The 44,571-nt window shown below is 39.9% G+C and carries 41 protein-coding genes and 2 pseudogenes (1 of these 43 cut by a window edge); 18 read left to right on the top strand and 25 right to left on the bottom strand.

Annotated elements, in window-relative coordinates; all coding sequences use genetic code 11:
* The 3 genes from RI561_RS04620 to RI561_RS04610 all read right to left on the bottom strand — a co-directional run.
* On the bottom strand, positions 1-381 hold a 381-nt coding region (locus RI561_RS04620; protein ID WP_395079055.1), incomplete at its 3' end, for a DUF5694 domain-containing protein.
* Between the two features lie 86 nt (positions 382-467).
* Positions 468-1,742: a glucose-1-phosphate adenylyltransferase gene (locus tag RI561_RS04615; protein WP_395079054.1), complete on the bottom strand. Its 1,275-nt coding sequence runs from the start codon at positions 1,740-1,742 to the stop codon at positions 468-470.
* A gap of 7 nt (positions 1,743-1,749) precedes the next feature.
* Positions 1,750-3,189, bottom strand: coding sequence for a glycogen synthase (locus tag RI561_RS04610; RefSeq protein WP_395079053.1), 1,440 nt, complete (start codon positions 3,187-3,189; stop codon positions 1,750-1,752).
* Positions 3,190-3,350: 161 nt separating this feature from the next.
* On the opposite strand from RI561_RS04610, the gene RI561_RS04605 reads away from it, so the two are divergent.
* From RI561_RS04605 to RI561_RS04590, 4 genes are all read left to right on the top strand, one after another.
* Complete coding sequence (locus RI561_RS04605) at positions 3,351-4,268, top strand: ABC transporter ATP-binding protein (protein ID WP_395079052.1); 918 nt, start codon at positions 3,351-3,353, stop codon at positions 4,266-4,268.
* A gap of 4 nt (positions 4,269-4,272) precedes the next feature.
* Entirely contained in the window at positions 4,273-5,568 is a 1,296-nt protein-coding gene (locus RI561_RS04600; RefSeq protein ID WP_395079051.1) for an ABC transporter permease, read from the top strand.
* A gap of 179 nt (positions 5,569-5,747) precedes the next feature.
* On the top strand, positions 5,748-7,490 hold the full coding sequence (locus RI561_RS04595; RefSeq protein ID WP_395079050.1) for a phospho-sugar mutase: 1,743 nt from the start codon (positions 5,748-5,750) through the stop codon (positions 7,488-7,490).
* 143 nt (positions 7,491-7,633) lie between these two features.
* Positions 7,634-8,779, top strand: a complete 1,146-nt coding sequence (locus RI561_RS04590; protein ID WP_395079049.1) for a hypothetical protein — start codon at positions 7,634-7,636, stop codon at positions 8,777-8,779.
* 84 nt (positions 8,780-8,863) lie between these two features.
* Here the strand turns inward: RI561_RS04590 and dprA are convergent, their stop codons facing one another.
* The 10 genes from dprA to RI561_RS04540 form a co-directional block, all read right to left on the bottom strand.
* On the bottom strand, positions 8,864-9,988 hold the full coding sequence (dprA, locus tag RI561_RS04585; protein WP_395079048.1) for a DNA-processing protein DprA: 1,125 nt from the start codon (positions 9,986-9,988) through the stop codon (positions 8,864-8,866).
* A complete protein-coding gene (obgE, locus tag RI561_RS04580; RefSeq protein ID WP_395079047.1) occupies positions 9,963-10,961 on the bottom strand; it encodes a GTPase ObgE in 999 nt (332 codons plus the stop codon). The genes dprA and obgE overlap by 26 nt, the downstream gene beginning before the upstream one ends.
* 66 nt (positions 10,962-11,027) lie before the next feature.
* Entirely contained in the window at positions 11,028-11,873 is an 846-nt protein-coding gene (gene accD, locus RI561_RS04575; RefSeq protein ID WP_395079046.1) for an acetyl-CoA carboxylase, carboxyltransferase subunit beta, read from the bottom strand.
* 82 nt (positions 11,874-11,955) lie between these two features.
* Entirely contained in the window at positions 11,956-12,615 is a 660-nt protein-coding gene (tsaB, locus tag RI561_RS04570; protein ID WP_395079045.1) for a tRNA (adenosine(37)-N6)-threonylcarbamoyltransferase complex dimerization subunit type 1 TsaB, read from the bottom strand.
* 25 nt (positions 12,616-12,640) lie between these two features.
* Positions 12,641-14,143, bottom strand: a complete 1,503-nt coding sequence (locus tag RI561_RS04565; protein WP_395079044.1) for an endonuclease/exonuclease/phosphatase family protein — start codon at positions 14,141-14,143, stop codon at positions 12,641-12,643.
* 4 nt (positions 14,144-14,147) lie between these two features.
* The gene (locus RI561_RS04560) at positions 14,148-14,762 is read right to left on the bottom strand and encodes a hypothetical protein (protein ID WP_395079043.1); all 615 of its coding nucleotides are present in this window, start codon (positions 14,760-14,762) and stop codon (positions 14,148-14,150) included.
* Positions 14,763-14,792: 30 nt separating this feature from the next.
* A complete protein-coding gene (locus tag RI561_RS04555; RefSeq protein WP_395079042.1) occupies positions 14,793-16,073 on the bottom strand; it encodes a dihydroorotase in 1,281 nt (426 codons plus the stop codon).
* Positions 16,074-16,180: 107 nt separating this feature from the next.
* Positions 16,181-16,510 (bottom strand): hypothetical protein, encoded by a 330-nt coding sequence (locus tag RI561_RS04550; protein ID WP_395079041.1) that lies wholly within the window; start codon positions 16,508-16,510, stop codon positions 16,181-16,183.
* The gene (locus RI561_RS04545) at positions 16,497-16,949 is read right to left on the bottom strand and encodes a MerC domain-containing protein (protein ID WP_395079040.1); all 453 of its coding nucleotides are present in this window, start codon (positions 16,947-16,949) and stop codon (positions 16,497-16,499) included. The genes RI561_RS04550 and RI561_RS04545 overlap by 14 nt, the downstream gene beginning before the upstream one ends.
* 58 nt (positions 16,950-17,007) lie before the next feature.
* The gene (locus RI561_RS04540; RefSeq protein WP_395079039.1) at positions 17,008-17,472 is read right to left on the bottom strand and encodes a YiiD C-terminal domain-containing protein; all 465 of its coding nucleotides are present in this window, start codon (positions 17,470-17,472) and stop codon (positions 17,008-17,010) included.
* A 180-nt stretch (positions 17,473-17,652) separates the two neighbouring features.
* Between RI561_RS04540 and xseA the strand changes: the two genes are divergently transcribed.
* Positions 17,653-18,852 (top strand): exodeoxyribonuclease VII large subunit, encoded by a 1,200-nt coding sequence (gene xseA, locus RI561_RS04535; RefSeq protein ID WP_395079038.1) that lies wholly within the window; start codon positions 17,653-17,655, stop codon positions 18,850-18,852.
* Between the two features lie 27 nt (positions 18,853-18,879).
* On the opposite strand, the gene RI561_RS04530 is transcribed toward xseA, so the two are convergent.
* Positions 18,880-19,164 (bottom strand): hypothetical protein, encoded by a 285-nt coding sequence (locus RI561_RS04530; RefSeq protein ID WP_395079037.1) that lies wholly within the window; start codon positions 19,162-19,164, stop codon positions 18,880-18,882.
* 471 nt (positions 19,165-19,635) lie between these two features.
* On the opposite strand from RI561_RS04530, the gene RI561_RS04525 reads away from it, so the two are divergent.
* Positions 19,636-19,833, top strand: coding sequence for a type II toxin-antitoxin system VapB family antitoxin (locus RI561_RS04525; RefSeq protein WP_395079036.1), 198 nt, complete (start codon positions 19,636-19,638; stop codon positions 19,831-19,833).
* The gene (locus RI561_RS04520) at positions 19,830-20,225 is read left to right on the top strand and encodes a PIN domain nuclease (protein ID WP_395079035.1); all 396 of its coding nucleotides are present in this window, start codon (positions 19,830-19,832) and stop codon (positions 20,223-20,225) included. The genes RI561_RS04525 and RI561_RS04520 overlap by 4 nt, the downstream gene beginning before the upstream one ends.
* A 117-nt stretch (positions 20,226-20,342) precedes the next feature.
* On the opposite strand, the gene RI561_RS04515 is transcribed toward RI561_RS04520, so the two are convergent.
* Positions 20,343-21,482: a bifunctional chorismate mutase/prephenate dehydratase gene (locus tag RI561_RS04515; protein ID WP_395079034.1), complete on the bottom strand. Its 1,140-nt coding sequence runs from the start codon at positions 21,480-21,482 to the stop codon at positions 20,343-20,345.
* A 119-nt stretch (positions 21,483-21,601) separates the two neighbouring features.
* Between RI561_RS04515 and RI561_RS04510 the strand changes: the two genes are divergently transcribed.
* Positions 21,602-22,207: a Spy/CpxP family protein refolding chaperone gene (locus tag RI561_RS04510; RefSeq protein ID WP_395079033.1), complete on the top strand. Its 606-nt coding sequence runs from the start codon at positions 21,602-21,604 to the stop codon at positions 22,205-22,207.
* 3 nt (positions 22,208-22,210) lie between these two features.
* On the opposite strand, the pseudogene RI561_RS04505 reads toward RI561_RS04510, so the two are convergent.
* From RI561_RS04505 to RI561_RS04490, 4 genes and pseudogenes are all read right to left on the bottom strand, one after another.
* Positions 22,211-23,299 (bottom strand): annotated as a pseudogene (locus RI561_RS04505) (AI-2E family transporter).
* A gap of 199 nt (positions 23,300-23,498) precedes the next feature.
* Positions 23,499-24,692 carry a phosphoglycerate kinase gene (locus RI561_RS04500; RefSeq protein WP_395079032.1) on the bottom strand — a complete coding sequence of 398 codons (1,194 nt, stop codon included), beginning with the start codon at positions 24,690-24,692 and terminating at the stop codon, positions 23,499-23,501.
* A gap of 115 nt (positions 24,693-24,807) precedes the next feature.
* Positions 24,808-25,143 (bottom strand): hypothetical protein, encoded by a 336-nt coding sequence (locus RI561_RS04495; RefSeq protein ID WP_395079031.1) that lies wholly within the window; start codon positions 25,141-25,143, stop codon positions 24,808-24,810.
* Between the two features lie 30 nt (positions 25,144-25,173).
* Positions 25,174-25,854, bottom strand: coding sequence for a hypothetical protein (locus tag RI561_RS04490; RefSeq protein ID WP_395079030.1), 681 nt, complete (start codon positions 25,852-25,854; stop codon positions 25,174-25,176).
* A 352-nt stretch (positions 25,855-26,206) separates the two neighbouring features.
* Between RI561_RS04490 and RI561_RS04485 the strand changes: the two genes are divergently transcribed.
* From RI561_RS04485 to RI561_RS04465, 5 genes and pseudogenes are all read left to right on the top strand, one after another.
* Positions 26,207-27,367 (top strand): cysteine desulfurase family protein, encoded by a 1,161-nt coding sequence (locus RI561_RS04485; protein ID WP_395079029.1) that lies wholly within the window; start codon positions 26,207-26,209, stop codon positions 27,365-27,367.
* Positions 27,367-27,918, top strand: a pseudogene (locus tag RI561_RS04480) (TIGR00730 family Rossman fold protein). Before RI561_RS04485 ends, RI561_RS04480 begins: the two are co-directional and overlap by 1 nt.
* 41 nt (positions 27,919-27,959) lie before the next feature.
* The gene (locus RI561_RS04475; protein ID WP_395079028.1) at positions 27,960-28,313 is read left to right on the top strand and encodes a DUF1499 domain-containing protein; all 354 of its coding nucleotides are present in this window, start codon (positions 27,960-27,962) and stop codon (positions 28,311-28,313) included.
* 131 nt (positions 28,314-28,444) lie between these two features.
* Positions 28,445-28,885 carry a cytochrome B gene (locus RI561_RS04470; RefSeq protein WP_395079027.1) on the top strand — a complete coding sequence of 147 codons (441 nt, stop codon included), beginning with the start codon at positions 28,445-28,447 and terminating at the stop codon, positions 28,883-28,885.
* A gap of 78 nt (positions 28,886-28,963) precedes the next feature.
* Positions 28,964-29,461: a hypothetical protein gene (locus tag RI561_RS04465; RefSeq protein WP_395079026.1), complete on the top strand. Its 498-nt coding sequence runs from the start codon at positions 28,964-28,966 to the stop codon at positions 29,459-29,461.
* 82 nt (positions 29,462-29,543) lie between these two features.
* Here the strand turns inward: RI561_RS04465 and RI561_RS04460 are convergent, their stop codons facing one another.
* Positions 29,544-31,310: a sodium:solute symporter family protein gene (locus RI561_RS04460; protein WP_395079025.1), complete on the bottom strand. Its 1,767-nt coding sequence runs from the start codon at positions 31,308-31,310 to the stop codon at positions 29,544-29,546.
* 2 nt (positions 31,311-31,312) lie between these two features.
* Positions 31,313-31,573 carry a DUF4212 domain-containing protein gene (locus RI561_RS04455; protein WP_395079024.1) on the bottom strand — a complete coding sequence of 87 codons (261 nt, stop codon included), beginning with the start codon at positions 31,571-31,573 and terminating at the stop codon, positions 31,313-31,315.
* A gap of 225 nt (positions 31,574-31,798) precedes the next feature.
* Here RI561_RS04455 and RI561_RS04450 point away from each other — a divergent pair, with 225 nt between their 5' ends.
* The 4 genes from RI561_RS04450 (at position 31,799) to RI561_RS04435 (ending at position 36,148) form a co-directional block, all read left to right on the top strand.
* Positions 31,799-32,824, top strand: a complete 1,026-nt coding sequence (locus tag RI561_RS04450) for a hypothetical protein (RefSeq protein ID WP_395079023.1) — start codon at positions 31,799-31,801, stop codon at positions 32,822-32,824.
* A gap of 124 nt (positions 32,825-32,948) precedes the next feature.
* Entirely contained in the window at positions 32,949-33,878 is a 930-nt protein-coding gene (locus RI561_RS04445) for a M23 family metallopeptidase (RefSeq protein WP_395079022.1), read from the top strand.
* 167 nt (positions 33,879-34,045) lie between these two features.
* Positions 34,046-34,933 (top strand): aldo/keto reductase, encoded by an 888-nt coding sequence (locus RI561_RS04440; protein ID WP_395079021.1) that lies wholly within the window; start codon positions 34,046-34,048, stop codon positions 34,931-34,933.
* 63 nt (positions 34,934-34,996) lie between these two features.
* Entirely contained in the window at positions 34,997-36,148 is a 1,152-nt protein-coding gene (locus RI561_RS04435) for a hypothetical protein (RefSeq protein WP_395079020.1), read from the top strand.
* Positions 36,149-36,166: 18 nt separating this feature from the next.
* On the opposite strand, the gene RI561_RS04430 is transcribed toward RI561_RS04435, so the two are convergent.
* Positions 36,167-37,156: a cation diffusion facilitator family transporter gene (locus RI561_RS04430; protein WP_395079019.1), complete on the bottom strand. Its 990-nt coding sequence runs from the start codon at positions 37,154-37,156 to the stop codon at positions 36,167-36,169.
* Positions 37,157-37,189: 33 nt separating this feature from the next.
* A complete protein-coding gene (locus RI561_RS04425; RefSeq protein ID WP_395079018.1) occupies positions 37,190-37,807 on the bottom strand; it encodes an inorganic pyrophosphatase in 618 nt (205 codons plus the stop codon).
* Between the two features lie 371 nt (positions 37,808-38,178).
* On the opposite strand from RI561_RS04425, the gene RI561_RS04420 reads away from it, so the two are divergent.
* Positions 38,179-38,628, top strand: coding sequence for a nucleotidyltransferase domain-containing protein (locus RI561_RS04420; RefSeq protein ID WP_395079017.1), 450 nt, complete (start codon positions 38,179-38,181; stop codon positions 38,626-38,628).
* Between the two features lie 382 nt (positions 38,629-39,010).
* On the opposite strand, the gene RI561_RS04415 is transcribed toward RI561_RS04420, so the two are convergent.
* Both RI561_RS04415 and RI561_RS04410 read right to left on the bottom strand, forming a co-directional pair.
* Positions 39,011-42,682, bottom strand: coding sequence for a vitamin B12-dependent ribonucleotide reductase (locus RI561_RS04415; RefSeq protein WP_395079016.1), 3,672 nt, complete (start codon positions 42,680-42,682; stop codon positions 39,011-39,013).
* Positions 42,683-43,178: 496 nt separating this feature from the next.
* A protein-coding gene (locus RI561_RS04410) for a TonB-dependent receptor domain-containing protein (protein WP_395079015.1) crosses the window boundary here: on the bottom strand, positions 43,179-44,571 show its 3' portion. Its footprint extends 464 nt past the window's final position; 1,393 of the gene's 1,857 nt are visible here — the last part of the coding sequence; the start codon falls outside the window, past its right edge — the gene reads right to left on this strand; its stop codon occupies positions 43,179-43,181.

Below are 44,571 nucleotides of genomic sequence, written 5' to 3'. Positions count from 1 at the left end.
ATGATTTAGCTGTTTTGCAGTTCGGAACCCCAATTGCTGTCTTTCATTTACCGTTAACTCATGAATACCTTCCAAATATTCCTCATACATGCTGTCCAATTTCGCATGATGTTTTCTTTGATATTCAAGCGCAACTTTGCTTGGGTTAAACTGCTTTAATTTATCCACTACAGCTTCAATCTCTTCTTGTCGCTCCGGGGCTTTAATGGGATAGAAATCTGGTACTCCTGTAAAATGAAAAGTCCCCAAAACCATCACCTGAATAGGTTTTTTGGTTTTTTGCTCTTGAGCCTGAACATAGTCTGCTTGAAATAGAAAAATCAGCCCAACTGTAAGTAAAATGGTTAATCGAGCAAAAATTATCTCCTTTTTAGATAACATGAAATCAAATTGATTTAAGGTTCATATTCAATTTAACTCACGAATAATCGAACTCGATGTTACATTAAGGGCTTATTGTAACCCCCTCAAATAGTAACCCCATCAGGTATGATCGTATTTTTCTTAACAATCACGATACCATCCCTGACATAATGATATTCGTGGTCTCCGTCCTCAAGATGGCTTCCCCCGGATATTCGAACATCATTCCCAATAGCCACATTTTTGTCTATGATACAATTGCTTATAAAACAGCGCTGACCAATTCCCATAGCAGGATTTTCAGGTGTTGCATTTTCAATAACCGAACGATCCTGGAAAATGTCATTACCCATTACAATGGAATTTTCAACAGTAGTGCCTTTTCCAATTCTGGATCGTATTCCAACCACGGATCTTTCAATACGACTTGCTTCAATAATACAACCCTCAGCCATCAGTGCATGCTCAAGGGTAGTTCCCATCAATTTTGAGGCAGGCAACAGACGCGCACGAGTGTAAATAAAGTTTTCGTTGTCGTAGAGATTGAATTCCGGTATGGTACTGGCAAGGGCTAAATTTGCTTCAAAAAAAGATTCAATGGTTCCAATATCCGTCCAATATCCATCAAATTCATAGCCGCACACCGTTTGATCTCCGGACACACATTTAGGGATTAGTTCCTTTCCGAAATCGGTGGCACCGGGATTATCATCAAAAAGATCCTTTAGAATCCTTCGATTGAAAATATAAATTCCCATTGAAGCCAGGTAATCTTTCCCCTGCTCTTTATGCCGCTGCGGCACCTTTGACTTCCATTTTTCGAGTTCATCGTAAGAGGGTTTTTCCACAAAATCTTCAATGATGCCACCTTTATTCGTTTTCATGATTCCAAAGCCTTTAGCATCCTTGGCATTCACGGGAATGGTAGCCACCGTCAGGTCGGCGTTATTTTCTTTATGCCGCTCCAACATTTTTTGATAGTTCATTTGATACAGTTGATCACCGGAAAGTATCAAAACATGATCGTGCGCATGATTTTCCATGTGATGTAGCGACTGCCGAACCGCATCTGCTGTACCCTGGAACCAACCGGTATTATCGGGAGTCTGCTCTGCGGCTAAAATATCTACAAAGCCACTGCTAAATACATCAAAGTTATAGGTGTTTTTGATATGCCGGTTTAGCGAAGCTGAATTAAATTGTGTGAGCACATAGATGCGACGAATATTTGAATTCAGGCAATTTGAAATTGGAATATCCACCAGTCGATACTTTCCACCCACCGGAACTGCAGGTTTAGATCGTTGCCCCGTTAATGGAAATAATCTGGTACCTCTTCCTCCTCCTAATATAACCGCAATGACTGATGAACTTTTCATAATTGATTTACTTAGATATTAGTGCTTTGTACATTTTTTCATACTCTTGGGCTGAACTCTTCCAAGAGAAATCCAGCTTCATTATTTTAGCTAATACTTCAGAATACTGCTTTTCATTACTAAACAGATCTACGGCTCTAACGATTGCCTCCTCGGCAGCCTCAAGTGTGAAATCGTTAAAAGTAATTCCATATCCATCTTCTTCTGAGATATCAACTACCGTATCTTTAAGTCCTCCAACGGCTCGAACAATAGGAACCGTTCCATATCGCATTGCAAACATTTGATTTAGCCCACAGGGCTCTACACGGGATGGCATCAATATAAAATCTGAACCGGCATATATCTGATGAGCCAGTTGCTCGTTATATTCCAGGGTTGCATCAAAATAGCCCATGTGTTTTCCTTCCATCTGTGCAAAAATTTCATGCAGCTGAGGATCGCCCGTCCCCAACAATATAAAATTCACTTCTATATCTGCTTTTAAAATTCTATTAAAAAGATCAGGCAATAAATCTGCTCCCTTTTCCCGTACCAACCGACCAATAAATGAGATCATTGGAAGCTCCAGATTCAGATCAAATCTTTCACACAATGAATGCTTGTTTTCCTTCTTACCTTTTTTGCGATTTCGAAAGCTGAAATTATATTCAATTAGTTCGTCAGCAGCAGGATCCCAAACTTCTGTATCAATTCCGTTTAGTATTCCTTGTGATTTGGATCTTTCTTGCTGAAATAAGATCTCTAAGCCATTACTCTCCTCAGCAAGTTCACGCATATAACTTTTTGAAACAGTAGTAATTCTCCATGCGCATTTGAGTCCTGCCGCCAGGGAATTTAGCTGTCCATCCCAATCTAACAAACCTATATTATCAATATTAAAAGCAGGTAATAATTTAAAGTTATCAATATCCACTTCACCGTGATATTCAGCATTATGAACCGTAATAACCGAAGGTATACCTGACATGTTTCTGTAACGATTACACTCGGATAACATAAAAGGTACCAGGCTGGTATGATGATCATGACAGTGGATGACATCAGGTTGTTCATGGCTGTTTTTCATCCATTCCATAACCGCAATCTGAAAACTGACAAAGCGTTCAAGTTCGTCCCAATATCCGTGGCCCGACCATGGATCTATATAAATTCCCGGGCGATCAAATCTTCCCGGAATACTTACTACATACAATGGAAAACCAAGCTTGGCATCCTTTACTTTAAGAATTGAAAAACCGACTTCCTCCCCCGCCATCATTAATGATCCTTCATGGATCTTTGTATAGTCCTGATCTTCTAACCACTGGGTTTCATACTTCGGGATAACCACCTCGCACTGATGGTCCAGTTGATTTAAATATTTTGGCAGTGAACCAACTACATCTGCAAGACCACCAACTTTAGCGGCCGGATAACACTCTGCGCTCAAATGAAGAATTTTCATTTATTTTTGAAACCTATAACAAATTTAATCGTTAAGAATTAATAATATGGGAAATAAGAAATCTTTGGGCATCTTCCAAAAACAAACATCTGAATTTCTGAAGTTTATCCAATACAGATGAACATCCTATGAAATTGCAATTCTAACCTTAATTGTAAGCTATGGCGGTAATTGACGTACAAAATATTTTTAAATCGTTTGGCAAGACCAAAGCCGTAAACGATGTTAGTTTCCAGGTGGAAAAAGGCCGAATATTTGGCCTACTTGGTCCGAATGGGGCCGGCAAAACCACTACTATTCGGATGATCAACTACATCCTAACCCCCGATCAAGGCTCTATTACCATTAACGGTATTGAAGCAAGCCCCGAAACCCAAACCATGATTGGATACATGCCGGAAGAACGAGGCCTCTATAAGAAGATGAAGGTTTACGATCAGTTAATGTATCTAACCCAACTCAAAGGCATGGATTCCGGTGAAGCCGATAAAGCTATCAATTATTGGCTGGAACGTTTTGGAGCCTCGGAATGGAAAAAGAAAGAAGTAAGTGAACTTTCTAAAGGCATGTCTCAAAAAATACAGTTTATAGCAACCATCGCTCACGACCCGGATATTTATATTTTTGATGAACCTTTTAGCGGCTTGGATCCCATCAACAGTGAAACGCTAAAAGAAATTATCATTGAGTTGCGAGATGCAGGAAAAACCATTCTTTTCTCAACCCATCGAATGGAACAAGTTGAACAAATGTGTGATGACATTTGTCTTTTTAATCAAGGTCAGGCTGTTTTAACGGGCAATCTCAGAGAAATCAAAGCTTCTTTTGGTAAGAATACTATAAACCTTGAATTCGAAGGGGACGGCTCATTCCTCGACTCCCTTAAAGATGTTCGCATTAACAACCGCTCAACTAATTACGCAGAAATTAGAGTACTTAACGGCCAGAGTATGCAGGATATTTTGGAATTGGCTATGAACCATGCCGAAATCCATAAGTTTGAGCGTATTCAACCTTCACTAACTGAAATTTTCATCTCCACGGTTGGAGAAGACAATATCAAAAAATCGGAGATTTAATAAGATGAGTTTTCATAAAATTTGGCTTGTATTAAAGCGAGAATATCTGACTCGAGTAAAGAGTAAATCATTTATTCTTATAACCGCATTAACTCCCTTAGCTTTTATCGCTTTTATAGGCATTATCGTTTTTATTAACATTTCAGAGACCGAAGTTGAAAAGCGGATTGGAATATATGATAACACGGAGGTGTTAGTTGAAAGGTTGGTTGAGTTAAATGAGACCAGGTATTACAATGTAAGTGATACTTCCATCGATACCCTTCGTGCCCAAGTACTAAATGGAGATTTGGATGGATATATTGTTTTAACAGATTCGGTTATTACTCATTCAAAAAGTCCGGTTTTAGTGCATGGTGGTTCAGGCGGTTTATCCTTTATATCAGCCGTCAGGTCAGACCTCAGAGATGCTGTAAGGGAGGAGCGATTAACCCGGGAAAATGTATCTCAGAATGTGCGGGATATCTTTGAAACAAGAACCGGTTTAGAAGCCGTCAAGCTCACTGAGGAAGGTGAACAAGAAGACAATACCATATTTGCCTCAGCTATAGGATTTATATTAGGCTTAATGATCTTCTTTGGGATTTTCTTTTACGGCGCACTGCTGATGAGAGGTGTTATTGAGGAAAAATCGAATCGTGTAATGGAAGTAATAGCATCTTCTGTAAAACCCATTGAACTGATGTTTGGGAAGCTCTTTGGTATTTTGTCAATGGCACTTACCCAATTTGGAATCTGGATATTCTTCTACATTGGGCTTTCAATGGCCGCCGCCCCCGTTGCTGCAATGATTATGGATGCACAAATGAGCAATTTACCTGAAGATGCTGCCGAAGCGGCTTCCTCATTTGATGCTTCCGTACTGGAGAACATTGTGATTGAGCCTTACATCTTTGTGTACTTCATATTGTTCTTTTTATTAGGATTTTTGATTTATAGTGCCCTGTTTGCAGCCATCGGTGCTGCGGTTGATAATGAGCAAGATTCTCAACAGTTCATGCCTATTGTAGGTCTGCCGATATTTATAGCCTATTTCTTGAATACAAAAGTGATGCAGGCTCCTGACTCCTCCCTTTCTACTTTTGTGTCCATATTTCCGTTAACGTCTCCCATTAATATGATCTCAAGGATTGCGTCTACATCGGTTCCTATTTGGCAGATTGCTTTATCTATTCTATTAATGATTCTGACATTCTTGGTAATCATGTGGCTTGCCGCAAAAATTTACCGCGTTGGTATTTTGATGTATGGCAAAAAGCCCTCTTTTAAAGATCTGGCAAAATGGATTAGGCAGAGTTAGAAAAGATATAGTTTTCAGCACTTTCTATGGGGCAAGCTTGCTGCTTGTCCCTTTTTTATTATGATATGTATTCTTCCTTCATGGTTTATTAATGCTGAAATCACCTGCTTATTTAATTATATTTATTGTTCAATAAATACGATGTTCATCAATTACTTAAACACCTAAATTTTTTAGATATGAAGGAATTAGATTCGGCTGTACAAAATAGAATCAATCAATGGCTGAAAGGGGAATATGATGAGAAAACCAAATCAACCCTTCAAGAAATGCTGGATGACAAAAATTTTGATGAACTGACAGAAGCCTTTTATAAGGATCTTGAATTTGGCACCGGTGGTTTACGGGGAATTATGGGTGTTGGCACCAACCGTGTTAACAAGTATTCGTTTGGGATGGCCACACAGGGTTTTAGTAATTTCTTGAAAAAGAACTATCCTAATGAAGATATTAAAGTAGCCTTGGCCCACGACTCTCGTAACAACTCCGATCAGCTGGCTCAAGTTGTGGCAGATGTTTTTTCAGCCAATAGCATAAAGGTTTACTTTTTTGAAGATCTCCGTCCTACTCCCGAACTATCATTTGCTGTCCGTAAACTTGGATGCAAAGGTGGAGTAATGTTAACAGCCTCTCACAATCCTAAAGAATACAATGGCTATAAAGCCTACGGTGCAGATGGCGGACAATTAGTAGCACCGAACGACAAAATGGTAATGGAAGAAGTTCAAAAGATCACTGACATGAGTGAAGTACATTTTCAAGGAAATGATGCTCTCATTGAAACTATTGGCGATGAGATAGATGAGAAGTACTTAGATGCTTTGGTTGATCTTTCTATTTCTAAAGATGCCATAGAGGACCAAAGTGATTTAAAAATAGTATTCTCTCCCATTCATGGCACCACGGGTACCTTAGTGCCTGAAGTACTTAAGCGAATGGGCTTCAAAAATGTAATTACCGTTGAGGAACAAATGAGCCCGGATGGTAATTTCCCCACTGTAGTTTATCCAAACCCTGAGGAAAAAGAAGCGCTTGATATGGCTCTGCAAAAAGCCAAGGAAGTGGATGCTGACCTTGTTATGGCCACAGATCCTGACGGTGACAGGGTTGGAATTGCTATTAAGAATAAGGAAGGAAATTTTGTACTTCTTAACGGCAATCAGACCGGATCCCTCATTATCGATTATATGTTGACAGCCTGGGATAAATCCGGAAAAATAACCGGGGATGAGTATATTGTTAAGACTGTCGTAACCTCATACCTTCTCGACCGAATTGCAGAAGATAAAGGCGTTGAATGCTACAATACCCTCACCGGCTTTAAATACATTGGTGAGCTAATGACCAAGCTTGAAGGCAAGAAAAAATTTATCGCCGGCGGTGAGGAAAGTTATGGATACTTGATTGGCGAACATGTAAGAGATAAAGATGCGGTAATATCCTGTGCCATTATTGCTGAGATGTCAGCCTATCACAAGAGTCAGGGGAGCAGCTTGTATGAAGCAATGATTGAAATGTACCTAGAATATGGATTGTTTAGGGAACAACTTATTTCAGTTACTAAAAAAGGGAAATCAGGGGGAGAAGAAATTCAACAAATGATGATGAATTTCAGAGTTAATCCTCCGAAAAAATTAGGCGGTTCACAAGTGGTAATTATCAAAGACTATCAGACATCGAAAAAGAAAAACATTGCCACCGGAGAAGTATTTGAGATAGACCTGCCCCAAAGCAATGTGCTTCAATTTATAACTGAGGATGGATCCATTGTCTCTGTCCGCCCTTCCGGCACGGAGCCGAAAATCAAGTTCTACTGCAGCGTAAACACCAGTTTAATGAGTGCTGAAGATTATGGTCCCGCCGTTGCCACCCTCGATAAAAGAATTGAAATCATGACAGAGGCACTTCAAAATAAAGATTGAAAAATGATTTCATTTAATAGTGACTTTACTTTGATTCATAAAGGTCATTAATTACTTATATAATTGAACATGTATGGAACACTATCAGCATATATATGTTGATATTAATACATGAAACACATCTACAAAAAGAAGGAGAAAACATGAGTTTAGTAAACAGAGAAACTATTGAAAAGCTGATCAGCAAAACTCAGGATATTAACGTTACCATATTTTTACCTACACACAAGAAAGGAGAAGAAGGCAAACAAGATTCAATACGTCTCAAAAATTTAATTCAACAAGCTAAAAGTGAACTTATTGAACAAGGATGGAAAGAAAATGAAACTGATGAACTTTTTGATCCGGTAATTGCCAAAACTGAAGAAAATCAATTTTGGCTGCATCAAGACAAAGGGCTTGCCATCTACATAAATAAAGAGTATTTCGATTTCTTTAAAATTCCGGTAAGTCCGAAAGAAAACTTTTATATCTCTAATAATTTTTTAGTCACTCCACTGCTGGAACTTCAAAATCACCATAGTATTTACCATGTGTTATTGCTTAGCCAAAGCGAGACAAAGATGTTTAAAATTGCCCCGGATGAAACAACACAGGTTAAGTTTGAAAGTGTTCCTACTAATATGGAAGACCATTTAAAATATCATGTACACGATCGGTCTATTCAGTACCACACCGGTACAAGTGGTAGTCGTGCGGTGTTTCACGGTCATGGGACAGATTCCGATGAGGACAACAAAGAGCTTGAACTGTTTCTCAAACACATTGAGAATAAAGTTACTAAATACCTCAAAAGGGTAAACGGACCTCTCGTCTTAGCCGGACCTGATAAAATGGTTTCTTACTATAAGAAGTCGAACAAATACTTCAATGTTTTAGAAGAACATATTTCAGGAAATTGTGATAATAAATCCGTTCAGGAAATTGAAGTCGAATCCTGGCAAATCGTAGAACCCTATTTCAGTGAAGAAATAAAAAGTGATATTGAACGCTTTAACGACCTCAGTGGCAGTGAATTGATTTCCACTGACGTAAGTGAGATCGTCAAAGGTTCCTATTACGGAAAAGTGGATACCTTATTTGTACCAATGGGCTTTCATCAATTTGGTATTTTTGATCAGGAGAAAAATGAGATTGAAATATCAGATCAGAAAAATGGTGAAACGGTAGATTTAATCAATCTTGCAGCCATTTCAGCTATTCGTAATGGAAGCACCCTCTATGGACTTCCACAGTCTGAAGTTCCTAATAATTCAGGATTGGCAGCTATATACAGGTATAAATCCTAAATAAACTTCTCCATTCCGGTTCTGCTGAATAATTACCTTAAATACACTTATAAGAGAATTTTCAGCGGAACCGGTTATTTTTATCTACCTCAACTCAAATATCTTACCGGCTTTCTGGCTTACAATATCTTCCATTTCCAGCTGAAGCAACTCCACTAATAGTTGACTGGTGTCTATCTTCATTTTTTCACTTAAATCATCAATTTGGTAGGCTTTTTCCTCTAAAAGCTCACAAATTTTTTGTGAGCTTTCATCCAGTTCTTTATCTCTCCAATTTTCATTTTCAGCTTCCCTGATCTTAGTCTCCCCTTCGGTTTCATATTCTACAAGCAGCTCTTCTAAAATATCATCTACTGTTTGCACCAGTTTTGCAGCCCCTCTTTTAATAAGATAATTACATCCTGTGCCTGATGGATTCCCCAAAGGATGCGGAACGGCAAAAACTTCACGGTTTTGGTTAAGCCCAACATTAGCCGTAATCATACTCCCCCCTTTTATTCCGGATTCTATAACCAAAACCCCTAAACTCATTCCACTTACAATTCTGTTTCTTACCGGAAAATTTCCCGCGTCCGGTTTGGTGCCAAGCGGATATTCAGTAATCACTGCTCCCCCATTTTTAACAATGCTATTTGCTAACCCGGCATTTTTCTTGGGATATAAATTATCTATTCCTGATCCCAATACTGCCACCGTCGGGGCTCCATGATCTAAGGCAGCCTGATGAGCAATTGCATCAATTCCATAGGCCAGTCCACTGAAAATGCACAGTCCTTGATCTGCCAGTTCACCCGTGATTTTCTTAGCCATATTCCGTCCGTAGGCCGTCGTATTTCTTGTGCCAACAACAGCCATCCCGGGTTTCGAAAGTGCTTCAGGGTTCCCTTTCAGCCAAAATAGAACCGGGGGATCGTAAATTTGCTTCAATAAAGGAGGATATTCCGGATCAGCCAATGTTATAATGTTAGAGCCGCTCTTTTCGGTGGCTTCTAAAATTTCATCTACCTTATCCCAGTCATCAAAAGCGATTAAGGACAGTGCAGATGCCTCCCCAATCCCTTCGATGGTTCGTAATTTCCGCTTCCCTACATTGAATATTTCTTCTGGATCATCAATGTGTCTTATCAGGTTGTAAACGCGACGGCACCCAAACCCCGGTATTATGCTGAGCGCAATGAGTACCCTAAGTTTCTTCTTGTTCTTTAGCATGTTGTATTTGTTCCCATAGTTTCTCCTTGAGTTCGTCTACACCATGACCGGTAGCAGACGAAATAGTAATAACGGGAATTTCATCATCAAAGTGAAGTTCTTCTTCCAACTTAAAGTCTTGTTTTAAATCCATCTTGGTAATTGCCAATATCCGGGGCTTGTCTAACAAGTCTTTTCGGTACGATTTTACCTCATTCAATAAAGCTTCATACTCATACTTAATATCGGTCATTGCACTGACCATAAATAGCAGCACATTATTCCGCTCTATATGACGAAGAAATTGTATTCCAAGCCCTTTTCCCTCATGAGCTTCTTCAATAATTCCCGGAATATCTGCCATTACAAAACTTCGGTAGTCGGCAAATTTCACTACTCCAAGGTTAGGTTCTAAGGTAGTAAACGGATAATCAGCTATCTTAGGTTTGGCATGAGATAATGCCGATAATAAGGTGCTTTTCCCGGCATTGGGAAAGCCAACCAAACCAACATCAGCCATCAGCTTCAATTCAAGTTCAACAACACGCTCTTCTCCCGGTTTACCTTCTTGTACACGATGAGGAGTTTGATTGGTTGAACTTCTGAAATGCCAGTTTCCCAATCCACCTTTACCGCCTTTGGCAATCACCATTTCTTCTTCATGCTCGGTAATCTCGCCTAAACGCTCTTTGGTATCAGCATCAAATACTACAGTACCCAATGGAACTTCCAATCGCTCCGATTTACCATCAGCGCCCGTACTTCTTTGTTTAGATCCATTTTCACCATGTTCGGCTTTAATGTATTTTCGGTAGCGAAGATCAAGAATAGTATTTAGCTGCTCATTGCCAACTAAAATTACATCTCCTCCTTTTCCACCATCGCCGCCATCAGGACCTCCTTTTGGAACATATTTCTCTCTTCTAAAGTGAAGGGCACCGTCCCCACCTCTACCGGCCGTTACATAAATTTTAGCGTAATCCGCAAAGCGCATTGTATAATTCTTTGAAATGAAATTTTATTTGACCTGAAAAGCCGGGTATAAATTGTGAAATACTGACTATTTTTTATGCTGAACCAGCTTTAGCAACTTAGTCAGCTTCGCTTTCATTTTTGTGCGTGGTAAGATGAAATCGAGGAAACCGTGTTCCAGCAAGTATTCTGAGGTCTGGAAACCTTCGGGCAAATCGCGACCAATAGTCTGACGTATCACGCGGGGACCTGCGAAACCAATTAGCGCACCCGGTTCTGCAATATTAAAGTCACCGAGCATCGCATAACTCGCCGTAACTCCTCCGGTTGTAGGATCAGTCATATAAGAAATGTATGGAACTTTAGCTTCTTCAAGCTGTGCAAGTTTTGCTGAGGTTTTGGCCATTTGCATCAAACTAAGCACACTCTCCATCATACGGGCACCACCGGTTTGAGAAATAATAATCAATGGAAATTTATTATCTCGGGCATGATCTATAGCAATACCTAAGCGTTCCCCTACTACAGATCCCATACTTCCCCCGATAAAAGAAAAATCCATGCAGGCAACGACGATGTCGAGTTTATTCATTTTACCCACGCCAACCCGTGCTGCGTCAGAAAGTCCGGTTTTCTCTTGATACTCATTAAGGCGGTCTTTGTATTTCTTTCGATCTTCGAAATCCAGCGGATCGGTGGGTTGAATTTCCTGACCTAATTCTTTGAATTTTCCATCATCAAAAATAATTTCAAAATATTTCTCACTTCCAATTCTAAAGTGATAATCACTTAGGGGATCAACCCAAAGATTATCCTCTAATTCTCGCTTATGGATGGTTTCACCGGTGGTGGGTACTTTTATCCAAACTCCTTCCGGCATTTCTTTCTTGGTACTCGTTTGGATATTTTCGTCTTTTCTTTTGAACCAGGACATAGGCTTTGTTTTGTGAATTTTTCAGAAGCACAAAATAAAGATTATAACGCTTAAATCTGAATCTGTTTTGAATAATATAACGCTACTTCACTTTAGTATTGTTGACTTGACTGCTGCTCAAATAATTGGATTCCAGTTCCTCGGCAGTCGTCTTTTGGAAAAATTCTTCTCCTGAAATGCTGTTAAAAAGATGAATCAAATTAGTGGCTGATATATCTGACGCTTCCAAGACAGTAAGTTGATCTTTTTTCTCTTCCTCCAACCGTTCAATACCGGTACCGATTATTTGATTTCCCTTATTCATTAGTGCAGTGATTTCTACAAGCTCTAAAATCTCGGATTTTGTTATTGGGATGAGCCGGTCTTCTTTTTTAAATTTTTGATGATAGAGGTGTTTCCGGCGAGCATTAATTACAGCATGTACTGTTCCCTCACCAGCTCCCTGAGCAAAACCGGCAAGCGTATTTCCGGCATAAATATCCACATTCAACCCAAAAAATAATCCTTTTACAGCACTTGCTGCGATTCGCAATCCGGTGTAGGAACCCGGTCCCGAGCTTACCAAAATTATATCCAGATCAGCCAATTTGAAATTGTGTTCTTCCATCAATTCTCTGATAAAGATAAACAGCAACTCAGAATGCGATCCTTTTCTTTCTGTCCGTTTCTCAAATAATTTTCCCTCTCCATCCTGGAAAGAAATCGAACAAATATTAGTAGCAGTCTCAATAGCTAAAATCATACTTAACCTGATTACTGTTAAAGGTTCACTGAATGGTAATGAAATCCCGGCTCTCAATAATAAACTGCCAATTGCCCCGATATTGAGAAAACCGCCCATAAAATTTAACTTTCTGCTCAGTACCTGCTACATCTGAAAGTACTTGATTAAGACGAAAAGCGGGTGTATACACATCGTAGGTTATGCCTTCAACTACAAAATCATAATCGTCTGTAACCGTAGCAGTGGCTAACACATATTCTCCATAAAATTCAGGATTTTCACGGGGATCTTCACTCGTAAACTCTTTTTCAGATATAAAATTTTCAGGTATTGAATAGGCTACCTCAATAGGCTTCCATTCCTCATCATCATTCACTGAAAAACCACTATATATGATGCTTTCCTCAGCCAAGCGAAATTTCATGGAAATGGGAAGGTGATCTGAATACCCACTCCCTGTGAAAGCAGAACTCCAACGCTTAGGCTCCCCGGATGTGCTGAAGGTATTGAACCCAAAATCACCCCGGTCAAAAGAATTGTCTACGTATTGAATTCCTTCATCGTCATACATTCCGGAAGTGATCATAATTTGCATCAACGTTCCCCATTTACCTTGATAGGTATCCGAACCACGCTTATTCACGGGGAAATCGTACCATAAATTATAAACAAAATCGGTATTACCTTTAGCCACTTTCTGTTCGTCGCCGATGGAACCAAGAATATCATTAACTGCCGTTTTTTCGAAATCATACCGATAGCTTTGATTGTAATCACTATTGAAATCGCCGGCTAACACTATGTCAAGATTTGGGTTTTCAGCTAAAAGTTCATCCAATCGGGCTCGTAACACTTTAGCATTTTGATGACGGACCTGCTCCATCTGCCATGAACTCGCTCCGGATTTCCAATGATTGTTGAAGATTACTAACTCATTTCCTTTCACATTGATCCAGGTCTCCAGGATGGGTCTTGCCCGTACTAAATGATGAATTTCGGTTTTCCCATGATGGATAGGAAATCGCGAATAAGTTACTGTTTTTTGAACCGTCTCAGGTTCACCATCCTTACCAACTTTACTTTTTCCAACTGACATTTCATAGTTCCACATATCCGAATCCACCATTCCCTTCAGCAATAGCAGCTCAGAAGGAAGGTCCGCAATGTCTTCTGTGAAATCATCACCAAGCATCTGTTCCAAAGTGGTAGAGGCATATTTTTTTAGAAAATCATCCGGTGATAAATCCGGCCAGGGAGTAAAATCACTTTCGAGTTCTACCATGGCAACCACATCCGGTCCTTTACCCTGATTATATTGCTTTAAGACACGAACCGCATTTTTGATCTTGGTAAGTACATCTTCTTTGGTATATAATGGTTTGCCATCGTTATCAGTAGTACGATAATCGTCATAGATTGCTACTCCGTCAGCATCAAACAGGTTTTCAATATTGTATGTAACCAGTGTGTATTCATTGGATGCATTTTGTGCAAAAACACCAATTGTACATAGAAAAACTAAAATCGTAAGAGCTACTTTCTTCATGTATTTATTGATTAAAAACTCCTTCTCCAAAACGACGGTAGAAATAATACCAGTTTATCCCAACATTTATTGATTGATAGTAATTATCCCTCAAGATTTTCATTAAGCTATCTGCTTTAGGTTCATTCCCTAAATACTTATTCAAATACCATAACCCTAAATTTGCTTCTGCTTTTTTATAGTCTGAAGAGCTGTTTTCTAACTCTGCTTTAAGTTGAAGCTCGACTGTATCATACAATAAGTTGGCTTTTTCATATTCTTTAAAATACTCGAACAAATTGGCCTTTATAAAATCATATTTTGAGGTGTCCATTGTTCTTCGATGAAATTGAGAAAGTACGGCTTTAGCATTGTCTAAATCCCGGAGTACTATAAGCTGACTTATCTTTTGATTCAGCGCGTAGTAGTTTGTGCTGTCATCGGCAATTAAACTATCCAAGTATTCTGTTCTTTTTTCTTGCTGCTCTTTCGCTTTCTGCAGGTAAAAATTCTGTGGACCCTCCTGTAATATCCCTTCAATCTTAAGCGAATCTTTCTTAGAAAGCCTATCCTGTGCATTCAGATTTCCTATCAATAGCATCAATACCAACAGAACCAAATACGCGGATAATGTTTTCATCTAGATTGTATATATATGAAAAATTGGAACCTATCGAAGCTCATTTAGCACCAATTGTCCTTTATTAAAAATTCCAACCGCACGCCCTTGAAGTTTCTCATTTAGATATGGAGAATTTTTTGACTTGGAACGAACATTTTGGGGGCTGAAGGTCCATTCTTCATCGGTATTAAAAAATGTGAGATTGGCTTTGACTCCTTCTTTGAGTTCAGGAATTTCCAGATTCAGAACTTCTCTTGGTTTATAGACCAGCTTATCCATCAACTGCTGAAGATTCAATTTTTTGGTTTGGAACAGCCGCTTGTTGCTAATTGACCACGCTGTTTCCAACCCTATGATTCCATTGGGTGCATAAATAAACTCCACCTCTTTTTCTTCAATGGCGTGAGGAGCGTGATCAGTGCAAATAGCATCTATCGTCCCGTCCACTAAACCTTCAATCATGGCATCCACATCTTCCTGTGTTCTAAGCGGCGGGTGCATTTTGAAGTTGGTGTTGAATTTTTGTTTCTCAATCTCCTCATCGGTTAAATCAAAGTGATGGGCACATACTTCTGTTGTTACATTAATGCCTTTCTTCTTGGCCTCTCGCACTAAATCAACAGCACCTTTTGTACTGATATGGGCAACATGGATATGTCCACCGGTATATTCAGCCAGCATGATATCGCGGGCAATCATAACTTCTTCGGCAATGCCTGGAGTCCCGTCAAGACCTAATCGGGTGGCCACTTTTCCCTCATTCATGTGTCCGGGACGAGAAAGATCTAAATCCTCTTCATGATTGATGATCGGAACCCCCAACATGGATGAATATTCAAGTGCTATCCGCATGACCTGCGAATTATACACCGGATCTCCATCATCACTAAAAGCAACCGCTCCGCCCTCCTTCATATCCGCCATTTCAGCAATGGATTCTCCCTTGCGTTCTTTGGTTACACAACCTATTGGGTGAACATCGACAGCAAGCGATTCGGCCTTTTTGGTAATGAATTCAACCACATCCCGGGTGTGAATGGCCGGTTTGGTATTGGGCATGCAAGCCACAGCAGTGAAGCCTCCAAAAGCAGCGGCCTCACAGCCGGTTGTAATCGTTTCTTTGTGCTCGAAACCGGGTTCCCTAAGATGAACGTGCATATCCATCCAGCCCGGAGATACATAGGCTCCTTTAAAGTCATGAACTTTTTCTTTTTTATCGGCTTCAAGGGATGAACCGATTTCTTTAATGACCCCCTTCTTGATTCGTATATCAACAGTGTCTGTAACTTTATGAGAATTACTTACGGGCTTTACATTTTTAAGGAGCATAGAAGTGTATTTAGGCTTAAAAGTTCTTCGGCAAATATACCGTGATTATAGGCTAAAGCACAAAAGGAATACAGAGCATTTGGGAAGATAAATATCGCCTTAGAGACTTACCGACTTTCCACACACTCGTGACATTCAATCCACTCCTCTGTGGGAATATGACTAATGGCTGCCGGACTGTTCCCTTTCTCAAAAACCGGCTTGAATACAATATTTCCTTCCGCATGTTCACTGCCACAAGAATGGCAATTGACTTCATGGTCGGTTCGGACTGAAGTATATCCCGTTATAACCCAGCCATCATGGCCCTGATGAGCTGCAAGACTTTCTAAGGCAGCTCTTACTGTTTGAGATTTATTACCATCGTAAAATTTTTCGGCCAGTTTTTGAAGTAATTCAACCGTTGAATTATCAAGTGTGAAATTAAGGCGTTTCATTCTTCTCCTTCTTCAATAATGATTCTTCCAGCGGGTGATGCTTGTGTCGGGCATTATTACAGGTTCGGTGATGATTGTAATTCCGCCAGTGACCGATGATCAAGATAACGCTTCCAAGCAGTGTAGCCGATGTTTCAAAAATTTCACCCAGCCAATAATGACCTAAAAGCCAGCCGGCTATGATCAATCCAAAGCCTGAAAGCAGTAAAGTCACAATAGTACGATTATAGTGGCTCCGGCTGGAGGCATAAAATATGGTTGGGAGAATCAGCACGATAAAAATAGGATGTAGCCACTCTTCAATAGCAGCAGCATGCGGAGTTAAGGGTAAGAGTGCAAGAACAATGGGAACAAAAAGACAGTGGATGGCACAAAGCACCGATAAGCTGATTCCCAAACGATCCCAGAACAAGGATATCGTTGAATTTTTTGTGGACATGGTAATTTATTCGTAGTGTGAATTTTAGTGTGTATTAAGATACACACTTTTGACACACTTATGCAACATCCGTTTCAGTATTTTGTTTGAAAATCACATAATCGCCTTCAAAAACAGCAAGCACTTCTTCGCCTTCAATAATCTGAGCTTGCAGGGTTATCCTCCCTTTCCCAAAACGATGTACCATCTCTAAAAAATGCTGAACTTCTTCCTCATCCGGTATTACTAATTGGGAGGTGAAATCGGCAGAGATGGGTTTGATGTATTTTGTTTCACTTTTACCAATTACGATTCTTGGAATGATCTCTTCATCATCAAACAATAGTCGTAAATACGACCAGCCGGTGGTAATTAATAAACTGCTGATACTACCCCCAAATGCTGTTGAACGGTGGTTGATGTTGTTCATCAAGGGAGCCAGAAATTTGACTTCATTCCTTGAAAATTCAATCGCTTTTACACCAAGCGCTCTGGTTATAGGAATGTGTTTGTACAGGTATTGCTCTATTTGTGTTTTAGTCATAGTCGTGGGTTTAGGTCAGCCTGTGTTTCTACTCTTCATCACAGATAAACTAAATATAGTCAAAGGAAGCACTTCTTCAATAGCAGATTCGAACTTAAAATTGGGACTACTTTCACCTTTAAAACTCTCTATAAACCTCTATATTTACGACGTTCATTTATAACGCCTCAGCAATCATTCATGTCTGACAAACAGATCCCATTTTTATTTGATATCCCTACCGTTTCTCAGCTTACCGATAAGATCAAAACCCTGCTGGAACAAAATTTTGTAGATATTCTGGTGGAGGGTGAAACAAGTAATGTTAAACAAAGCAGGAACGGACATTATTATTTCACGCTCAAAGATGCCGATGCCTCCCTGCCCTGTGTTATTTGGAGAAGCACGGCTCAACGACTTGATATCAATTTAACAGATGGGCAACACATTGTGGTTGGCGGAGATTTACAGGTGTATCCCCCTCATGGCCGTTATCAGATGATGGTGAGCCTCGTACAGCAAGCCGGAATTGGGAAATTACAGCAAGCCTTTGAAAAGCTGAAAGCCAAGCTCAAGGCTGAAGGATTGTTTGAAGATCATCACAAAAAGCCACTGCCCAAATTCCCTGAACACATTGGAGTAGTTACCTCAGCAACCGGAGCTGCCTTTCAGGATATTCGATCTACTTTAGAAAAACGATGGCCGCTGGCTGATTTTAAACTGTACCATGCATCCGTACAGGGCGTAAATGCAGCGCCTGAAATTGTGAAAGGAATCGAATATTTTTCCTTGACCAAAAATGTGGATGTACTCATCATTGGTCGCGGTGGTGGTTCTTTGGAAGACCTGTGGCCCTTTAATGAAGAAGCGGTAGCCCGGGCGGTATTTGCCAGTGAAGTTCCCATTATCAGTGCAGTGGGACACGAAGTTGATTTTTCCATCTCCGATTTTGTGGCTGACGGTCGGGCTGCAACTCCAACCCAAGCTGCCGTAATGGCTGTCCCCGACATCAATGAAATTCGTTTTCTTGTTGAGGATTATACCCGAAAGTTAGAGACACATACTACCGGGGCTATTGACCTATATAAAGATCGAGTTCAAAATCTCGCTAAGTCTCATGCACTCCAGGTAGTCAAACAAAAGATTCAATCTGCCGAGTCAAAAATTGGGGCACTGCATCAGTCCTTAAACCATCAGGTACAAAATCTCCTCCGCAACCGAAAAGAACAGCTTACCGGGCTCCATCACCTCTTGGATAAAAACAACCCCAACGAACCCCTCGAAAAAGGATTCACCCGCGTTTGGCAGGATGGAAAATGGATCCGGACTTCCCATTCATTTAGTGAAAGCAGTGCTTTTGAATTAGAGTGGAAAGATCAAAAAGTGGGTATTGAGAATTAATAAGCTGGAAAACCTGGAGCCTCTTTTCTACTTAGATGTTGAAATAATTTTACCGGTAGCTGTAGTTGCTTGATCCGGAACTTCTTGTGCAATGTAGGTTACATTATCAGCTTCTACAAAAACACCGGAATCGACCACCGCATAGTTGACGGTATCTACTTTTAGAACTTCACCCTCAGCGTTCTCATACGTTAACTCAAAGAGAATACTGTAAATGTCCTCACTTGTGTTATTATATACTCTGAATTGGGCGACTCCCTGATCATTGATTTCCAAAAACTCAACATATGCTGAATCAGATTGACAACTCATGCTTAGGAAAAAGCATGTAGTTATAAATAGTAAACAACTAATTTTATTATGCATGATCTAAGAGTTTTCTAACTCTAGCAATAATGCCGACAAATTGCACGGTATTCTAACTACACCTATTTAGTAAATTATATTACTCAAAGTAAATATTATCATATCTGGCACCAATATAGTAATAACAAATAATTAACTGATCAAACGAACTTTTTTTACCTAATATTATCTATGGTAAGTCTTACAAAACTTTAATTTGAAGCAAAGAAGAAGATGCTTTTGAATTGGAGTGGGGAGATAGAAAAGTTGTAGTGGATAAATAATGATCCGGTATTGAAACGACGAGGGTTTTTTAGAAACAAATTATCCCAAACACTGTGCGCAACCACTTTTAAATACTTTTTTTGAAGCCCTTAGGTTAGGATTTAACAAAATATGTGTATAAATTTATATCCAATACACATTAATTTTATAATTATGCGGACGAACATAGTGATTGATGACGACTTAATGGATGAAGCCTTGAAGGTCAGTCGATTGAAAACAAAGAAAGATGCTGTGGAAGAGGGCTTGAAATTATTAGTACAGCGCAAAAAGCAGGAAAATATCAAAGACTTGCGAGGAAAATTACACTGGGAAGGCGATTTAGAGGGTATGAGGTCTGACGGGAAATGATTTTGGTAGATACAAGTGTATGGATTGATTATTTCAACGGCGTATCAACAAAACAAACCGACAGCTTAGACCAAGCTCTTTCTGAAGAGACAGTTCTTATTGGAGATATCATTCTTACCGAAATTCTGCAAGGCTTTGATAGTGATAAAGAATTTAGGTTGGCCAAACAAGCTCTTAGTTCTTTAGAATGTGCTCATCTCGGTGGTAAGTCACTGGCTATAAAAGCTGCATCAAACTTTCGATTTCTTCGATCGAAAGGCATTACAATTCGAAAAACAGTAGATATGCTCATTGGAACTTGGTGTATTGAACATAAAATGAAGCTGCTTCATAATGATAAAGACTTTGATCGGATAGCAACTCACATACCCTTACAGATCTATGTTGGTTAGCAGTGTACACCTAACGTAGTATAAATCTGTTTTTCCCAACCAGAATAATTTCAGCTCTCCTGCCCTATTCAAACACTGTCGGGCAACCTGCCCGACCTACGTAGTTTTCCTTAAAACTCAGGATTCCTGTTTGGGATAGCATCCCAAAATTTTCAATTCCTCGGCTTTTTCTGACAGTTCTTCCAGTCCTTTGGAGACTTCAGCATCCTCGGTATTTCCATGGATATCCAGGTAGAAAGAATACCGGAAAGGCTCATTCATTCTGGGGCGCGATTCCAGCTTGGCCATATTGATTTTATGTTTATGCAACACATTCAGGCATTCGATAAGTGATCCCTCCTCATTGGACGTCACCATCATAAGAGACGTCTTAGCCGGAATTTGAGCATCAACTTTCACCGGCTCATTCGCTGCCACCACAAAGCGCGTGTAGTTTTCATTTTGGTTGGCTATATCACTTTCAATAACATGCAAATTGTATAGATCAGCCGTATGAGCACCAGCTATGGCAGCCTGAGTGATATCTCCATCCTCCAAAATCTTTTTGGCCGACATGGCCGTATCTAAATACGATTCCACCTTACACCGGGGCAGCTTGGAAAGAAAGCTCGTGCACTGTGCTATGGCCTGAGGATGAGACAAAATACGCCTCACCTTCGATAATTCCACCGGCTCCACCGACATCAGACAGTGTACAATCTTCAGGATTTCCTCTCCCACGATATGCAAATTTTCTTTTCCAACTATATCGTAGGTGTCATTTATAGAACCGGCCGTCGTATTTTCGATGGGCAAAATAGCGTAATCTACTTCCTCTTCAATCAAGGCATTAGCAGCTTGCTGAAAAGTGTCGTATCCGATGGCATCCACCGTAGCATACCGATCGCTAAAATGTCTTGAGGCAGCAAGATGACTGTAAGCACCGTCTGTCCCCTGGTACGATACCCGAATACGGTCACCTTTTGTTCCTTCATTTTGATGATCCACCAGTGAATGCGTTTGAAAGCGAACGGAATTGGTAATGATTTCCCGAAACAGGTGCTCCGCAAAGTAGCGGTCTAACCCTACTTCATGAGCCAAATCTCTAATTCGGTTGAGGAGCTGTTCTTCCCGTTCAAGATCCCGAATGCCTTGTTCATTTTTCAACTTTAAATCGGAAACTTCCTTCACCAACTCCTGACGCTGAGCCAGTGCTTTTAAAATAGTACGATCTATCTGATCAAGTTTTTCTCGAATCGAATTTAAGTTGTCTGCCATAATTGTTCTTAGTTAAATGGACTTCTGAAATTAATGAAATGAACACGCAATTTTTCTCTTATTTTGACATCTAACCTGATGAAGATAAATCACACCAAAAAATTCAATTTTTTTTTGAAATGAAATCTATCCTTATTCTCTGTTTATTTACTATTGGCATCAACCCGGTGTTTGCTCAGCATCAACACGATTCAATCAAATCGCAGTATGCCGGACAAGAAGATCAACCTATCAAATCTTTAACTCAGGATGATATTGATGGGCTGAAATCCGGTGCGGGAACTCCTTTTAACGGAATGGCAAAACCGGCTGAATTAAACGGATATCCCGGCCCGAGACATGTATTGGATGCATATAATTCCGGTGAATTTGACCTTTCTGAAGATCAACTTAAACGGGTCAAAATCTTGTTCGAAGAAATGAAGCAATCTGTAATTCCTTTAGGTGAGAATATTATAGAAAAAGAACAGGCTTTAGATGATGCCTTTGCCGACAATAAAATCACCTCTGAACAACTAAAACACTTGGTTAACGAAAGTGCTTCTCTCTATGCTGAATTGAGATTTGTACATCTGAATACTCATCTTGAAATGATGGATATTTTATCATCTGAACAAATACTAAAATACAACGAATTACGCGGGTATTCATCCTCTAATCCATGTGAAAACATTCCCAAAGGTCATAATACACAAATGTGGAAAAAGCATAATGGTTGTAACTGAAACTTAATCTTCCTCGTGCCAGCCAAACCGTTGTTGCAATGACTTAATGGTAATGGCATGTCGTTCTGTACCTTTAGTACCCAACAAGAATCCGATGGGTCTTAAGCTATCAACGTTTTCACATACAATTTTAAACAAACCAAGATATGGTATAATAATCAGCATTCCCGGTAACCCCCATATCATTCCTGCCCCAATAAGAGAAAAGATGATAACCAATGGATTAATTTCTACATAGGAACCCGTAATGTTAGGTGTGAGAATATTGTTCTCAATGAATTGAACGATTAGAAACTGGATTAGTACAGGAATAGCCAATGCCGGACTTTGTGTTCCAAGAACAAAGAGCAGAACCACTCCATAGCCGAGTACTGTACCCAAGTAAGGGATAAGGTTGAATAAGGCTGCTATAATTCCAAACAATAGAGCATATTCCAACCCAATCAGGTAGAATCCCAGAGAGTTTAATCCCATCAAAATGAAGCAAACGATAAATAATCCTTTCAAGTATTTTGGGACTACCTCTGAAGCCTGAGCAATAATATTTTGCACATCCTCTTCCTGATCTTTACGAATCATCATAGAAATAAAGTCTCTGAATTTATCTCGGTAAAAAAGCAGTAGAAAGGTATAAACCGGTAGCAGGCCTTAACTTAGAATGGTATTGGTTGTTGCTGAAAATAACTGGCCAAGATACTCTCCTGTTTCTGCCAAATCACGTACAAAAGTATCCAAGGCCTCATTTGAAACACCGGTTAGCGAGACAACCGACCCAAGAATAGCTTGCATATTTTCCTGAAATTGCTGCTTGATCTGAGGAAAGTCATTGGTGAAATTGGATGATAAATTGGCTACTAAAAAAACAATCCCACTTAAAAAGGCAATGAATCCAAGAACGACTACTAAATTTGTCAGGAGCCGTGGTACTTTATGATTTTCGAGCCAGTCGGCATAAGGAAAAAGCAGGTAGGCTAACATCACACTTAGAAACAGCGGAACCAATAAAGTCCGTGTCAGAATTAGTGCGGCAATAACCAGAAAAGCAAAAGCCAACCGAACTGTACTTCGAATTAAAAGCGGATACTCACTCATAAAGTATTTTTGATACTAAGAATACAACAAGTGAAGGAAATTTTCCCAATTATAAAAAAGGATTAACAGTAACAATGATTCCAACCCACGTAGGGCGGAATGGTATTCCGTCCTGTATGCTTTAGAACACTTACCCTAAGTCAAGCATTTATCCCACTCATATATTGTCGGGATACCAGCCAGACCTACGTGGATTGATTTACTTATCTGTAAGTGAGGCAACGCCGGGAAGCTCTTTTCCTTCGAGGTATTCCAGGCTGGCTCCGCCACCGGTTGACACGTGAGAGACCATATCATTGAGTCCTGCTTTTTTGATAGCGGAAGCTGAATCTCCTCCCCCAATAATAGTAGTGGCTCCAAATTTTGTTGCTTCGGCCAGTGCTTCAGCTACAGTATAGGTTCCGTCAGCAAAATTTTCCATTTCAAAAACACCCATGGGTCCATTCCAAAGTACGGTTTTAGCAGCCTTTATCTGGTTTCCAAAAGCAATAGAAGATTGTGGCCCGATATCAAGCCCCATCCAGCCATCTTCGATGCCATCTTTATCTACCACTTTATGCTCTGCATCGTTTTTGAATTCTTTAGCTACTACTGAATCTAATGGTAGCATAAATCGAATCCCTTTCTCTTCGGCATTTTTAAGCAATTCTTTGGCTAAATCAACTTTATCTTCTTCCACTAACGAATTCCCAATGGGCCAGCCTTTGGCTTTGTAGAAGGTATAAGTCATCCCTCCTCCAATGATAATAGTATCGACTTTGTCCAGCAGATTCTCTATTACGCCAATTTTATCAGAAACTTTAGCACCACCCAGGATTGCTACAAAAGGTCGTTCAGGATCGTTGATGCTTTCTTCCAAATACTTTATTTCCTTATCCAGCAAAAACCCTGAAACGGCTGGTTGTAGGTACCTCGTTACCCCGGCTACCGATGCATGAGTACGGTGTGAACTACCGAAAGCATCATTCACAAAAAGATCTCCATGTGCAGCTAATTTTTTACTGAATTCCTCCTCATTCTTCTTTTCTTCAGGATGAAAACGAACGTTTTCCAACACAACGATCTCACCAAACTCAGCTTTCATAATTGTTGATTCTGCCTTTTCTCCGATACAATCCTTAGCAAAGTGCACAGTAGTATCCACTAATTCAGCAAGATGTTCAGCAGCCGGCTTTAGTGAAAGTTCGGGATCGAAGACACCTGCCGGTCTCCCAAGGTGACTCATAAGTATTAACAACCCACCATTTTCAATTACATGTTTAATGGATGGAAGGGCCTGAACAATGCGATTATCATCAGTGATTTTTCCATTTTCGATGGGCACGTTGAAGTCTACCCTCATCAATACTTTTTTATCTTTTACTTCGACGTCATTCAGAGTGAGTTTTGCCATGAGTTGAGTAAATGATTGATTAATATAATTTCGCTTAAAGTACCAAGATCTCTACACGAAATGAAGTTTTAATGAATAGTAATACACTTTAAACTTTTGTAAGTGCTTCTTAGAATCAAAGGCCTCCAAATAGAGAAAAAGGAATATTTACCTTGAATTGCATAGACGAAGTTCCCGAAAGCGGATGATCGGGATCGTTGATATCTATTTCAGAATAATCCATTGTGAAGTATTTGTAATGCACCCCAATCCCAAAAGTACTATAAGAACGAGCTCCATTTTCGGGATGCTCATAGTAATGACCGAATCTCAAACTCAACGTTTCTAAGTAAATAAGTTCGAGTCCGGTTTGGGTTTGAAGCTGATCAAGTAAGCTTAACTCTACATAGTCCTGACCATTAAATCTTTTATAAGGTCCCCAGGATTTGAATAGCGCTTCCCATGGTCCCATCGGTTTAAATTGGGTATTACCTGCTGCAACTTACGTTTTATATCGAGCCATTGTTTTACTGAGCGAGGCATAACCTCCAATGCTAAAAGCTGTTCGATCCCATATACGTTCTTTCGTCTCCATTTTCAATCCTAGCCCTCCCCGCATCATCATCGGCAAAGGATCTTTGTCTTGTCCCCTCACATAACTAATAGGTTCACCGAAATCGGTCAGTGACCAACCTACCGAAGGAGTAATCAACATCTCTTTGTAGTTATAGGTATGATCGGCATAAATTCCTACATCCACAGTAGTGAAGGTGGGTGATTTTATCTGCTGTCCATTTATAGATTGGCCTGCCGATAATTCACTTTTCCCAATATTTAAACCGGCTCCAACAAATAGATCATTGGTAATTTGGTAAGAGGCTGAAAAGGTATGTACCTCCTCAAAAGAATTAAAGCTATCTTTAGGCTTGGGGCTGGTATCTCCAGTGATAAACTGTTCTCCCAGATTAAGATAGGTGTACTGATATCCCAACGAAAACTTATCAAATCCGAATATAATCCCTGGATTCTGTAAATATAAATCTAATTCACCATAACCGGGTAGCCAAGGTTTTCTAAATATTTCACTACCATTGTTAAATGAAACAGGACTATAAAACTCAATGGTATTCTTTCCGCTTATCGTAGCCGGATTCAGGTGAATACCTCCAGGACTATTAAGCATTGCCACAGTCGCTTCTCCTAGGCCCCTACTTCTTGAATCCGTGTTTATTTGTAGGAATGGAACCGCCGTAATGGCGACTTGTGAAAGTGCGGTTATAGAAACCAAAAAAGATAGCAGAAGTGATAGACTAGTAATTCTGAAAGTAGATTTCATGAACAGCTGATATAATTAACTCTCTCTATCCTATTAAATTCGTAAAAAATTCACAACAAAAGAATAACTTAATTATAGATCTACCTGTAAGCAATCTTTTAGATACAGTTTTAGATTGTGTTAAAAGCTGCCTCATCTCCCTGACTTTCACACTCTATTTCAGTATTTTTGGCACGCCAACTTTGAATAAAAAATCTTTATGAAAACAGTTTACTTTGATCACGCTGCAACCACTCCTCTGGATGATCGCGTACTGGAAGCCATGCTTCCATATCTTAAGAACAACTACGGGAATGCAAATTCACCCCATCACCTGGGACAAAAATCGAAAGTAGTAATTGAAGACGCTCGTGAAAAGGTGGCTGATTTAATTGGAGCGGAACCCTCAGAAATCGTTTTTACAAGTGGGGGAACTGAAAGTGATAATGCCGTTATTAAAGGAGTTTTGGCTGTTTCCGGAGATAAATATGAAGTGGTTACTTCTGAGCTTGAACATCATGCCGTTTTACATACTGTTGAAATGGAAAAAATGCATGGCGTAAAACCTGTATTTGCTAAAGCTAAAAATTGTGGAACTATCACCGCTGATGCTGTTCGGGAAGTGGTCAACGAAAACACTGCCCTTGTCACCTTGATGCACGTAAATAATGAAATTGGCACCATCAATCCCCTTTCTGAAATAGCCGAAGTTTGTAGTGAATTAGACATCCCTTTTCATTCTGATACGGTTCAAAGTCTTGGAAAAATGCCACTGAATGTGAAGGATCTTGGAATTGATTTCTTAAGTGGAAGTGCTCACAAAATATACGGCCCAAAAGGAACCGGAATTATGTATATCAAAAATGGTGCACGCTGGATTCCCTGGATGATTGGCGGATCTCAGGAACGACGTCGCCGCGGTGGAACATTAAATGTTCCCGGCATTGTGGGTTTTGCCAAGGCTTTGGAATTGGCTATTGAAGAAATGGATGAAAACCTGAATCACTATAAAAATCTACGTTCATTACTTCTCAAGGAACTAAATCAAAATCTTGACTTTAAATTCCAAGTCAATGGACCTGACGAAAAGGGAGTTCCGCATATCATAAATCTTTCGTTTAGTGATGATCAGGAAAATTACATTGACGGTGAAATGCTTTTACTCAATTTAGATATTGAAGGAATTTGTGTTTCCAATGGCTCTGCCTGTACTTCTGGAGCAGTTGAACCTTCTCATGTGCTAAATGGTATCGGCATGGAAGCAGGGTTAGCAAACTCAAGCATTCGAATCAGTTTTGGAAAGCAAAATACAGAAGAAGACGTCCATTATTTTGTGGAAAAACTGAATAAAGTTCTTAACCGAATGTTTACGGTAGCCTGATGAAAAATATTTGTGTGTATTGTGGTTCCAAAAAAGGTAACAACCCAAAATTTCCTGAATTAGCTAAAGAATCAGGACGGCAAATAGCCCGCCGCGACTGGGGTATCGTTTATGGCGGTGGTAGAATCGGGATGATGGGAGAGTTAGCCAATGCCGCCCTTACTGAAGGTGGTAAAGTTTTTGGAGTTATTCCGACTCACCTCAAAGAACTTGAAGTAGCTCATAAAGGGCTGACTGATCTGCACGAAACCCAGGATATGCATACCCGCAAAGCGTTGATGGAATCTCTTTCAGACGCTTTCCTTGTACTTCCCGGAGGCTTTGGCACCCTCGATGAATTCTTTGAAATCCTGACTTGACGTCAGCTCGGGCTCCACAATAAGCCTATCTTTTTGCTGAATGCGGATGGGTATTTTGACGGACTCATAAAGTACACCGAGAATGCCGTGAAGCATGAATTCATCCACAAGGAAAGCCTTTCCCTCTTCCATGTTTGTGATGATCTGGAATCCTGCTTAAAGCAGCTGGAACGATTTTTTGAGCTAGATTGATTTAATTGCCAATATGATCTACAACCTAAATGGCACGCTTCATGGCTCAAAATTCTAAGAACAACCCACTTCCACCCTGCCCTGTTACTCCAAATTGTATTCGGACTTCCAAAGTTTATAAAGCTAAAGCCGATGTAGTTTTTGAAGCTTTAAAGAATATTTTCGCAAAGGAAGCCCACAGTTTTGAAGTAATTGATTCTGATCACTTTGAAGTCCATTCCGTATATCGAATCCCGCTATTTGGATTTAAAGATGATGTGGATGTAATTCTGGATGAAGATAGTGATAAAACTACAGTTTTCATTCGCAGTGCAAGTCGGCTTGGAGCTTATGATCTCGGTGTTAATAAACGTCGGGTAAAACGTATCTTCAGGAAACTGGAGTCGAAAATATAGGGTATTCGTTATTGGTTTTTTCGATACGCCGAAATTGTATTCGAAACAAATTACCAATACCAATTTCACCATTAACCAAATCAGTCAATTTTCCCTATATTCCTTAAAAATCAGAACTAAATATTTCAAATATGTACACCGGCTTAATTCACGCACACTCTGGACTTCGATGGATCGTTTTGGTCTTAATTATTTGGGCTATATATAAAGCTATTTCCGGCTGGACCGGGGAAAAACAATATCAGAAATCAGATCAATTAGCCGCTCTTCTTGCTCTTATATTTACGCATATTCAATTATTGATCGGCTTAGTACTTTATTTCATCAGTCCTAAGGTTTCTTTTGAATCCGGTGTGATGGAAAGTTCTGTACTACGCTTTTATACCGTTGAACATATCACCATGATGCTTATTGCCATTGGCCTCATCACCTTTGGATTTAGCACCGCCAAAAAAATGGATCGGTCTTTATCTAAACACAAGCGAATTGCTATTACCTACGGAATTGGGTTGCTAATCATGATAGCTTCCATCCCATGGCCTTTCCGTGGTTTAGGCACCGGCTGGTTCTAAGTAAATATTCTTTCTTGATATAGGTTCCATTTTATTATTTATTTGTTTCGTTAAAATGAATAAAATAAAATGGGTCCAATGAATACTACCACTTACAGCACTTCTCTTAAACCAATTTGGAAAGGGATTAGCTATATCTGTGCTCTTTTCCTCGCCGTTGTTTCACTCGATATTGTGATCGGTTCCTTATTTCAAGTCAACTTTGTGGTCTTCAATATTAAGGAAGATGTTGAAACCTGGATTCCTATATTCTTTAGTCTCTTATTTATCGCCTCGATTTTGTCGATAATTTATACCGCTCAATACGAAATAAGTATATCTGAAAATACACTTTCTAAAAAAGGACTCTTTGGTTCTTTCAGTTTTGATATTGATGAGATAGATGAAATTTTTGTTGATGTGATGCTGGTAAATATCAAAAGCGGGAGAAAAACGATATCACTTGGTAATTTATACAGTGAATTTGGAAAGCCGGTTGAGCATATCGCCAACAAAATTAAGGGAAATGAGAACATCCGGTTCAAGGGGAAAGACAAGCACATCAAAAAATACTTTCCCTGGGCCGTTGATGAATAATATCCTGCCACTATCTTAAATTAGATATTGAGGATAAAGCCCACCTTACAAAAGTGGGCTTACTTCAATTAATCCATAATTATTATTGAGGATACCGAATACCTTCTACCAGTTCCTGTACGTCTTCAGGCGGCTCAGGAAAAATCATTCCAACCGCATACGAAACTACCAAGTTCAGTAGCATTCCAAGTGTTCCAATACCCTCCGGAGAGATTCCAAACCACCAATATTCCGGTGTATTATATTCCGGGAAAGCAATCTTGAAGAAAACTACATAAGCCAACGTAAACAACAATCCGGCAATCATTCCCGCAATGGCTCCCTGTCGGTTCATCTTCTTATAGAAAATACCAAGGATTATAGCAGGGAAAAATGAAGCCGCAGCAAGCCCAAAGGCAATGGCCACTACCTCTGCCACAAAACCGGGCGGATTAATCCCAAAATATCCGGCTACCAATACCGCACCCGCAGCAGAAATTCGTGCCCACATCAATTCTGCTTTATCTGAAATATCAGTCTGAATCTGCTTTTTGATTAGATCATGAGAAACTGCTGTGGATATCACCAAGAGTAACCCGGCTGCCGTTGAGAGGGCGGCAGCAAGTCCACCGGCGGCTACCAAACCGGCAACCCAAGCCGGTAAATTCGCTATTTCGGGATTGGCCAATACCATAATATCCCGATCTACATACAGTTCATTCTCACCCTCTGCCGGAGGATTATTGACAAGCACTTCACCGAATGCTCCACGGAGAACTTCCCCTTCTTCAGTTCGCTGTATATCAGGTAAGCCCTCAATAGCTTCACCAGGTGCATAGGTGATAATGCCATCATCATTTTTGTCAACCCAAGTGAGGAGTCCTGTTTCTTCCCAAGTATTAAACCAAGGCGGCATTTCGGTGTATTCTTCCTCGCTTACGGTTTCCATTAAATTGTATTTGGCGAAAGCAGCAATAGCCGGTGCTGTGGTGTATAGTATCGCAATGAAAATGAGTGCATATCCCACTGAAATTCGGGCATCACGTACTTTGGGAACAGTAAAAAATCGCACAATCACATGAGGGAGTCCGGCCGTACCTATCATCAAAGCAGCTGTAATGAAAAAGACATCCACAGTACTTTTAGTCCCACTGGTATAGGCGGCAAAGCCAAGTTCTGTATGCAACTCATCCAACTTTTCGAGTAGAAATTGTCCCGAGCCATCAGCTAAAGTAGAGCCGAACCCAAGTTGAGGAACAGGATTTCCGGTTAGCTGAAAGGAGATAAAAAAAGCGGGTACCATAAAAGCAAAGATAAGTACGCAATATTGGGCGACCTGCGTGTAGGTAATACCTTTCATTCCCCCTAAAACCGCATAGAAAAATACGATAGCCATCCCAATTAGAACTCCCATATCAATATTCACTTCCAGGAATTTAGAGAATACAAGGCCTACTCCTCGCATCTGCCCTGCTACATAGGTGAAGGATACAATCACCGCACAAATAACAGCAATGGTTCGGGCGAAATTTGAATAGTAGCGATCCCCGATAAAATCAGGAATAGTAAATTTACCAAACTTGCGTAGATATGGAGCCAATAATAACGCTAGCAATACATACCCTCCGGTCCACCCCATCAAATATACGGAACCGTCGTAGCCCATAAAAGAAATGAGCCCTGCCATGGAAAGAAAAGAAGCGGCCGACATCCAGTCTGCGGCCGTGGCCATACCGTTAGTCAGGGGACTTACATGTGCACCTGCTATATAAAAATCGCTGGTGGTAGCGGCTTTCGCCCAAATCGCAATTCCAATGTAAAGAGCGAATGTGATTCCAACTAAAATATAGGTCCAAACTTGAACATCCATGATTAGTCGTCCTCCCGCACGTTGAATTCCTTATCCAGATTATTCATTAAATACACGTACACGAAGATGAGGATCACAAAAGTATAGATGGAGCCTTGTTGGGCAAACCAAAACCCAAGTTTAAACCCGGCAATTTGAATCTCATTTAATGCAGGGGCTAATAAAATTCCAAATCCATATGAAACTACAAACCAGATACTGAGTAGTATCCCCAGGTAGCTTAAATTTTTTTTCCAATATCCTTCTAAGTCCCTTTCCGACATTGTGTTTGACCTCCATAGGTTTTATTTCCCGCTTAGTATGCAGTATTTGCAGGAATGAATCAAATGGAAATCAGAAAAGGATGAATCAAAATGCGATTGATATTTTAATTACCAGAGTCAAATAAAATGATAATCTATGATTTACATTCTTTGAAATTATTGGCGTAACTAATTGTTTTTACGCACGTAATTTTCACAAATCGATCATAATATTCTAACAAAATCATGAAATTTACTACTATAATTTTCATAATTGCACTGATCTTTCCTGCTGATTTACTTTTTTCACAATCTAACTACCAGAAACTTCCAGCTAAATTTGAAGCAAATCAAATTTATATAGAGACGGTTACTATGGAAAAAGATACTATTAAATTTTTTACAGATACGGGCGGAGGTGGAATTTTTATCACTCAACAACTTGCTGATAATTTGGATCTTAAAATAGAGAAAGAGAAAGCTGGAGGAAGACAATTAATGGTAGCAGATATACCAGAATTACAGTCAAACTATAAAATTCCTTTTATGCATTATGATTTTGATTCAGCAAAAGAGACAGTCCTAAATAGAAAAAAAGATTTATTTGCTAACAAAATGTTAGTGATGCCACCCGCAACCGGCATGAATAAGAAGCTACAAGAAGAGGGAGTTATTGATGAGGGAATGCTTGGCCAAGATTGGTTTGCTACCCGCATTTGGACCATTAAATATGGGGAAGAAGAGCTTTTACTGCATAATTCATTTAACTCAGATAACTTACGTCAAGAACATATGGTAGATCTTTTCTTTTCAAAAGATGATCGTAATAGGCACAAAACTCACTTACCAAGAATTCAAGCATATGTAAATGGAGAACGACTAAATTTTCTACTTGATACAGGTGCTACCACTTTTGTAAGTAACAATGCTCATAAGAAAATGGATGATAATTTACCCCCTACACGAGGGGCAAGTTATATAACGCAATCTAAATTTGAAAAATGGCATGAGGAGAATCCAAACTGGCAAGTAATAAAAAAAGGAGAAAAATTTACCGGCGCCAACTATATAAAAGTTCCAGAAATTAGAATTGCAGGTCACACAGTTGGACCAGTTTGGTTTACAACTCGCCCAGATCAAGTTTTTAGGGAACATATGGCTTCAATGATGGATAAAGAGATAATTGGTGCTTTAGGTGGGTCTGTATTTCAATTTTTCCAAATGACATTACATTACCCTGAAGAGTATGCGATATTTCACTTAAAAGAATAAACTGGTCTATTACTGCAGGTTATAGAACAAATGTGAGAAGGTGAATTTAATTTTAACCAATAGGATTAATTTCTTTTGAAATAATTAATCCTGGTTTTTTAGTCAATTAAAAAGTGCCAAAAACATGCTATTTCCTCTACTCTTTGCTTTGATACCAATTATTCAAGTTGGGATGCCTCTGTATTTAATTTACCGGTTATGGAAATCTAATTTTGAATTAAAAGTCAACTGGACAGTATCCTTTGTCCATTTTTTACTTTTATTAGCTACTCTATTTTTTGTATTTCGCTGGGATGTAATTGGATATGGATTGAGATATTGGCTGAATACATTTTTCTTGATAGCAGCATTATCTTCCTTCCTCCAAGTAAAAGATCTGCCCACATATAACAGTAAAAAGATGAAGTTGAGTTGGGGGAAAATTTCTGAAATACTGCTATTTGTTGTAATACTACTTTGGAGTTTATTGGGGACTGGAACTAAGCAAAAAAAATTGGACTTAACTTATCCTTTAAAAGGAGAAACTAATTACGTAATACATGGTGGTAGTACAATTGCTTTGAATTACCATGGAATTGCTGACCAACAAAAATATGCTCTCGATATTGTTAAACTAAATGACTGGGGATTTCGAGCTGAAGGGCTATTTCCAAAACAGCTACACAAATATAGTATTTTTGGAAAAACGGTTTACAGCCCTTTATCAGGTACTATCGTAGATGCAAAAGACAGTTTACCGGATCAAATTCCACCCAAAACAGTTTCAGAACAACCTACCGGGAATCATATCTGGATTAAAAAAGATAGTTTATATATCGTATTAGCTCATCTAAAACAAGGAAGTATCAAGGTCGAGAAAGGGGACAAAATTGAAGCCAATCAACCTATCGCAGAGGTTGGCAATACAGGAAATACCACAGAGCCTCACTTGCATATCCATGGTGTAAAGATTCCAAAAAATGAGAACCCAAAACCAGATTCTTTACTTTATAAAGGAAAAGCAACTCCATTGACTTTCAATGGAAAGTTCCTGATCCGGAATACTACTTTTTAGGGAATTATTGTCCTGATCATATCTCAAAACTTGCAAAAACTTTGCACATCTTATTCATTTTAAGATTAAAAGGTTATCAGATGTGTGCTTTCATAGCTTAACTGCTGAATGGAATCATTCATGAATTCTTTTACTTATACTAATCCATTTTAAGATGACAGGTATTTATGAAGTACACACAGTTGGGAAGTACAAACATTAAAGTCAGTGAAATCAGTTTTGGTTGTATGTCGCTTGAAATCGACAAAGGGCTAGACCACAATTCCAAATTGATACGGAAAGCATATAAATCGGGCATTAACTTTTTTGACACAGCTGATTTGTATGACAAAGGATTAAATGAAAAGGTGGTTGGTACAGCGCTAAACCCTTTTCGGGAGAACACACTAATTTCAACAAAAGTGGGAAATGAGTGGAAGGAAAATGGTTCGGGTTGGGATTGGAATCCGTCAAAGGAACACATTCTCACTGCAGTAAATGAAAGTCTGCGCAGATTACAAACTGATTACATCGATCTATATATGCTACATGGAGGCACTATAGACGACCCTATTGATGAAACCATCGAGGCATTTGAACGACTCAAGAAGCAAGGCAAAATTCGCGCATATGGCATTTCATCCATCAGACCAAATACAATCCGTGAATGGGTAAAACGCTCTAACATGGATTGTGTGATGATGCAGTATAGCCTTTTGGATAAAAGACCTGAAGAAGAAATTTTGGATCTACTGGCTGAAAATGACATTAGTGTAATAACGAGGGGTACACTTGCTAAAGGCTTATTGATTAATAAGTCTCCCAAAGAATATCTGAATTATAGTGTAGCAGACTTTGGTAAACTTCAAAGTGAAATCAAGAAAATGGGGAATCCTACTGCTCTTTCCATTCAGTATGTATTACAACATACCGCTGTGGCTTCGGCAGTGTTGGGTATTAGAACCAATGAGCAATTGCGTGATATAATTCAACATTTTGATGATCCGGTCTCAGAGGAAACTTTGGAGAAACTTTCATCCGTTTTAGCATCTAATCATTATTCAAAACACCGCTAAATATCTCACATTTCAACATTATTATTAATACTTTAGCTCAACTTTTTCATTTTAAATAACCCAATGTCAGTACATATCATTAAAGAAGAACATGATTTAGAAAATCTGAGTTCTAAATTGAATACAAGAAAGCAATTTTCCATTGATTTGGAATTTGACCGTAACCGATACCGCTACGGTTTTGATATGTGCCTGATGCAGATTTATGATGGTGAGGATTGTTATATAGTGGATCCACTCAGTGATTCATTATCCATCTCGACGATCTTCCCTCCTATCCAAAATCCAGATATTCAGAAAGTCGTTTTTGCATTTGGGGAGGATTTGCGACTCTTTCATTCCCTCGATTGTTTTCCAAAAAATATCTTCGACTTGGACATTGCCACAAGTTTGTTGAATTATGAACCGGCTTCACTGACAAATCTCATTAGTGAGGTTCTGGATATTGAGGTTAACAGCTCATCCCAACAAAGTAATTGGTATAAGCGGCCATTGACAGACAAGCAAATACAATATGCCGCCGATGATGTTATATACCTGCTTGATTTTAAAAATGCTTTAGAAGATCAAGCCCGAAAACAAAATCTACTGGATTGGATATTGCAGGAAAATTCGATCTTTGACCAATTAGATTACAGCGATCTTGATCATAACAATCCGGTCAAAGAAAAGGAAAAGAATAATATGACGATGTATGAATGGCATATTTATTGTCATTTGATGGACTTTTTCGACGGTATTGCAGAAAAGTATAACAAGCCCTTCTACCAGATTATAAAGAAGGAGCTTGTGGAAGAACTTGCCAAAAATCCAAACAACATTTCGTCTTGGCAGAATACTAAAGGGATATTTGGCAAAATCAAAAACTCCGGTTTTCAAAAACAGTTGCAGCAAGAATTACAAAAAAGTATCAATGAGGCAGAATCCAGAAATTTATCGAAGACTAAAAAAGCCTCATATGATCTCAGTAAAGAAGATTACCTGGCAATGCGCCACCGTCAAAGCCACATCAACAATATGAAAGATAAGCTCATGAAGCCCATTCAAAATAGCATTGCTGAAGATTTTGGTACACACGCAAAGTCATTTATACTGCCCAAAAGGCTGGCTAAAGAGATCATTGCTGGTGAGACAGAGTTGGTTCCTGATTACAAAATAGAATTGCTTAGACAATATTCTGCAAAGTTAGATATTGACTTGAGTGATTATATTTAAACTCGTGAACTTTTTAATTTAATTACCAAGCTGATGTTTCCCATCTGAGGCTACATTTTCAACCGTCCAGGTAATTTCTTCTTCAAACTGATGTTGACGAACTTCGCAGTTTGTCACCTGACATATTCGGCACGAAAACTCCATACAATAATCGGTGTGAATGAAGATCTCTATGCGATCTCCAAATTTATCTGTAATCAAGGCTTCGATCTTATCCAACTCAGCATGAGCTTCTTTTACAGTGAGGTACCATGGCAACGTTAGGTGGCAATCAACATGCAGAATTCGGCCATATTTGATGATCCTGAGATTATGGAGATCAATCCATTTTGGATCTCGGTTTTCCTGCAAAAAACTGATCAAATCTTCCAGCAAATCTTCATCTGTTTCATCCATAATACCTGCCACGGCAACTCTTAATATCCGGTACCCTGTTCTCATTATAAATAGTGCAAATACAATGGCTACGGCCCCATCCAGCCAAAGAATATTGGTAAATCTGATAAGGATCAATCCGGCTATAATACCAATGGTGGTGTAAGTATCTGTTTGAAGATGACGGCCACTGGCTTGTAATGCCAAGGAATCATTTTCTTTCCCGGTTTGATAAGCCCACCATCCAAATCCATAGTTAATAACAGCTGAAATTGCTATCAATATGATCCCCAGGTCAAGTTTCTGTAGCGGCTCAGGATGTATGAAACTTCGAACAGCTTCATAAATAATAAAAAGCCCGGCTATGGTTATCAGCGTACCTTCAATACCTGCTGAAATGAACTCAACTTTCCCGTGTCCATAGGGGTGATTGGCATCTTTGGGCTTTGCGGACAGATAAAGACTGTAGAGCCCAATGAATCCCGAAATGACATTGACAATGCTTTCGAGTCCATCTGTGAGAACTGCTACCGAACCGGTCAAATACCAAGCTCCCATCTTGAGTGCAAAGAGAATCACTGCAATGGCCACAATAAATTTCTGTACCCGGATATTCTCTTTACCCTTTGTCATACGATAGTCCGTTCAATATTCAATGCTGGCTTATTACTCTCCGAACATAGTTTCGTAATCTTTGATGGCTGCTTCGATCACTTTATATGCGTGGTTCTCATCAAAAATACCCTCTACATATACATCATTCGATTCTTTTCCCGGAATCAATTTGTATGTCCCAAAATAGTGCCGCAATCGTTCCAATAATACCGGAGGCAAATCATTTACGCTTTCTATATCTGCGTAATAGGTATCGTTATCGAGTACGGAGATGATTTTATCATCGGCCTCTCCCTTATCAACCATGTGCAATCCGCCAATTACTCTGGCACTTAAAATTACCTCATTGCGGTCAATGGGACGCTCACTCAGCACACAAATATCCAGCGGATCTCCATCTCCCTGCACATCTTGAGATGAGAGGGCTCCAACTTCATCTCCACAATACGTTCGAGGTATAAATCCATACAATGATGGTGGAAGTGACGAACTCCGTTGTGGGCGATCAACCCGCATATACCCTGTTTTTTTATCTACTTCATATTTGATGGTATCAAACGGGGTAAGCTCAATAAAGGCGTTTACATTTTTGGGTTGATTGGAGCCAACTTCGAGTCCGTGCCAAGGATGGGGTCTCCAGCGAAAGAATGGGTTGGGAAAGTTTGCCATGATGTTATAGGCTGTAATTCAAGTTCATCCGAAAGGTAAAAGTATTGGTGGAGAGATGCTTTAGGAACATCAGAACATCCAACAATGAACATCGACGGATGAACACTTATTCATCGTTCCCAAACGTCCCCGTTGGGAACGCCTGGTAGGACCTCCCGGTCCGCGTGATGAATTAGACAATGTATGGTCCAAGCGAGACGCTTGAACCAGTTGATTGAGATTCAGAAATTTTATGGATAAAAATGTATATTTATCCATGGACAAATCAATAAAAATCATAACAAAACAAGAGCAAAAAAGTGACCGTGATTACTGGATGAATAAGTCTCCGGAAGAACGACTTGCCGCTCTTGAAACCCTGAGGCAACAATATGTCCGACTCAAAGGTCTTCCCACCCGACTTCAAAGAGTTTGTAGAGTTGTTAAACGAGAACGAGGTTAAATACCTGATTACCGGTGGTTACGCTGTAGCCTTTTATGGGCACCCTCGGTACACCGGTGACATTGATTTCTGGGTTAAGTCCTCACCTAAAAATGCTCAAAAATTAGTTCGAGTACTGGAGGCTTTTGTAATGGGTTCTTTAAATCTATCACCTGATGATTTTTCAAAACCTGACTCAATAATTCAAATAGGCTATCCTCCTCACCGCATAGATATTATTAATGAAATTGATGGAGTTGAGTTTGATGAAGCTTATTCTTCTAAAAAAGAAGCTGTTGTAGATGATATAGACGTCAATTTTATATCTCTTAATGATTTAAAAAAGAATAAACGAGCTTCAGGAAGACATCGGGACTTGGATGACTTAGAGAATTTATGATACGGTTTTTTCTACACCAGAAAAAATAGTTAAACCTTAGTACGAACACCCACCGCTCATTTTAACAAGTTAAAAATGAAGGCACTTCCCTCAAGGGAGGACTTAGCCTTGTGACAAATCAATATCCGTTAAACAATTCAGCTTCAAATCTTTTATGCTTCAACGAATAGTCTCTCCTTGAGGAGAGGTCAATAAATGCAATTGTTCCTGTATTTATTGTGAGAGGTGTTGTTGCCAAAGCCAAAATAGCTTTCTACACCTAAAATCATAGAAACTAAAAACCCCGATCAGTTACTCACCAATCAGGGCTTTCTAATGTTCTCTACAAAATTCGATATTTGTTTAATGGTGATTCGTTAATTCGATTCCAACGATTAACGAATCAACTACAACCCGTGGTAGATCCACAAGTAATACACTTCATACAGGTTCCGTTTCTGACCATGGTCATGCTGCCGCATTCGGGGCAGGCTTCACCGGTGTAGCCCATTTGTTTGGCTTTGTCATAGTCACTTTCGTAACTGTCTGACTTCACCGCTTTTTGTTGTGTTTGGGCTTGAGATTCAGCAGCCGTTTGTGATGGATCTGACATCGACGGGGCTACTTCAGGCTCCGGTTCAGGTGCACGTGCTGTTGTTTTAGTATCAGTGCTACCTTTATCAAATTCAGCACTGTCCACATCCGGGTTGGCTTCTGCCGTAGGACGTAAATTCCGAGTTTCAATTTCCTCAGCCGGCACGTGTGCTAAATCTTCTCGGCCGAGATAAGTAACTGCAAGCTCACGGAAAATGTAGTCAATAACTGAGGTACTCATCTTCACATGCGGGTTGCCATTTACCATTCCGCTTGGCTCGAATTTGGTGAATACAAAGGCATCCACAAATTCTTCCAATGGAACGCCGTGCTGTAATCCAAGGGAAATTGAAATAGCAAAACAGTTCAACAAGCTTCTGAAAGCGGCCCCTTCACGGTGCATATCAATAAAGATTTCACCCAATTGACCGTTTTCATATTCACCTGTTCTGAGATAGACACTCTGTCCGCCGATCTTCACTTTTTGCGTGTAACCTTCACGACGGAATGGAAGTCGCTGACGACGAGCCACATATTTGTGAATGATTCGCTCGGCTACTTCAAGTACTTTGTCCTGAGCTTGTGAAGTTTCTGCATCTACGGACTCCTCATCTTCCTCATCCACGATTTCCTCAAGTACATCGGCCATGGAATTCAGCGGCTGACTTAATTTTGAGCCGTCACGATACAAGGCATTAGCCTTCAGCATCATCTCCCATGAATCCATGTAAGCGTCCTTCATATCTTCGATAGTCGCTTCGTTTGGAAGGTTGATGGTTTTTGAAATCGCGCCGGACAAGAATGGCTGGGCAGCAGCCATCATGCGAATATGTCCTTTGGCTGAAATGAAACGCGTTCCAATTCTCCCGCATCGGTTTGCGCAATCGAATACAGCGTAATCTTCCTCTTTCAGATGCGGTGCACCTTCCACGGTCATGGTTCCACATACGTAATCATTGGCTTCCTGGATCTGCTCATGGCTAAAACCAAGGAAACGCAGCATATCGAAATTCATATCGTTGAGCTGCTCTTCAGAAATTTCCAGTACTTCTTTACAGAAATCTTCTCCCAGCGTCCACTGGTTGAATGCAAATTTGATATCGAAACTTCCTGGAAGCGCCTGATTCACCGCATCAATTTTCTCTTTGGTGAATCCTTTATCCATCAGGGTTTCAGGATTGATGTGTGGACATCCCTCAAGTGATCCTGAACCTTTTGCATAGTCAATGATCTCCTGAGATTCTTTTTTGGAATAGCCAAGGTTTTTCAGCGCTTTCGGCACGGCTTGATTGATGATCTTGAAATATCCGCCACCGGCCAGTTTCTTGAATTTTACCAAGGCGAAATCAGGCTCGATTCCGGTCGTATCACAATCCATGACCAGACCAATGGTTCCGGTTGGGGCAAGAACGGTAACCTGCGCATTTCTATATCCGTGTTTTTCACCAAGCTTGAGTGCTTTATCTGAAGCTTTTTTGGCGGCTTTCACCAGATAATCCGGACACAGCGACGCATCGATTCCCATCGGCTTCACGGTCAATCCTTCGTACTCCTCAGGATCAGCATTGTAAGCTGCCCTTCGGTGATTTCGGATCACCTTCAACATATGTTCTTTGTTGGCTTCGTATCGCTCAAAAGATCCCAGCTCTTTCGCCATCTCGGCTGAAGTTGCATAGGACGTCATGTGCATGGTAGCGGTAACGGCTCCGGCTACAGCGGCTCCTTCTTCACTGTCGTAAGGAAGCCCTTGCACCATAAGAGCCGCTCCAATATTGGCATATCCAAGTCCCAGCGTGCGGAATTTGTAGGAAAGATCCGCAATTTCTTTGGATGGGAACTGAGCCATCAGCACAGAAATTTCAAGGACTACCGTCCATAAACGGGAAGCATATTTCAATGACTCCACATCAAACTTCCTGTACTCGCCATCACCTTCGAAGTATTTCATCAGGTTCAGAGAGGCAAGGTTACACGCAGTGTTGTCGAGGAACATATATTCCGAACAAGGATTACTCGCATTGATCGGGCCATCCTCGGGGCAGGTGTGCCATTCGTTGATGGTGTCATGATACTGCGTTCCGGGGTCGGCACAGGACCAAGCTGCATAGGCAATGTCATCCCAAAGTTCACGGGCTTTCATAGATTTCATTGGCTCGGGCTCACGTCCTTCTTTGGCCGCTCGTTTTTTCTCAACACGACCATATAAATGCCAATCACTATCTTCCTTCACCGCTTTCATGAAGGAGTTTGGTACTCGTACGGAGTTGTTGGAATTTTGTCCGCTTACCGTAGAATAGGCTTCGGAATTCCAGTCTGTATCGTAGGTATCAAATTCTAAGTCAGTGAATCCCTGAGCTGCAAGCTGAATGACACGCTCTATATAATTAAGAGGTATCTGATCTCTTTTTGCCTTACGGATTTCTTCTGCCAGCTTTTTGTTTTTCAGCGGATCACGGCTCATCGCCCCGTTAAAAGTACGTCCTTCAATCTCAACCGGTGTGTGGCACAACTTGATAATATTCTTAAGTCGCCTTTGAACCGTCTTTGAACCGGCTACCAACGCGGCTACTTTCTGCTCTTCCCGAACTTTCCAGTTGATGTATTCTTCGATATCGGGGTGATCCAGATCGAGGGTTACCATTTTCGCTGCACGCCGGGTAGTTCCACCAGATTTAATAGCACCGGCAGCACGGTCGCCAATTTTGAGGAAGCTCATTAATCCGGAACTTCTTCCACCGCCACTTAAAGGTTCATCGGCTCCGCGAATTTTGGAAAAGTTACTTCCGGTACCGGATCCATATTTGAAGAGACGAGCTTCTCTAGTCCACAGATCCATAATTCCACCTTCATTTACGAGATCATCATCCACGCTTTGAATGAAACATGCATGTGGTTGTGGATGCGTATAGGCATCTTCGGATCGCTTCAATTCCCCGGTCTTGCCATCCACATAATAATGTCCTTGAGCCGGACCGTTAATTCCATAGGCCCAATGAAGGCCGGTGTTAAACCACTGCGGACTGTTCGGAGCCGCCATCTGCGTGGCCAGCATATATGCTAATTCATCATAAAATACCTTTGCATCCTCTTCACTTTCAAAATAATCATGCTTCCATCCCCAATAAGTCCAACAGCCCGCCAATCGGTGAAACACTTGCTTACTGTCAATTTCATGTCCGTACCGTTTTTCTTCCGGTAACTCTTTGAGGGCTTTTTCATCAGGAACGGATCTTTGCAACCATGTAGGCACGCCCTTTTCTTTTACCTTTTTGAGTTTTGCAGGCACTCCGGCTTTCCGGAAATATTTTTGTGCAATGACATCTGTAGATACCTGACTCCAATCTTCCGGTACCACAACGTTTTCCATATGGAAAACCTGGGAACCGTCAGGATTTTTTATTTCAGAGGTGCGCGTTGCAAATTTGATTTCATCAAATGGTGTTTTCCAGTCCGGATTGGTGTAGAAGCGAGTAAATTTCATTGGCGTACTTCGTTTGAATTAAAATTTTTAATAACCTTCGTAGATGAGAGACAATTTTAATACCCGATTGCAGAGTTATCTCCTAAAGAAGTACGGAATAATATAGACGAGTAGAGGTATGACAGCAAGTTAAAAATCGAATACTTTTCCACAAATTTGAATACTTATCCACATTAGGAAATAAAATTTCTGCAAAGCTTAGTTCTCTTTTTTTCATATTATATTTTTTATTGAATTTTCTAATTGAAATTATTCTTACGAAATAATCCCAAACAATAAAAAAGCCCTCAAAATACACTTTAAGGGCTTTTTTAGAATGGTATTCTTTGCAAACTACTTTGCAAAAGTTATCCACAATTTGGTTTTAGTGTCTTTGTGAATTAATTATATATAAATTAATATCACAGTTTTTATAATATCATATTAATTAATAATTCTTAAATGATGTTAATCAATAATTAGTCAATCTTAAATCGTACATAGAATAATAATTCTCTTAGTAATTAAGTCTTATACCACCCTTGAAATGGATGCCGGGAGTATTGAATCCATAAACTTCTGTATAATCAGCATCCAGTAAATTTTCTATATCAGTAAACAAAGTGAGGCTACCATTTAGCAAAGTGTATGCCGAACCGATATTGATGAGAACGTAAGAATCGAGCGTAACGGACTCATTTGTAAATGTATTCATGTTGAAGTAAAGATCCTTTCGTTCGCCTACATATTTGCCATGTAATTTTAAACTCCAATTGGAAGTTAGCTGCCGAAATAGGTTTACCCCAAAAGCATGGTCCGGGCGACGAATCAGGTTGTCGGTTTCTTCTCCGTTTTGGGTGATAGCTCCTTCCAGGAAATTATAGAAAACTTCTGCCCGGGAGCCTGCCCAATTATACTCAGCCTGTACTTCCACTCCGTAATCATCTTGCTCATTTATGTTGATGTAGCCTAAGTTAGAATCGTAGGAAATCAAATCTTCTATTTGTCGCTTAAAATAGATGACACTTCCCTTAAAGCCGGATGCTGAATGACGGTATTCTATCCCCCCGTCAAAAGTCAGACTTTTTTGAGGTTCTAAGCTGATGTTTGATCCAAAGGGGCCAAACAACTCGTTCAATGTAGGAGCTTTGAAACCGGAACTCACAGACGCCAAAAGCTTAATCTCCTCATTCACATTAAATACAGGTGCAACGTTGAAGGTCCAATTTGAACCGTACTCGCTGTGATTATTCACCCGAAGTCCTAATTCCGCATTCAAACCAACATTTGATTTTAGGTAAACCGTCAAATATGGACTTACCAAAGATGTACTTTCATCAATTCCATCCAGTTCAAATCCAAGATTTTGGTAACTGAATCCTGCTAAAAATCTAACCGAATTAAATCGGTTATAGGTGGCATGTAAATCTGAGTTTAATAATGACGCCTTTGGATTAAATACCCCATACTGATCGGTAAACTTACGCTCGGTTTGTGTAAAAGTAACAGCTTCTTTTATGTTGAAATGACCTGAAGTAAACTGAAACCGAGCACCGGTATTCAGCAAAGAGGCTTCGTAGCTATTATTGGCATCAGCAAATGCACCGTCATCATAATCCCCATCATAGGTAGAATAATTTACAAAAGGGGTGATATTGAAATTCCTTAATGGCTCTATACCAATTTCAGCTGAAGTATATATTCGCTCGTATCCATCTTTACCGAATTCGGGTCCATCGGTTGATTCTGCCTCAGAAATTCCTTCCGTAAAATCACGGGATACATTCACTTTATAGCTTGCAATACCTGCATTCCCGTTTGCTCCCAGTGATAATTCATTGGTATTGAACGAACCATAGGCTGCCTTGGCGTATAAGTTAAAGGCTCCTGCTTCAGGTTTTTTGGTTATG

This window comes from Gracilimonas sp. (assembly GCF_031581265.1).
Classification (GTDB): Bacteria; Bacteroidota; Rhodothermia; order Balneolales; family Balneolaceae; genus Gracilimonas.
This window is presented reverse-complemented; position numbering and strand designations above follow the sequence as displayed.

Bases quoted from the DNA above. Each gene is read 5' to 3' on its own strand.
- RI561_RS04495 (WP_395079031.1), bottom strand. From the start codon at position 25,143: ATGGGACCATGGGAAGCGCTATTCAAATCCTGGGGACCTTATAAAAGA.
- RI561_RS04545 (WP_395079040.1), bottom strand. From the start codon at position 16,949: ATGTCCACAAAAAATTCAACGATATCCTTGTTCTGGGATCGTTTGGGA.
- RI561_RS04565 (WP_395079044.1), bottom strand. From the start codon at position 14,143: ATGAAGAAAGTAGCTCTTACGATTTTAGTTTTTCTATGTACAATTGGT.
- RI561_RS04440 (WP_395079021.1), top strand. From the start codon at position 34,046: ATGAAGTACACACAGTTGGGAAGTACAAACATTAAAGTCAGTGAAATC.
- RI561_RS04555 (WP_395079042.1), bottom strand. From the start codon at position 16,073: ATGCTCCTTAAAAATGTAAAGCCCGTAAGTAATTCTCATAAAGTTACA.
- RI561_RS04445 (WP_395079022.1), top strand. From the start codon at position 32,949: ATGCTATTTCCTCTACTCTTTGCTTTGATACCAATTATTCAAGTTGGG.
- RI561_RS04455 (WP_395079024.1), bottom strand. From the start codon at position 31,573: ATGTCGGAAAGGGACTTAGAAGGATATTGGAAAAAAAATTTAAGCTAC.
- RI561_RS04490 (WP_395079030.1), bottom strand. From the start codon at position 25,854: ATGCTTAATAGTCCTGGAGGTATTCACCTGAATCCGGCTACGATAAGC.
- RI561_RS04510 (WP_395079033.1), top strand. From the start codon at position 21,602: ATGAAATCTATCCTTATTCTCTGTTTATTTACTATTGGCATCAACCCG.
- RI561_RS04615 (WP_395079054.1), bottom strand. From the start codon at position 1,742: ATGAAAAGTTCATCAGTCATTGCGGTTATATTAGGAGGAGGAAGAGGT.
- RI561_RS04530 (WP_395079037.1), bottom strand. From the start codon at position 19,164: ATGAGTTGTCAATCTGATTCAGCATATGTTGAGTTTTTGGAAATCAAT.
- xseA (WP_395079038.1), top strand. From the start codon at position 17,653: ATGTCTGACAAACAGATCCCATTTTTATTTGATATCCCTACCGTTTCT.
- RI561_RS04420 (WP_395079017.1), top strand. From the start codon at position 38,179: ATGTCCGACTCAAAGGTCTTCCCACCCGACTTCAAAGAGTTTGTAGAG.
- RI561_RS04595 (WP_395079050.1), top strand. From the start codon at position 5,748: ATGAAGGAATTAGATTCGGCTGTACAAAATAGAATCAATCAATGGCTG.
- RI561_RS04605 (WP_395079052.1), top strand. From the start codon at position 3,351: ATGGCGGTAATTGACGTACAAAATATTTTTAAATCGTTTGGCAAGACC.
- RI561_RS04460 (WP_395079025.1), bottom strand. From the start codon at position 31,310: ATGGATGTTCAAGTTTGGACCTATATTTTAGTTGGAATCACATTCGCT.
- RI561_RS04525 (WP_395079036.1), top strand. From the start codon at position 19,636: ATGCGGACGAACATAGTGATTGATGACGACTTAATGGATGAAGCCTTG.
- RI561_RS04470 (WP_395079027.1), top strand. From the start codon at position 28,445: ATGTACACCGGCTTAATTCACGCACACTCTGGACTTCGATGGATCGTT.
- RI561_RS04500 (WP_395079032.1), bottom strand. From the start codon at position 24,692: ATGGCAAAACTCACTCTGAATGACGTCGAAGTAAAAGATAAAAAAGTA.
- RI561_RS04600 (WP_395079051.1), top strand. From the start codon at position 4,273: ATGAGTTTTCATAAAATTTGGCTTGTATTAAAGCGAGAATATCTGACT.
- RI561_RS04515 (WP_395079034.1), bottom strand. From the start codon at position 21,482: ATGGCAGACAACTTAAATTCGATTCGAGAAAAACTTGATCAGATAGAT.
- RI561_RS04450 (WP_395079023.1), top strand. From the start codon at position 31,799: ATGAAATTTACTACTATAATTTTCATAATTGCACTGATCTTTCCTGCT.
- RI561_RS04520 (WP_395079035.1), top strand. From the start codon at position 19,830: ATGATTTTGGTAGATACAAGTGTATGGATTGATTATTTCAACGGCGTA.
- RI561_RS04590 (WP_395079049.1), top strand. From the start codon at position 7,634: ATGAGTTTAGTAAACAGAGAAACTATTGAAAAGCTGATCAGCAAAACT.
- RI561_RS04465 (WP_395079026.1), top strand. From the start codon at position 28,964: ATGAATACTACCACTTACAGCACTTCTCTTAAACCAATTTGGAAAGGG.
- RI561_RS04475 (WP_395079028.1), top strand. From the start codon at position 27,960: ATGGCTCAAAATTCTAAGAACAACCCACTTCCACCCTGCCCTGTTACT.
- obgE (WP_395079047.1), bottom strand. From the start codon at position 10,961: ATGCGCTTTGCGGATTACGCTAAAATTTATGTAACGGCCGGTAGAGGT.
- RI561_RS04540 (WP_395079039.1), bottom strand. From the start codon at position 17,472: ATGACTAAAACACAAATAGAGCAATACCTGTACAAACACATTCCTATA.
- RI561_RS04435 (WP_395079020.1), top strand. From the start codon at position 34,997: ATGTCAGTACATATCATTAAAGAAGAACATGATTTAGAAAATCTGAGT.
- RI561_RS04485 (WP_395079029.1), top strand. From the start codon at position 26,207: ATGAAAACAGTTTACTTTGATCACGCTGCAACCACTCCTCTGGATGAT.
- accD (WP_395079046.1), bottom strand. From the start codon at position 11,873: ATGTCCTGGTTCAAAAGAAAAGACGAAAATATCCAAACGAGTACCAAG.
- tsaB (WP_395079045.1), bottom strand. From the start codon at position 12,615: ATGATTTTAGCTATTGAGACTGCTACTAATATTTGTTCGATTTCTTTC.
- RI561_RS04415 (WP_395079016.1), bottom strand. From the start codon at position 42,682: ATGAAATTTACTCGCTTCTACACCAATCCGGACTGGAAAACACCATTT.
- RI561_RS04550 (WP_395079041.1), bottom strand. From the start codon at position 16,510: ATGAAACGCCTTAATTTCACACTTGATAATTCAACGGTTGAATTACTT.
- RI561_RS04610 (WP_395079053.1), bottom strand. From the start codon at position 3,189: ATGAAAATTCTTCATTTGAGCGCAGAGTGTTATCCGGCCGCTAAAGTT.
- RI561_RS04425 (WP_395079018.1), bottom strand. From the start codon at position 37,807: ATGGCAAACTTTCCCAACCCATTCTTTCGCTGGAGACCCCATCCTTGG.
- dprA (WP_395079048.1), bottom strand. From the start codon at position 9,988: ATGCTAAAGAACAAGAAGAAACTTAGGGTACTCATTGCGCTCAGCATA.
- RI561_RS04560 (WP_395079043.1), bottom strand. From the start codon at position 14,762: ATGAAAACATTATCCGCGTATTTGGTTCTGTTGGTATTGATGCTATTG.
- RI561_RS04430 (WP_395079019.1), bottom strand. From the start codon at position 37,156: ATGACAAAGGGTAAAGAGAATATCCGGGTACAGAAATTTATTGTGGCC.